This is a genomic window from Gemmobacter serpentinus, assembly GCF_008973825.1.
Classification (GTDB): domain Bacteria; phylum Pseudomonadota; class Alphaproteobacteria; order Rhodobacterales; family Rhodobacteraceae; genus Gemmobacter; species Gemmobacter serpentinus.
In genome coordinates this window covers 56,525-112,583 of record NZ_WCHR01000020.1, presented here as the reverse complement: position 1 = coordinate 112,583, position 56,059 = coordinate 56,525, and the positions used below count along the sequence as shown (strand labels likewise).

The 56,059-nt window shown below is 63.3% G+C and carries 55 protein-coding genes (2 of these 55 cut by a window edge); 30 read left to right on the top strand and 25 right to left on the bottom strand.

The features are described 5' to 3' along the window. The 3 genes from GBJ34_RS13395 to GBJ34_RS13385 all read left to right on the top strand — a co-directional run. Positions 1–213: the final stretch of a hypothetical protein gene (locus GBJ34_RS13395; protein ID WP_226341169.1), read on the top strand. 303 nt of this gene lie to the left of the window's left edge; only the last 213 of its 516 coding nucleotides appear in the window; its start codon lies beyond the left edge, outside the window; its stop codon occupies positions 211–213. Further along, positions 210–1,775: a GMC family oxidoreductase gene (locus tag GBJ34_RS13390; RefSeq protein WP_151719716.1), complete on the top strand. Its 1,566-nt coding sequence runs from the start codon at positions 210–212 to the stop codon at positions 1,773–1,775. The genes GBJ34_RS13395 and GBJ34_RS13390 overlap by 4 nt, the downstream gene beginning before the upstream one ends. A 95-nt stretch (positions 1,776–1,870) precedes the next feature. After that, on the top strand, positions 1,871–2,254 hold the full coding sequence (locus tag GBJ34_RS13385; RefSeq protein ID WP_151719715.1) for a ribbon-helix-helix domain-containing protein: 384 nt from the start codon (positions 1,871–1,873) through the stop codon (positions 2,252–2,254). Positions 2,255–2,338: 84 nt separating this feature from the next. Here the strand turns inward: GBJ34_RS13385 and GBJ34_RS13380 are convergent, their stop codons facing one another. The 7 genes from GBJ34_RS13380 to GBJ34_RS20585 form a co-directional block, all read right to left on the bottom strand. Then, positions 2,339–3,394, bottom strand: a complete 1,056-nt coding sequence (locus GBJ34_RS13380) for an ABC transporter ATP-binding protein (protein ID WP_151719714.1) — start codon at positions 3,392–3,394, stop codon at positions 2,339–2,341. After that, positions 3,387–4,445: an ABC transporter ATP-binding protein gene (locus GBJ34_RS13375; RefSeq protein WP_151719713.1), complete on the bottom strand. Its 1,059-nt coding sequence runs from the start codon at positions 4,443–4,445 to the stop codon at positions 3,387–3,389. The genes GBJ34_RS13380 and GBJ34_RS13375 overlap by 8 nt, the downstream gene beginning before the upstream one ends. Then, positions 4,445–5,287 (bottom strand): carbohydrate ABC transporter permease, encoded by an 843-nt coding sequence (locus GBJ34_RS13370; protein ID WP_151719712.1) that lies wholly within the window; start codon positions 5,285–5,287, stop codon positions 4,445–4,447. The genes GBJ34_RS13375 and GBJ34_RS13370 overlap by 1 nt, the downstream gene beginning before the upstream one ends. Continuing rightward, positions 5,284–6,153, bottom strand: a complete 870-nt coding sequence (locus GBJ34_RS13365) for a carbohydrate ABC transporter permease (protein WP_151719711.1) — start codon at positions 6,151–6,153, stop codon at positions 5,284–5,286. The genes GBJ34_RS13370 and GBJ34_RS13365 overlap by 4 nt, the downstream gene beginning before the upstream one ends. Positions 6,154–6,267: 114 nt before the next feature. After that, positions 6,268–7,818 carry an ABC transporter substrate-binding protein gene (locus GBJ34_RS13360; protein WP_151719710.1) on the bottom strand — a complete coding sequence of 517 codons (1,551 nt, stop codon included), beginning with the start codon at positions 7,816–7,818 and terminating at the stop codon, positions 6,268–6,270. 86 nt (positions 7,819–7,904) lie between these two features. Further along, on the bottom strand, positions 7,905–8,957 hold the full coding sequence (locus tag GBJ34_RS13355; RefSeq protein ID WP_151719709.1) for an NAD(P)-dependent alcohol dehydrogenase: 1,053 nt from the start codon (positions 8,955–8,957) through the stop codon (positions 7,905–7,907). Positions 8,958–8,963: 6 nt separating this feature from the next. Then, a complete protein-coding gene (locus tag GBJ34_RS20585) occupies positions 8,964–9,185 on the bottom strand; it encodes a hypothetical protein (protein WP_192931217.1) in 222 nt (73 codons plus the stop codon). Positions 9,186–9,341: 156 nt separating this feature from the next. Between GBJ34_RS20585 and GBJ34_RS13350 the strand changes: the two genes are divergently transcribed. Continuing rightward, entirely contained in the window at positions 9,342–11,177 is a 1,836-nt protein-coding gene (locus tag GBJ34_RS13350) for a sigma-54-dependent Fis family transcriptional regulator (RefSeq protein ID WP_192931216.1), read from the top strand. Positions 11,178–11,187: 10 nt separating this feature from the next. Here the strand turns inward: GBJ34_RS13350 and GBJ34_RS13345 are convergent, their stop codons facing one another. Next, complete coding sequence (locus GBJ34_RS13345) at positions 11,188–12,408, bottom strand: RNA polymerase factor sigma-54 (RefSeq protein WP_151719707.1); 1,221 nt, start codon at positions 12,406–12,408, stop codon at positions 11,188–11,190. Positions 12,409–12,461: 53 nt separating this feature from the next. On the opposite strand from GBJ34_RS13345, the gene GBJ34_RS13340 reads away from it, so the two are divergent. After that, positions 12,462–13,394, top strand: coding sequence for a hypothetical protein (locus tag GBJ34_RS13340; RefSeq protein ID WP_151719706.1), 933 nt, complete (start codon positions 12,462–12,464; stop codon positions 13,392–13,394). Positions 13,395–13,404: 10 nt separating this feature from the next. Here GBJ34_RS13340 and GBJ34_RS13335 read toward each other — a convergent pair whose 3' ends face one another. Genes GBJ34_RS13335 through GBJ34_RS13325 form a run of 3 tightly spaced genes read right to left on the bottom strand, consistent with a single transcriptional unit; the run spans position 13,405 to position 15,080 of the window. After that, positions 13,405–13,611 carry a hypothetical protein gene (locus GBJ34_RS13335; RefSeq protein ID WP_226341168.1) on the bottom strand — a complete coding sequence of 69 codons (207 nt, stop codon included), beginning with the start codon at positions 13,609–13,611 and terminating at the stop codon, positions 13,405–13,407. A gap of 16 nt (positions 13,612–13,627) precedes the next feature. After that, the gene (locus tag GBJ34_RS13330; RefSeq protein ID WP_151719705.1) at positions 13,628–14,773 is read right to left on the bottom strand and encodes a WD40 domain-containing protein; all 1,146 of its coding nucleotides are present in this window, start codon (positions 14,771–14,773) and stop codon (positions 13,628–13,630) included. Between the two features lie 10 nt (positions 14,774–14,783). Beyond that, positions 14,784–15,080: a hypothetical protein gene (locus tag GBJ34_RS13325; RefSeq protein ID WP_151719704.1), complete on the bottom strand. Its 297-nt coding sequence runs from the start codon at positions 15,078–15,080 to the stop codon at positions 14,784–14,786. A gap of 61 nt (positions 15,081–15,141) precedes the next feature. Between GBJ34_RS13325 and GBJ34_RS13320 the strand changes: the two genes are divergently transcribed. Next, entirely contained in the window at positions 15,142–15,387 is a 246-nt protein-coding gene (locus tag GBJ34_RS13320; RefSeq protein ID WP_151719703.1) for a hypothetical protein, read from the top strand. A gap of 6 nt (positions 15,388–15,393) precedes the next feature. On the opposite strand, the gene GBJ34_RS13315 is transcribed toward GBJ34_RS13320, so the two are convergent. Next, positions 15,394–15,843 carry a hypothetical protein gene (locus GBJ34_RS13315; protein WP_151719702.1) on the bottom strand — a complete coding sequence of 150 codons (450 nt, stop codon included), beginning with the start codon at positions 15,841–15,843 and terminating at the stop codon, positions 15,394–15,396. Positions 15,844–16,599: 756 nt separating this feature from the next. Between GBJ34_RS13315 and GBJ34_RS13310 the strand changes: the two genes are divergently transcribed. The 7 genes from GBJ34_RS13310 to groEL all read left to right on the top strand — a co-directional run bounded on the left by GBJ34_RS13310 (position 16,600) and on the right by groEL (position 24,610). Then, complete coding sequence (locus GBJ34_RS13310; protein WP_151719701.1) at positions 16,600–18,267, top strand: aromatic/alkene/methane monooxygenase hydroxylase/oxygenase subunit alpha; 1,668 nt, start codon at positions 16,600–16,602, stop codon at positions 18,265–18,267. Between the two features lie 100 nt (positions 18,268–18,367). Next, on the top strand, positions 18,368–19,426 hold the full coding sequence (locus GBJ34_RS13305) for an NADH:ubiquinone reductase (Na(+)-transporting) subunit F (RefSeq protein WP_151719700.1): 1,059 nt from the start codon (positions 18,368–18,370) through the stop codon (positions 19,424–19,426). A gap of 52 nt (positions 19,427–19,478) precedes the next feature. After that, positions 19,479–20,537, top strand: coding sequence for an aromatic/alkene monooxygenase hydroxylase subunit beta (locus GBJ34_RS13300; protein WP_151719699.1), 1,059 nt, complete (start codon positions 19,479–19,481; stop codon positions 20,535–20,537). 12 nt (positions 20,538–20,549) lie between these two features. Next, positions 20,550–20,921 carry an MmoB/DmpM family protein gene (locus tag GBJ34_RS13295; protein WP_151719698.1) on the top strand — a complete coding sequence of 124 codons (372 nt, stop codon included), beginning with the start codon at positions 20,550–20,552 and terminating at the stop codon, positions 20,919–20,921. A gap of 117 nt (positions 20,922–21,038) precedes the next feature. Continuing rightward, positions 21,039–22,061 (top strand): amidohydrolase family protein, encoded by a 1,023-nt coding sequence (locus tag GBJ34_RS13290; protein ID WP_151719697.1) that lies wholly within the window; start codon positions 21,039–21,041, stop codon positions 22,059–22,061. A 3-nt stretch (positions 22,062–22,064) separates the two neighbouring features. After that, positions 22,065–22,901, top strand: a complete 837-nt coding sequence (locus GBJ34_RS13285) for an iron-sulfur cluster assembly protein (protein WP_151719696.1) — start codon at positions 22,065–22,067, stop codon at positions 22,899–22,901. A gap of 74 nt (positions 22,902–22,975) precedes the next feature. Next, positions 22,976–24,610: a molecular chaperone GroEL gene (gene groEL / locus GBJ34_RS13280; RefSeq protein WP_151719695.1), complete on the top strand. Its 1,635-nt coding sequence runs from the start codon at positions 22,976–22,978 to the stop codon at positions 24,608–24,610. Between the two features lie 157 nt (positions 24,611–24,767). On the opposite strand, the gene GBJ34_RS13275 is transcribed toward groEL, so the two are convergent. The 3 genes from GBJ34_RS13275 to GBJ34_RS13265 form a co-directional block, all read right to left on the bottom strand. Next, entirely contained in the window at positions 24,768–26,783 is a 2,016-nt protein-coding gene (locus GBJ34_RS13275) for a sigma-54-dependent Fis family transcriptional regulator (RefSeq protein ID WP_226341167.1), read from the bottom strand. A gap of 123 nt (positions 26,784–26,906) precedes the next feature. After that, complete coding sequence (locus GBJ34_RS13270) at positions 26,907–27,401, bottom strand: hypothetical protein (RefSeq protein WP_151719694.1); 495 nt, start codon at positions 27,399–27,401, stop codon at positions 26,907–26,909. A gap of 228 nt (positions 27,402–27,629) precedes the next feature. Beyond that, a complete protein-coding gene (locus GBJ34_RS13265) occupies positions 27,630–28,568 on the bottom strand; it encodes a hydrogen peroxide-inducible genes activator (RefSeq protein ID WP_151719693.1) in 939 nt (312 codons plus the stop codon). A 149-nt stretch (positions 28,569–28,717) separates the two neighbouring features. Here GBJ34_RS13265 and katG point away from each other — a divergent pair, with 149 nt between their 5' ends. Then, complete coding sequence (katG, locus tag GBJ34_RS13260) at positions 28,718–30,934, top strand: catalase/peroxidase HPI (RefSeq protein WP_151719692.1); 2,217 nt, start codon at positions 28,718–28,720, stop codon at positions 30,932–30,934. A gap of 69 nt (positions 30,935–31,003) precedes the next feature. On the opposite strand, the gene GBJ34_RS13255 is transcribed toward katG, so the two are convergent. The 3 genes from GBJ34_RS13255 to GBJ34_RS13245 form a co-directional block, all read right to left on the bottom strand. After that, entirely contained in the window at positions 31,004–32,041 is a 1,038-nt protein-coding gene (locus tag GBJ34_RS13255) for a zinc-dependent alcohol dehydrogenase family protein (RefSeq protein WP_151719691.1), read from the bottom strand. Positions 32,042–32,231: 190 nt separating this feature from the next. Further along, on the bottom strand, positions 32,232–33,257 hold the full coding sequence (locus GBJ34_RS13250) for an AraC family transcriptional regulator (protein ID WP_151719690.1): 1,026 nt from the start codon (positions 33,255–33,257) through the stop codon (positions 32,232–32,234). A 492-nt stretch (positions 33,258–33,749) separates the two neighbouring features. After that, entirely contained in the window at positions 33,750–33,986 is a 237-nt protein-coding gene (locus GBJ34_RS13245) for a hypothetical protein (RefSeq protein WP_151719689.1), read from the bottom strand. Positions 33,987–34,094: 108 nt separating this feature from the next. Here GBJ34_RS13245 and GBJ34_RS13240 point away from each other — a divergent pair, with 108 nt between their 5' ends. The 7 genes from GBJ34_RS13240 (at position 34,095) to GBJ34_RS13210 (ending at position 41,737) form a co-directional block, all read left to right on the top strand. Then, positions 34,095–35,168, top strand: coding sequence for a PLP-dependent cysteine synthase family protein (locus tag GBJ34_RS13240; RefSeq protein WP_318843229.1), 1,074 nt, complete (start codon positions 34,095–34,097; stop codon positions 35,166–35,168). Positions 35,169–35,719: 551 nt separating this feature from the next. Further along, entirely contained in the window at positions 35,720–36,427 is a 708-nt protein-coding gene (locus tag GBJ34_RS13235) for an ABC transporter ATP-binding protein (protein WP_226341166.1), read from the top strand. A gap of 52 nt (positions 36,428–36,479) precedes the next feature. Then, a complete protein-coding gene (locus GBJ34_RS13230; RefSeq protein WP_151719686.1) occupies positions 36,480–37,628 on the top strand; it encodes an ABC transporter substrate-binding protein in 1,149 nt (382 codons plus the stop codon). Between the two features lie 12 nt (positions 37,629–37,640). Further along, positions 37,641–38,348 (top strand): ABC transporter ATP-binding protein, encoded by a 708-nt coding sequence (locus tag GBJ34_RS13225; protein ID WP_151719853.1) that lies wholly within the window; start codon positions 37,641–37,643, stop codon positions 38,346–38,348. Beyond that, the gene (locus tag GBJ34_RS13220; protein ID WP_151719685.1) at positions 38,348–39,247 is read left to right on the top strand and encodes a branched-chain amino acid ABC transporter permease; all 900 of its coding nucleotides are present in this window, start codon (positions 38,348–38,350) and stop codon (positions 39,245–39,247) included. Before GBJ34_RS13225 ends, GBJ34_RS13220 begins: the two co-directional genes overlap by 1 nt. A 2-nt stretch (positions 39,248–39,249) precedes the next feature. Further along, entirely contained in the window at positions 39,250–40,365 is a 1,116-nt protein-coding gene (locus tag GBJ34_RS13215) for a branched-chain amino acid ABC transporter permease (RefSeq protein ID WP_151719684.1), read from the top strand. Then, entirely contained in the window at positions 40,352–41,737 is a 1,386-nt protein-coding gene (locus GBJ34_RS13210) for a glutamine synthetase family protein (protein ID WP_151719683.1), read from the top strand. Before GBJ34_RS13215 ends, GBJ34_RS13210 begins: the two co-directional genes overlap by 14 nt. An 81-nt stretch (positions 41,738–41,818) precedes the next feature. On the opposite strand, the gene GBJ34_RS13205 is transcribed toward GBJ34_RS13210, so the two are convergent. The 4 genes from GBJ34_RS13205 to GBJ34_RS13190 form a co-directional block, all read right to left on the bottom strand. After that, positions 41,819–42,538, bottom strand: coding sequence for a glutamine amidotransferase (locus GBJ34_RS13205; protein WP_151719682.1), 720 nt, complete (start codon positions 42,536–42,538; stop codon positions 41,819–41,821). Further along, on the bottom strand, positions 42,539–43,150 hold the full coding sequence (locus tag GBJ34_RS13200) for a helix-turn-helix domain-containing protein (protein ID WP_151719681.1): 612 nt from the start codon (positions 43,148–43,150) through the stop codon (positions 42,539–42,541). It abuts the gene before it with no gap. A gap of 175 nt (positions 43,151–43,325) precedes the next feature. Then, the gene (locus tag GBJ34_RS13195; protein ID WP_151719680.1) at positions 43,326–44,087 is read right to left on the bottom strand and encodes an N-formylglutamate amidohydrolase; all 762 of its coding nucleotides are present in this window, start codon (positions 44,085–44,087) and stop codon (positions 43,326–43,328) included. After that, on the bottom strand, positions 44,087–45,466 hold the full coding sequence (locus tag GBJ34_RS13190; protein WP_151719679.1) for an aldehyde dehydrogenase family protein: 1,380 nt from the start codon (positions 45,464–45,466) through the stop codon (positions 44,087–44,089). Before GBJ34_RS13190 ends, GBJ34_RS13195 begins: the two co-directional genes overlap by 1 nt. Positions 45,467–45,628: 162 nt before the next feature. Here GBJ34_RS13190 and GBJ34_RS13185 point away from each other — a divergent pair, with 162 nt between their 5' ends. Both GBJ34_RS13185 and GBJ34_RS13180 read left to right on the top strand, forming a co-directional pair. Further along, entirely contained in the window at positions 45,629–46,387 is a 759-nt protein-coding gene (locus tag GBJ34_RS13185; protein WP_151719678.1) for an SDR family NAD(P)-dependent oxidoreductase, read from the top strand. A 492-nt stretch (positions 46,388–46,879) separates the two neighbouring features. Next, entirely contained in the window at positions 46,880–48,784 is a 1,905-nt protein-coding gene (locus GBJ34_RS13180; RefSeq protein WP_151719677.1) for a PAS domain-containing protein, read from the top strand. A gap of 4 nt (positions 48,785–48,788) precedes the next feature. Here GBJ34_RS13180 and GBJ34_RS13175 read toward each other — a convergent pair whose 3' ends face one another. After that, positions 48,789–49,643 carry a transglutaminase-like domain-containing protein gene (locus tag GBJ34_RS13175; RefSeq protein WP_151719676.1) on the bottom strand — a complete coding sequence of 285 codons (855 nt, stop codon included), beginning with the start codon at positions 49,641–49,643 and terminating at the stop codon, positions 48,789–48,791. Between the two features lie 455 nt (positions 49,644–50,098). On the opposite strand from GBJ34_RS13175, the gene GBJ34_RS13170 reads away from it, so the two are divergent. Then, the gene (locus GBJ34_RS13170; protein ID WP_151719675.1) at positions 50,099–50,395 is read left to right on the top strand and encodes a PRC-barrel domain-containing protein; all 297 of its coding nucleotides are present in this window, start codon (positions 50,099–50,101) and stop codon (positions 50,393–50,395) included. Positions 50,396–50,467: 72 nt separating this feature from the next. Then, positions 50,468–50,956, top strand: coding sequence for a YciE/YciF ferroxidase family protein (locus GBJ34_RS13165; protein WP_151719674.1), 489 nt, complete (start codon positions 50,468–50,470; stop codon positions 50,954–50,956). Between the two features lie 56 nt (positions 50,957–51,012). On the opposite strand, the gene GBJ34_RS13160 is transcribed toward GBJ34_RS13165, so the two are convergent. Then, positions 51,013–51,264 (bottom strand): GlsB/YeaQ/YmgE family stress response membrane protein, encoded by a 252-nt coding sequence (locus tag GBJ34_RS13160; protein WP_151719673.1) that lies wholly within the window; start codon positions 51,262–51,264, stop codon positions 51,013–51,015. Positions 51,265–51,474: 210 nt separating this feature from the next. Here GBJ34_RS13160 and GBJ34_RS21095 point away from each other — a divergent pair, with 210 nt between their 5' ends. Continuing rightward, on the top strand, positions 51,475–51,603 hold the full coding sequence (locus GBJ34_RS21095) for a hypothetical protein (RefSeq protein ID WP_264177070.1): 129 nt from the start codon (positions 51,475–51,477) through the stop codon (positions 51,601–51,603). Positions 51,604–51,700: 97 nt separating this feature from the next. On the opposite strand, the gene GBJ34_RS13155 is transcribed toward GBJ34_RS21095, so the two are convergent. Further along, positions 51,701–52,660, bottom strand: a complete 960-nt coding sequence (locus GBJ34_RS13155) for a LysR family transcriptional regulator (RefSeq protein ID WP_192931215.1) — start codon at positions 52,658–52,660, stop codon at positions 51,701–51,703. Positions 52,661–52,856: 196 nt separating this feature from the next. Between GBJ34_RS13155 and GBJ34_RS13150 the strand changes: the two genes are divergently transcribed. From GBJ34_RS13150 to GBJ34_RS13135, 4 genes are all read left to right on the top strand, one after another. Continuing rightward, entirely contained in the window at positions 52,857–54,056 is a 1,200-nt protein-coding gene (locus GBJ34_RS13150) for an ABC transporter substrate-binding protein (RefSeq protein WP_151719671.1), read from the top strand. Between the two features lie 78 nt (positions 54,057–54,134). Next, the gene (locus tag GBJ34_RS13145) at positions 54,135–54,911 is read left to right on the top strand and encodes an ABC transporter ATP-binding protein (RefSeq protein ID WP_151719670.1); all 777 of its coding nucleotides are present in this window, start codon (positions 54,135–54,137) and stop codon (positions 54,909–54,911) included. Beyond that, entirely contained in the window at positions 54,908–55,612 is a 705-nt protein-coding gene (locus tag GBJ34_RS13140; protein ID WP_151719669.1) for an ABC transporter ATP-binding protein, read from the top strand. Before GBJ34_RS13145 ends, GBJ34_RS13140 begins: the two co-directional genes overlap by 4 nt. 1 nt (position 55,613) lies before the next feature. Beyond that, on the top strand, positions 55,614–56,059 hold the 5' portion of the coding sequence (locus tag GBJ34_RS13135; protein ID WP_151719668.1) for a branched-chain amino acid ABC transporter permease. The gene runs 442 nt beyond the window's last position; only the first 446 of its 888 coding nucleotides appear in the window; its start codon is at positions 55,614–55,616; its stop codon lies off the right edge, out of view.

Below are 56,059 nucleotides of genomic sequence, written 5' to 3'. Positions count from 1 at the left end.
GCGCTCGATCACCTGAAATCGATCGAGGATACGCCGTTCTTTGTCCTGACGCGCTCCACCACCGTCGTCACGCTTTACGACGATCCAGAGGTCTGGGCGGTGCTGGGCTATGAGGGGCCGAGCTTCGACAAGGGCGGCTATATCAACCGGGGTTTCAATGATCTGGACTGGCTGCCCGAGCCGCGGATCGAAGAATACGAGGCGGCACAATGAACCAGATCGCAAAAGACGAAGCCGCTGTTGTCATCATCGGCTCTGGCGCGGGCGGCGGCACGCTGGCCTATGAACTGACGGCGGCAGGCATCCCTTGCGTTCTTCTGGAGGCAGGCGCCTTCATCAAGAACGAGGATTATCACAACAATGAATGGGAGGCCTTCCGCCAGATGGCCTGGCTGGATGCGCGCACCACCAGCGGATCCTGGCGCGTGGCGAAAGACTTCCCCGGTCTTCCGGCCTGGATCGTGAAGGCGGTGGGCGGCTCCACCACCCATTGGTCGGGGGCCACGCCGCGCTTCAAGGATTACGAGTTCAAGGCGAAATCGACCTATGGCGATGTGGCCGGGGCCACGCTGCTGGATTGGCCGATCACGCTGGATGACCTCGCGCCCTATTATGACCGGGCCGAGATCGCCATGGGGTCCACCCATCGCCATGGCCGTCCGGCGCTGCCTGCGAACAACAATTACAAGGTCTTCGCCAATGGCGCGGAACGGGTCGGCTACAAGCAATATGCGACCGGCCCCTATGCGACCAATGCCGAACCCTATGACGGGCGCCCGGCCTCGATCCAGGACGGGTTCAACTTCCAGGGCGACAAGAACAAGTCGAAATGGTCGACATTGGTGCGCGAGATCCCGCGCGCGCTGGAGACCGGCCTTTTGGATCTGCGCCCCGACAGTCATGTGGTGCGCATCACCCATGGTGCTGATGGCAAGGCCGATGCGGTGCTTTACGTCGACAAGGACGGCAATCTGCACCGTCAGGCCGCCAAGGTTGTCTGCGTCGCGGGCAACTCCATCGAGACGCCCCGCCTGCTGTTGCTGTCGGAAAGCAACCGCTTCCCGACCGGGCTTGCCAATGGTGCCGATCACGTCGGGCGCCACTACATGCGCCATATGACCGGATCGGTCTATGCCCAGTTCGACAAGCCGGTGCACATGTTCCGCGGCGAGACCATGGCGGGCATCATCGCCGATGAGGCGGCCAACAACCCCGAACGCGGCTTTGTGGGCGGCTACTATATGGAGACGCTGTCGCTCGGGCCGTCCTTCCTTGCTGCTTTCATCGAGCCGGGTGCCTGGGGGCCGGAGTTTGCAGCGATGATGGATGCCTATGCCAATACGGCGGGCATGTGGATCGTGGGCGAGGACATGCCGCAGGCCACCAACCGCGTCACGCTTTCGGACAGCGTGAAGGATCAATGGGGGCTTGCCGCGCCGAATGTGCATTTCGACGATCATGCCAACGATGTCGCGATGCGTAACTATGCCTATGAAAAGGCGCAAAAGCTCTATGAGGCCGTCGGTGCGGTCAGTTCGCATCGCACACCGCCCTATCCATCGACCCACAACCTTGGCACCTGCCGGATGAGCGAGAAGCCCGAGGATGGTGTCGTCGACAAATGGGGGCGCGCGCATGAGGTGTCGAACCTCTTTGTGTCGGACGGGTCGGTGATGACCACCGGGGCCGCGGCCAACCCGACGCTGACCATCGTCGCGCTGGCCATCCGCCAGGCGGAATACCTGGCGGGTGAGCTGAAAGCCGGCAACCTGTGACCCTGGGGCCTGCGGCGGGTGCGTCGCAGGCCCTTTTCAACCTGTGGCCTTGCGCTATCCTTGCAAGATAGCCCTTCGGGAGGAGGAACCATCCGATGTGCAGATTGTTCGTGGGTGCCGATCCGCAGCTTTGGGAAAGTCAGACCCGCTCCATCCGAATGGACGGGATGGTCACCAGCGTGCGGCTGGAAAACATGTTCTGGATGGTCCTGGAAGAGATCGCGACGCGCGATGATCTGAACGTGCCGCAGCTTCTGCATCAGCTTTACAATGAATCGATCGATGAAGGCCACGATCTGGGCAATTTCACCTCCTTCCTGCGGGTGTGCTGTCTGCGCTTCACCGACTTAAAGCTGAAGGGGCTGCTGCTGTTGCAGGGCACCAATAATGGCAAGACCACCGATGAAATCCTGGCGCTTGAAGCGCGTGCCTTGCGCGAGCGGCAAAGATTTACCGCGACTTCGGGCAAGCAACACTGAGATCAGACACGTCCCATGCAAAAAGGCCACCTCCTGTGTCTGGGTGGCCTTCTGCATTGGGGGCAGACGGGCAATGGATGCGGATCAGGCGATCAGACGGTCGTCGCGATAAAGCCGCAGCGCGCCATCCTCCAGCACGAAGCCCGCCTGATCGCCGGGCTTCAAGCCGATGCCCGCGGGCGCGCGCAGCCGCACTTCACCAGAAGGATGGTCAAGCGCCAGAATCTCGTCCAGCCCCTCGAACCAGATGCGGGTCACGATGCCCGACATGGTGGCCCCTTCGCGCACAAGGCGGGCGTGTTCGGGCCGAAAGCCCAGGCAGAAACGCCCCTCTGTGGCATCCGGCCGGGGCATGGCAAGGCCGGTGCCCGCAACCGCGACCTGCGGTCCCATCGGATCGGCGGGCAGAAAATTCATCGCGGGCGCGCCGATGAAACTGCCAACATGGCGCGTGGCGGGGCGTTCGAACAGCGCGCGCGGGCTGCCGCTTTGCACCACCTCGCCCATATTCATCACCACCACCTCTTCGGCAAAGGTCATGGCCTCGGTCTGGTCATGGGTGACCAGCACCATGGTCACGCCAAATTCGGCGTTGATCTCTTTCAGGATGCGGCGCAGATCGAACTTCTGCTGCGGATCAATCACCGTCAGCGGTTCGTCCAGCAGGATCGCCGCCACATCATCGCGCACCAATCCCCGCCCCAGCGACACCAGTTGTTTCTGATCCGCGGTCAGGCTGTGGGCGGGTCGGTGCAGCATCGGCCCCAGGCCCAACCGTTCAGCGATCTGTTCCACCCGTTTGCGGCGGGTCTGTGCGGGCAGGCGCTGACAGACCAGCGGAAAGCCAAGGTTCTGCCCGACCGTCATCGACCGATAGATCACCGGCACCTGAAACACCTGTGCGATCTTGCGTCGCCCGGTCTCGAGGGCGGTGACATCGCGGCCATCGAACAGCACCCGCCCCTCGGATGGCTGGATCAGCCCCGAGATGATGTTGAGCATGGTCGACTTGCCGCAGCCCGAAGGGCCAAGCAGCGCATATGTGCCGCCCGAACGCCAGGTCATGTCAAGCGGCCGCAAGGCATAGGCCCCGCCGCGGCGATAGGCATGGGCCAACTGTTCCAGACGGATCTCAACCATGCGCGGCCCCTTTCGCGATCAGCGCGCCATCCGCGCCGTAAATCAACGCTCGACGAAGATCGAGCGCCAGCCTGATCTCCGCGCCAAGCGGATGGCTCTGGACCCGCCGTTCCAGCATCACCAGCGGCTGGGCCCCTGCCTGCAGATGGGTCACGGTTTCGGAACCTGAGACTTCGGTCAGGGCCACACGGGCCGACACGGTTCCGTTCTGCCGGATGTCCTCGGCGCGCAGGGCCAGCGAATAGCCGCCGGGGGGCAGATCTTCAGGCAGGGCATCGCGCGGGAACGGGCCGAGATGGTCGATATCCAGCGATGTGGCGTCGAGCCGGGCCGAGAGAATATTGATCGGCGGATCATTGACCACCCGCGCCGCCGCCAATGCGGCGGGGGCGGCAAAGACCGCGCGCGGTGCCCCCGATTGCAGGGCGCGCCCTTCACTCATGAGGACAGTCTGGTCGCCCATGCGCAGCGCCTCGCGCGGGTCAGTGGAGGCATAGATCACCGTCGTCTCGCCGCCCGATTGCAGCAGCGCCATCAGCTCCTCGCGCATTCCTTCACGCAGGTTGTAATCCAGATTGACGAAGGGCTCGTCCAAGAGAAGGATCGGCGCGCCCTTGACCAATGCCCGCGCCAGCGCCACGCGCTGTTGCTGGCCGCCCGACAGTTCTGACGGGCGACGGCTTGCCATCTGCGCGAGGCCGACCCGCCCCAGCATGGTCTCTGCCGCAGCCAATGCCGCCGCGCGCGCCTCGCCCCGCCGGATCAGCGGAAAGGCCAGGTTGTCCAGCACGTTCAGATGCGGGTAATTGATGAATTGCTGTGTCACCATGGCGACCGGCCGATGCCAGGGTGGCAATTGCGCCCAGTCCTGGCCGTTGAAGCTGATCTGCCCGAAAGGGTGTGCCAGCCCGGCAATGGCGCGGAGCAGCGTGGTCTTGCCAGCCCCCGTGCGGCCCAGAAGCGTCGTCAGGCCGGGCCGGAAGTCCAGACTGATATCTGCCAGATGCGGCACGCCATCTTCGGCCAGATCAAGATTGGAAAGCCTGAGCATCAGCGCACCGCCCCTTTCAGGCCACCGCTTGCAAGGAAGCGTTCGACCACAAAGGCCAGCACCGCCAGCGGCGCGACTGAGACGATGGCGGCAGCCGACAGCGACCACCACGGCGTCACTGATGAATTCAGCGCCACGATGGAGACCGGCAGAAGTTGCGTCTTGGTGAAGGTCAGCGTGAAGGCGAAGAAAAAGTCGTTCCAGCCGAAGATCAGGCAGAACATGCCCGCCACCACCAGTCCCGGCAGGACATTGGGCAGGATCACCCGGATAAAGGTGGTGACCGGCGTGCAGCCATCCATCCACGCCATTTCATCCAACGCGCGGGGAATGGTGTTGAAGAAATCCACCATGACCCAGACCGCGATCGGCATCAGCGCGGCGACATAGACAAGGATCAGCCCCGGCAGGCTGTCCAGAAGCCCCAGCCAGCGCAGCATCAGAAAGAACGGGATCGCCAGCACGATGGGCGGCATGATGCGCTGGCTGATGAAGAAGAAGGTGATGTCGCCATTGCGGATCGGGCCGGCGCGGAAGCTGAAACGCGACAAGCCGTAAGCGGCCAGCGTGCCAAGGACCAGAGCGATCGCCGAGGCCGTGCCGGTCACCACCACCGAATTCAGATAGGGTTTCACGATATTGACCCCGCCCGCGCCGCCGAACAGCGCCCGCCACCCGGCAAGCGATGGCTCGAATTGCAGCCATGGCAGCCATGTCGCGCCGCCGGTCACGGCGTTCTGGGTCTTGAAGCTGGTGCTCAGCATCCACAGAAACGGAAAGATCACAAAGGCAGACCACAGGGTGACGGCCAGGTATTTCAGCGCCAGATACAGCGTTCTCATGCCCCGGCCCCCCGCACCATCAATCGCATCAGGGCCTTGGCGATCAGGGTCAGCGCCACTGCCATGATGATGAGATAGGTCAGAGACAGCGCCGCCGAATAGCCGATCTGGAAATCCCGCATCCCGCGAATATAGATGTAATAGCTCACCGTCTCGGTCGAGGTGCCGGGGCCCCCCGAGGTCAGGACATAGACGGTTTCCATGATCTTGGATGCCTCGATGGCGCGGATCAGGATCGCGCCGACCGAAATCGCGCCCATCATCGGGAATGTCACCGACAGGAAGGTGCGGATCGGCCCGGCCCCGTCGATCTTGGCGGCCAAGAACGGCTCGGACGGCAGCGACAGCAGGCCCGCCAGCAGCAGCAGGAACATGAAGGGCGTCCATTGCCAGACCTCCACGATGATCACGGCGACAAAGGCGAAGCCGGGATGCGACAGCCAGGGCTGCGCGCCGATGCCCAACCCCTCGAGGATGGGGTTCAGCGGCCCAAGGCTTTCATGAAAGATCGTGCGCCAGATCACCGACATCACCACCGGCGTCGTCATCATCGGCACCAGAAACAGCACGCGGAAAAACCGCCGCGCGGCGATGTCGCGCCAGACCAGCAGCGCCAGGGCAAAACCCAGCAGATATTGGATCAGCACGGTCGCAACACTCAGAAGCGACAGCCGCCACAACGCCTGCCAATAGCGGGCATCCTCCCACATCCGGGCATACATCGCGCCGCCTGCATCGTTCAGGCCGGGATTATAGACATCCCAGGACGAAAAGCTGACGCGGATGGTGAAGATCAGCGGGAACAGGATGACCGCGATCAGGACCAATAGCCCCGGTAGCAGGAAGATATATTTCTGGCGATACATGGCGCCCCCTTTGTGGTTCCGGAGGAAGGGCCTTTGCCCCGGTGTCAGGGCCGGGACAAAGGCGCAGCAAGGCGGGGCGGGAAAAGGCCGGTAAGGTCCAGCCCGCCGCCGCAATCAGCGGTCTTCCAGCGCCACCACATTGGCATAGGCCTCGCGCACGCGGTCAGGGCCGATACGCTCCACAATGGCGGTCCATTCTGCGGCCACGCCATCCAGCGCCTGTTGCGGGCTTTGTTCGCCTGATTGCGCCCGGGCGACACCTGCGGCCAGAGATGACATGAACTCGCCCACACCCGGCACGCGCAGGTCGAAGACCTGATTGGGCGCAGTGTCGATGCCTTTCAGCGTCGCGGTATAGGTTTCGGCCACCGCCTTGTCCCAGCCAAGCGCGCTTTCATAGAAGGCCGGGTCAAAATGGCTGTCACGATAAGGGTTGATGCCGAAACGGCCGATCTGCAGATCGGATTCGGTATTGCCCTCATTGGCGAAGAAACACAGGAAATCGAAGGCCATGTCCTGGTTCTGGCTGTCTTTTGCCACCGCCGAAGTCCAGCCCCAGGTGACATAGGCCACACGGTTCGGTTCGTCGAACTTGTCCCATTGGCCGGTGTCGCGGTTCCAGACCTCTGCCGCGCCGGGCAGCATCGCAGCCGCCACCTTGTTGCGGATCGGGCTGTCTTCCTGCATCGCCTGGATGAAGGCATCATCCCAGCTATAGGACATCAGCGTCTGCCCGCCCCCGAAGGAGAAGATCTCGTCGCCCAGCCCGAAAGAGGTGCCGCCGGGCGGCATCGAGGCTTGCGCCGCCACGAACAGCTCCAGCCCACGCACCCAGCCGGGGGTGTTGACCTGCGGGGTCATCGTCTCCAGATCAAAGAAGAAGCCGCCCTTCACATCGGGATGTTTCGCATAGGGCGCAACCCGGCTGATGAAGGCCGAAAACATCAGATCGTCGCGTTTGGTCACCTCGGCGGTGCCGAAATTCGGCGCGCCGTCATTGTCCCAATCGGTATTGGTGAAGACGGCCGCGACTTCGTTGTATTCTTCCCATGTGGCGGGCACGGTCAGATCGCGGCCGGTCTTTTCCTTGAACAGTGCCTGCGCCTCGGGGTTGGCAAAGACATCGGCGCGATATTTCAGGTAATGGCGGTCCCCATCCATGGTATATTGCAGCATCTTGCCACCCCAGCTGGCGACGCCGCGATAGGTTTCAGTCACTGCCTGCATCCCGGAGACCTGTTGATAGGCCTCGGGCACCTCGGCGAGATAGGGGTTGAAATCACCCAGCCAGAGCGAGCCGTAGAACAGCACATCATAGGCCGATTGCTGGGTCTGGAACGGGATCATGATGCGCTGGAACAGATCACCGAAGGGCACATGCACGACATTGACCGTGGCGCCGGTCAATTCCTGAAACTGCTGGGCATGGAGTGCCGTAGGCTCGCCGATCACCGGGATCGCATGAGTGATCACATTGAGGGTGCGACCGGAATAATCCTTGGCATCGATGGCTTCAAAGCTGCAGATACCGGGCGTATCGGCCTGGATACCGTATCTGGAATAGTCCTGCGCCATGGTGCCGCTTGCACCAAGGATCAAGGCCGTTCCTGCCAGCGTGGTGCTGGCCAGCGCGCCCCGCCGAAGCCGGGTTCTGGTGGTGGTCATGACATCCTCCCGAAATCATTTATGGTTGCGGTCAAAGGTCGCCCGCCCAGGCTCCGCACCGGGCCAGAGCGGGCGACCTGGCGGGATCAGGGCACCAGAACGGCGCGGCCCCGGATCTTGCCGTGATGCAGGTCCTGCAGCGCCTGATTGGCTTCCGACAGGCGGTAATGCTTGGTGGCCAGTTCCACCAAACCGCGATCGGCCAGCGCCATCAGTTCGGTCAGTTCGGCCCATGTGCCGACCAGATTGCCGATGATGTTCTTTTCGGTAATCACCATGTCGACGGTGGGCACGCGAATATCCTCGCCGTAGCCCACGACGTAATAGCTGCCCATGGCGCGGGTCATGTCGATGCCCTTTTTCGTGGTGCCCTTTTCGCCCACGAAATCGATTACCGCCTCGGCCCCCTTGCCGCCGGTCAGCGCCAAGACGGCCTCGACCTCGCCGCCATCGGCTTTGATCAGGTGATCGGCACCATGTTCGCCCGCCAGCGACAGCGAGGCGTCAGAGGTATCGACCACGATGATCCGTGCCGCGCACATCGCGCGCAGGACCTGAATGCCGATATGGCCAAGCCCGCCCGCGCCGATGACCACCGCCGCATGATCGGGCAGCAATTGCTGCGCGGCCTTTTTGGCCGCGCGATAGGCGGTCAGCCCGGCATCGGCATAGGGCGCCACATCGCGCGGTGCCAGGGTCTTGGGCAAAGCGATCAGATTGCGGGCCGAAGTGTGCAGCAGTTCAGCATATCCACCGTTGCTGTCCAGCCCGGGAAACTTGCCCTCGCCATGCATGTCATGGCCACGGCGGCAGGCAATACAGGTGCCACCAGTGACCTTGGGATGCACGATGACCGGATCGCCCTTGCGGAAGCCCTCGACCTCGGGGCCGATCTCCTCGATCCAGCCCGCATTCTCATGGCCCATGATCAGCGGCAGCAACCCGGTGCCGGTCGGATCGGTATGGGGGCGCCAGACCCCCTCGATGATATGCAGATCGGTGCGGCAGACGCCTGCGCCGCCGATGCGGATGATGACGTCATTCGATTTGATGATCTTGGGATCGGCCACTTCGGTCTCGCGCACCCATTCAGGCGCGGTCAAAGCGGGATCATAGGCATGAAGAACCTGGGCTTTCATGGTTGGCTAACCTCCTCGGATACCGCTCTCCTCGGCGGTGAGGGGCAGTTTTCGGCTCAGGTGCGGCCCGGTGCAACGAAAGCCCATGCCGCAGATGCAGCCGTTCGCGATCTGGACGAAGTGCGGTTTCGTGGCGTTCAGGCGCTGGACATTCCGGCCGGATCGGCTGCGCGGCGTGATCTCATCGGCGCGGATGTCCAGATCCTGAACACCCGCGCCGCGAATCATGCGCGGCGATTGACAGGGGGCGCCCAGCCGATACGCTTTGTCAGGTTCGGGGGCGCGACCGCCACGGGAAGGGCCTTTGTGTTACGCGTCGGCGTAAGCGGGCGCAGGTTCCGAACGGGCACGGGAATGGAGAAGGTCCGGGGAGGGGCCGAGCCCATGGAGATGCAGACTTCGGCGCTGACACGCGCCCGCCATCAGCTTGAATCGCAAGGCAGGTTTCCGGGTGGGGCCTTGCCGGGCGATATCACCGAAAGCTGGCTGCGCAGCCTGTCGCATGGGCTGGATCCGCTGGATCGTGCGCGCAGAATGATCCTGTCGGAAAACGAGTTTACCGTCTCTCGCCAGTTGCACGCCGATCTGATCCGCTTTGCCCGGCCCGAGCTGGAATTGCTGTTCGACCAGATCGCCGGATCCAACTTCATGATCGCGCTCGGCTCGCCCGAAGGGGTGGTGCTCGACACGCTGCAGGATGCGCAATTCGCCGAGACCGATGCCGGGGCGCAAGTCGTGCCCGGCTCGGTCTGGAGCGAGGATCTGCGCGGCACCAATGCGATGGGGGTCTGCATCGCAACCGGACGCCCGGCGCAGGTCTATGGCGGCGAACATTTCCTGCGGGCGCATGGGGATGTCTCCTGCATCTCGGCCCCGATCTTTGATGGAGCAGGGCGGCTGGCCGGGGTGCTGGATGCATCCTCCATGTCGGCGGTGCGGCAGCAGCATACGGCGGCATTGGTGCAGATGTCGGCCTCCAGCATCGAGAACAGCCTGATCCGCGCCCGCCATGACCGCAGCATCGTGCTGCAATTCCATCCGCGCCCCGAATATCTCGGCACCTTGTCGATGGGGATGCTGGTTCTGGCCGAGGATCTGACGCTGACGGCGGTGAACCGCAAGGGCGAGATGTTCCTGACCGGCTTTCCGCGGTTGCTGGGCGAAAACTTCGACCGGATCTTTGAACAACCCTTTTCCGCCATCCAGCGCCGTCTGGCCGAGGGCGAGACGCTGCGCATTCGCGACCGGATCGGATCGGCGGTGTCGCTGCGCTGCGTGGCGAACCGCGCCAGTTTCGCGCTGGCGCGGCGCTTGAAGCCGACATTGGCGGAGCCGGCTGCCCCTGCGCGCAATCTGTTTCGCGACGTGGTGGTCGAGGATCCGGCACTTTGGCAACAATTGCAGGCGCTGCCGGATGCGGCACGGCGGGGCGCGGCAATCGCCATCAGTGGCGAGACCGGCACGGGCAAGGCGCTGATCGCGCGGCTGGCACATGGTGCATCGGGCCGGTCCGGCCCGATGGTCACGCTGGATGGGCGGCTTCTGGCGGAGGCGGATCTGGTGCAACTTCTGGGTGATGGCCAGCGGCCGGGCCTGTTGCAGCAGGCCCATGGCGGCACCTTGGTGCTGGATGAGGTGACGGCGTTGCCCCATTCGGCACAGGCTGCCCTGGCCGGGGTGCTGGATGCGGGCGAATACCGTCAGCCGCAAAGCGGTGCCTTGGTCTGCTGTGATGTGCGGGTCATCAGCGTGACCAGTGACCCTGATGGCTTGGCGGGGTTATTGCCCGCGCTGCGTTACCGGCTGGAAGGTTTCCGGTTGGACCTGCCGCCGCTCAGGCAGCGCGGCGATCTGGCGGCGCTGGCGCTGCGCTTTGCCCGTGCGGTGCGGCCGGGCGCGCGGATATCGGATGCGGCAATGGCCCGGCTGGGCGCGCATGACTGGCCCGGCAACCTGCATGAACTGCGCGCGAGTGTAACCCAGGCGGTGCTGACCTGCGCCGATGGCCTGTTGGAGCCGCATGATCTGAACGGGCTCTTGCCTGTGCAGGTGCAGCCCGTGCCTGCGCCCTGTTGCCGGCAATGCGCGGGCATCCCCTGGAAGGAAAGCCAGTGCCAGACCATCCGGGCCAGCGTTCAACACCATGATGGCAATATTACGCTGGCGGCGCGCGCCCTGGGCATGTCGCGGACCACGATCTACAAGCATCTCGGTGACTGAGGCGACGCGATCAGCGCCGTCGCTGGCCCTGAGGTGCAATGCCCAGCATGGCGCGGTATTTGGCGACGGTGCGGCGCGACAACGGCTTGCCCTCGGCGGTCAGGCGGGCGGCAAGGGCCGCGTCATCCAGCGGTGCCTGTGGGGGTTCAGCCGCCACCAACTGGCCCAGTCGATGCCGGATGGCAGCCCCTGCCGCCTCGGCCCCGGTTGGGCCGCCACCGAAGAGGCTGCACAGACTGCGCAGGCCCTGCGGCGTCTCGATCAGCAGGTCGCGCGCGACCCGGCCCACGGTGCTGTCATGCAGGCCGAGCCCCGCCGCGATCTGCGTGCGGCTGAGCGCCAGCAGCGCCCCCGGCCCATGGTCCAGAAAGCCGCGCTGGCGATCCAGCACGGCGCGGGCGACCGCCAGCACGGTGCGATTGCGCCGCTCCACGATGCTGGCCAACCATTCTGCCTCGGATCGCAGGGCACGCAGGCCCGCATCGATCGGCCCCTTGGGCGCAAGATCAAGCACAGGCAAGGTGCTGCGATTCAACCCGATCTGCCAGCCGTCCGCGCCGCGCGACACGATGACATCGGGTGCCCGCAGCGGTGCGGGGGCGCCGCCGAAGGCCAGCCCGGGCCGCGGATCCATCCGGCGGATGCGGGCAAGGCACAGCGAGACCTCCTCTGCCGTGGCGCCGGTGGCTGCGATCAGCGTAGCCATGCCGCCATTGGTCAGCAGATCCAGATGCCGCAGCACCGCCGCCATGACCGGCGTCAGCTGGTCACGATCTGCCGCTTGCAGGCGCAGGCAATCGGCCAGATCGCGGGCGAAAAGCCCGACCGGCTCCACCCCTTGTTGCAGCGCAGCCAGCAAGGCCTCGGCATCGGCAAGGGGACGTTGGACGGACGCGGCAATCGTGGCCAGCGGGCGGTCAAGCCAGCCGTTCTGATCCAGCGCCTCCAGAAGCGCATGGGTCAGATGCGGATCGGCGCGCGCCGCAGCGATCAGCCGCAACTGGCCGGTCAGATGGGCATAGAGCCCGCCGGTATCCTCAGCCGCCAGATCGGATTCGGCAAAGGCCGCCCCGGCTGGAAGTCGCAGGCGCAGGAAGGGGTTGCCGGCTGCGCGCCGCGCGAGATCGGCGGCCAGCCCCTCATTGGTCAGCCGCAACAGGCCCATGGCCTGGATCTGGCGAAAGCCCAGCGACTGGCGCTGACCCTGTGCAAGCCGTGCGGTCATCGGCATGGCATAGCCCCTTTGCAAAAGGATCCAAGGTGAGGTTTGATCGCGCAGATCCAATGTTGGGACCGGAGGCGTTCTACCGCGAAATGTCGCCGCAGCTTGCGGCGCGGATCCGGCAGATCTGGGCGATGCAAGGCCATGATCTTGACCGGATCTGGGGGCAGACCATTCGCACCTTGCCGGGCTTTCGCCCGCTGCAGGCACCGGATCGGCCCGCCGCAGACAGCCGCGCCCATGATGGGCTGTGCCTGTTCGATCAGGCGCTGATCTGGCTTACCGGCCTGCATCGTGCCGCCGGGGTGGGGCGGCAGGTGGATGGGTTGCGGCTCAGCCATGACCAGCTTTGCGCGCTGCATTTGTTGACCGGGCGCATGATCGAGACCGTGGCCGGCCTGCGCCAGCTGGTGCTGTCGGGTCTTGCGGTGCCGGCACTGCAACTGGCGCGTTCGGTCTCGGAGGATGTTGATATGGTGCTGGCGCTGCTGCTGCGCCGCAAATTGGCGCAGGCCTTTGTCACCTGTCGCAGCGCCGATGAGGCACATGATTTCTGGCGTCGCCATATTGCGGGCGGGCGCGCCTTCCGGCTGGTGGCGGAAAAGCTGTATAGCATCGGCCTCGATCACTCGGATCAAAGCGAATATGGCCATTGGCGGCGCGCGGTGCTGACCCTGCTGGGCTCTGCGGTGCATAGCTCTCCTCTCGGGCGGGGGCGGCAGACCGCCGCGCCGCTTTGGCCTGACGATCCGGTAGCGCGCGACGCGCTGGATTTCGTGACGCATCGCCTGCACGAGTTGTGTGCCTGGGCGCATCTGATCGACATCGGTCTGGCCGAGGATCTGGCGCAAATTGCCCTCGCCGGAGCCGAGGAAGCACCGCTGCTGGCCTATGCCGCAGCGGCGCGGGATATCATCTTCGATCAGATGCGTTGCGCGCTGGTGAGCCGCGCGTCCGAAACCGATACCGGGCCTGCCAGCGCGCTGCCGGGTTGATGCCGTCAGGTTAATGTGGCGCCTGGGTCGGACCGATCTTGTCGCTGGCGATCCAGCGCGCGGCCAGAACCAGCGTCCCCATGGCGAAATCCTTGCCATGGGCCGCGATCATCTCCTGCGAGACCTCTGCGATCCGGGCGAAAAAAGCATCCTTGCTGGCATCTTCGGCAGTTTGCGGCATCTGTGCGGCTTGGGTCATATCCTGTCCTTTCGTCATGTCTGGGTCTTGGCGGTCACTTGAAGATCTGTGGCGGCAGCGTGACCAGCGCGGCCTCGCCGCCTGCCGTGCCGAGCGCGAGGTGCAGCCCGTCCGATGACCAGTGCAGCGCGGTCACCGCATGGCCATCGGCCTGTCGCAGCGCCATTTCGGCACCATGCCCGACCCGCGCAATGGAGACCGCGCCATCCGCCGTGCCAAGCGCGATCAGGTCGCGCGTGGGATGGGCTGCGATCCGTTCGATCAGCACCAGACCGGATTGGCCGGTTTTCAGGGCACCAGTGGTCTCATTCCCGATCGGCGGCGTATCCAGCGCCCAACCTGCGGCACGGAATGCCCCCGCGGCGAACACCGCCCCCGCAGCGCGGTTGAAGGCCAGTGCCGCGGGCGGCGCGCGAAAATTGCCGATCCGGGCGACGGCGCGGTCGGCCCGCCGCAACAGCCAGAACCCATCCTTGCCGTTCGATCCGGCCAGCCATGCGCCATCGGTGGAAAAGGCCAGCGGCCCATGGCCACCCAGCGGCAGACTGTCATAGCCCTGTCGCGGCGGCCCAAGAAACAGTTCATCGGGCAATAGCACCGCCAGCGTGCCATCGCCCGGTGCGAAGGCGAGGGCGGAGGCGGGGCCCGGCGTCAAGAGCCCGCTTTGCCGGGCCATGCCTTCTTCATCATGCAGGTCGACCCACCCGTCGCGGGCGATGGCCAGCCGTCCCAGACCGTCCGAGGCCAATGCGAAGATCGGGCTGGGCTTGCCGGTCATCGGGATGACTTGCCCCCTCGGCGTCACACGATGAATGCGGCCATCCTGCCCCGCGGCCACAAGCCCGATACTGCCCGAGACCGCGAGCATTGCGGACCCTTGCGCCAGTTCCGGCGTGAGGATCGGTGCCGCCACGGGCTTTTCGCGCGGGCGGATGGTGCTGCGCCCACTATCGGCCTCGACCCGCATCCGGTGCAGGGGCGACTCCGCATCCTCGAGCGGCATCAATGCGATCCGGCCATCCTCCATCGCAAAGCCCGCGGCCTTGCCAGCCGCATCAAAGGCGATTTCGGCAACCGGCACATCAAGCCGCCAGCTGCGCGCCAACAGATCGAACAGGGGGGATTGTGGCGATGCGGCGGGCGCATCCGGCGCGGCCTTACGGGTGGCGGTTTCGCTCATGTCGGGGTCCTCATTTCAATGCGGCAAGTTCATGCCCAAGGGCAGCAAGGTGTCGTTCCAGATCGGCAATCCGGGCCTCCATCGCGCTGGCCTCTTGCCGGGCAAACGCCTCGGCGGCTTCGGCCTCGGCAAGTCCTGGGTTCGAGGCTCCCGGACCGGGGCGGTCCTCCAGCATTTGCCGGGCAAAGGCCGTTGCCGCCTGACGCTGCAACAGACGATGATAGGTGCCGGTCAACTGGCTCAGATCGGCGGTGATGCGGAACTGATCTGCCAAAATATCTTGTGCGCTGCGCGGATCCTTGGTCATTCTGCACCCCATACGTCAGAGTTCTGCCCCGCGATCCGGGGCCCGAAGACAGGAGGCCGCGATGCAGCAGCCCGATCCCGAGACCCGTTTCCTTGCCGCCATTGGCCGGGCTGCCAGGGCCCTTCTGGGGGCCGATCATCCGCTTGTGGGGGCCATGGGTGCTGCGGCGGTGCAGGAACAGCTTGCGGCCTTGGACGAGGGGCGCAGGGTGCAGATCCTTGCGGCCGCGCATCGTGAGATGCGCGAGGATCTGGCTGCGATCTGGGGCTTTCTGCCCGGCGCGTCCGCTGCTGGCGTGGTGCATTGATCCGGCTCATGATGGTGTTCTGCGCAGGGCGGCCTCATCGGCCTCCAGCCGGTCCACGACGCGCTGGATACCAGCGGTAAAGCGGGTTTCAGCCATGTCGATATGGCAGGCGATGGCATCCCAGATATCGACGCGCATCAGGGTTTCGACATCGCCGGTCAGGATCTCGATCTCGCCCAGACGAAAGCTGCGGGCCAGCGAAACGCCGGTCACGACAAATTCGCGCAACTCTACCGCGTGACTGTCGATAAAGAAGGGCAGCAAGGGATGGCTGTCCACCGTGACCCCGGCTTCGGCCAGCCGATCTTCCAGAAAGCGGCGGAAATGGCTGTGCAGAATTTCCTGGCTTTGGCCAAGGAAGCGCATGGTGAAGACCAGATCCTGCGGCGCGCGGGCAAGCATGGCTGCCGCCGTGCTGCGGGAAGGTGTCTGATCGGGATTCATCGGATCCGACATGGGAAAGGCCCTTCGGCAAACAGGCCGGGCACAGCCGGCATCTTCGCCAAGATTAACAGGGCAGGGGCGCGGCATCCAAAGATTTGTGGACCTAAGATTATGATTTGAAATGGAAAAATCGTTAACTTTTGTTACGTTTGTAACGGTCCGTTCCGGCGGCCCGTTACAGTTGCTGATGCGCGTTACATGCTGCAATGCCGCATGGGTTTACCGCACCTGCCGCGGGCCATTCCGGCACCGAATCGTGGCGCGGAGCGGGGCTGGCCCTGTGTAACGGCCCGTTCGTTACAGTTTTGCGCAACACTGTTCGGCCCGGTCGTGACAGCTGTAACGTTTTGCAACGGCAGCGGGGACAACGCTCTGGCGTGCCCGCACATGCCGCCCAAAATTCCCTAGAAATTAAAATTATTAAAATACAATGACTTGATTGGTTTACTCGATCCTGATCCCAAAAAATACATCCCGTTTCGTCGATCTGGCACGGGTTCTGCATGTATCCCCAGCACAATAAGGCGGCTGCCCGATCCCGGGTGGACCCCACAAGAACGAAGGACATGGGAGGAGAAGCGAGGCCACCGAAGCACGGCAGCACGCGACATGTATTGCCGATCTCGGGTTCTGGCCGCGTTGCCCGAAACCTTTGCCGTGACCTGACCCGGCCGCCTGCAAGGGCTGCGCCGGAAAGCCCGGGCGGAAAAACCGCCCACCGGCCCGGAACAAGCCAGTTCAGGCCGTCAACATCAGGAGATTCATGGCATGACGCAACTTACGCTCAACAAGATCACCGCGCAGCGCGGGATCTCGGTCGGCGAAGCCACGAAGAAGATCTCGGACCTTGGCTGGAACCCCAGCTATGTTCAGGAAGCCGCGACCTTCCCGACCGATTACAAGATCGCCAAGGCCCCGCGCGACCCGATGAAGCAGGTGCTGCGCTCCTACTTCCCGATGCAGGAAGAAAAGGACAACCGTGTCTATGGCGCGCTGGATGCGGCGCTGCGCGGCGACATGTTCCGCAACGTCCAGCCCCGTTGGGTGGAATGGATGAAGCTGTTCTTGGCGATCATCCCCTTCCCGGAAATCTCGGCGGCGCGCTCCATGGCAATGGTCGCGCGCATCGCACCGGGTGAGGATCTGCGCACCGGCTTTACCATGCAGATGGTCGACGAGTTCCGCCATTCCACCATTCAGATGAACCTGAAGAAGTGGTATATGGAGAATTATATCGATCCGGCGGGCTTCGACATTACCGAAGAGGCCTTTGGCAAGTGCTATGCCACCACCATCGGTCGCCAGTTCGGCGAGGGGTTCATCACCGGCGACGTGATGACCTCGGCCTGCATGTATCTGACTGTGGTCGCCGAAACTGCCTTCACCAACACGCTTTTCGTGGCCATGCCGTCGGAGGCCGCCCGCAATGGCGACTACGCGCTGCCCACCGTGTTCCTGTCGGTGCAATCCGATGAAAGCCGCCATATCGGCAATGGCCACTCGCTGCTGATGGCCGCGCTGAAAGAGCCGGAGAACCACCTGCTGCTGGAACGCGACCTGCGCTATGCATTCTGGCAGAACCACGCCATCGTCGATGCCGCCATTGGCACGCTGATCGAATACGGCACCACCAACCGCGACAAGGAGAAGGAATCCTACGCGGAGATGTGGCACCGCTGGATCTTCGAAGACTACTACCGCACCTATATGCTGCCGCTCGAGAAATACGGCATCAAGGTGCATCACGATGACGTCCAGGAAGCCTGGAACCGGATCACCAAGAAGAATTATGTGCACAAGGTCGCGCAGTTCTTCGCGGTCGGCTGGCCGGTGAACTTCTGGCGGATTGAAGCCCAGACCGACAAGGACTTCGAATGGTTCGAGCACAAGTATCCGGGCTGGTATGCCGAATTCGGCGACTTCTGGAAATGGTATGCCAAACTGTCGAAGCCGGGCCAGAAGGTCATCACCTTCAACGAGGAAACCGGCTACGTCTATCCGCATCGCTGCTGGTCCTGCCTGGTGCCCTGCCTCATCCGCGAGGATATGGTGGTGGACGAGATCGACGGCCAACTGCACACCTTTGCGCATGAGCTGGACCGCTGGACCGCCGTCGAGGCCTTCTCGAACGAGTATCAGGGTCGTCCGACGCCGGCGATGGGCAAGTTCTCGGGCAAGCGCGAATGGGAAACCGTCTATCATGGTTGGGATCTGGCCGATGCCATCAAGGATCTGAACTTCGTCCGTGACGATGGCAAAACCCTGGTGCCGCAGCCGCATTTGCGCTTTGACAACAAGGATATGTGGACGCTGGACGATGTGCGCGGCCATACCCTGCTGTCGCCGCTGACCCTGCTGCGCGAAATGACCCCCGAGGCGCGGGCCAAGCATATCGCCGAATATCAGGCGGGCTTCACCATCAATCCCTGCAACTGATCGCAGGCGGGCGGGGGCCGGACCCGGCCCCCGTCTTTCAACAGAATGGACCGAGGGCAGCCTTTGGGTTGCTGGACTGACGGCGGGGAGGCCGGACAGAATGGGAGAGGTTTACACCGTAAGGCTTGAACCCGTGGGCGTGGAATTCGAGGTCGAGGAAGACGAAACCGTCCTTGATGCCGCATTCCGCCAGGGGATCGCGCTGCCCCACGGATGCAAGGAGGGGCAATGTTCCGCCTGCAAATGCGTGCTGCTCGACGGTGAAGTCGAGATGCTGAAATATTCCACCTTCGCGCTGAATGATGGCGACCGGGATTCCGGCCAGATCCTGATGTGCCGCGCAAAGGCTTTCGACAACCTGACGATCGACCTTCTGAACTACGATGAGGAGGTGCTGTCGAAATCCATCCCCGTCAAACAGTTCGACGGACAGATCACGGATTTCCAGAAACTCACGCATGACATTCGCGGCGTCGAGATTGAGCTGAACGCGCCGCTCAAGTTCTGGGCGGGTCAGTATGTCGACATCACGGTCACCACCGAAGAAGGGGAGACGATCACGCGTTCGTTCTCCATGGCAAATCCGCCGAGCGAAACCCAAAAACTCTCCTTCATCATCAAGAAATACCCGGAAGGAAAATTCTCCAACCAGCTCGACAGCGGAGGAATCCGGGCCGGAGCAAAAGTGACGGTGACCGGCCCCTATGGCATGTGTTTCCGCCGCGAGGGTCGCGAGGGTCCGGTGGTGCTGGTGGGCGCGGGGTCGGGCATGTCGCCGGTCTGGTCGATCCTGCATGACCATATCGAAAGCGGCGAGGACCGGCCGGTCTATTTCTTTTATGGCGCGCGCACCGAGGACGACCTGTTCCATCTGGAGCGGCTGGCCGCAATCACCGCGACCAACCCTTCGGTCGAATTCATTCCGGTCCTGTCACACGCCCCCGAGGGCAGCGGCTGGAACGGCGAGACCGGCTTTGTTCATGAGGCGGTCGACCGCAAACTGCGCGAGCTGGGTCTGGAAGGGCAGGGCGATGTCTATGCCTGCGGTCCGCCGCCGATGATCGACGCGCTGACGCCGACGCTCTTCATGCTCGATTTCGAAAGCGAGCGGATTTTCTACGACAAGTTCACCACGACGTCCGGTTCGTCGGGTCACTAGCACGGCCCGACCGCTCATCGAGTGAACCAAACCACCCAGGGAGGAAAGACCAATGGCAGCAACAGCCACCGCTACCGGATCAGGGGCCGCCGGCTCTGCGATCTTCGCGGGATCGACCAGCCGCAAATACAATTACTTCGAACCGCGCGGCAAGCGGGCCACCCATTACGAGGATGTCACGGTTGACGTGCAGCCCGATCCCGAACGCTATCTGATCCAGGACTGGATCATCAGCTTCGGCAATGGCAAGGGTGCCTATACCAAGGACAATACCAGGGCGCTGTCCTCGAACTGGCACGCCTTCCGCGCGCCGGATCAGGAATGGGAACGCACCCATTATCAGCGCCAGTCGAAGATCGAGACCATGGTGCAGGCCGTCATCGGCAATGCCCGCAAGGCCGGCGCGCATCTGGTGTTCGACAGGGTCTGGCAAAAGGTTCTGCAGACGCATCTGGGCGCGTGGAAACATGCCGAGTTTGGCCTTGGCACTTCGCTGATGCAGGCGCAGCGCTATGGCTATACCCAGATGATCAACAATGCCACGCTGACCAATTCGTCCTACAAGATGCGGCTGGCGCAGGACATCACGCTCTATCTGGCCGAGATCGGCATGGATATCGAAGGCTGGGATGACGAGCTGGGCAAGAAGGCCTGGCTGGAGGATCCGGCCTGGCAGCCCTGCCGCCTGGCGATCGAGTCGATCATGGGGTCCGAAGACTATCTGGAGCAGTATTTCGCCATCAACCTGATCTTCGAGCCGCTGGTGGGCGAATTGTTCCGCTCGGGCTTTTTGATGCAGGCGGCGGCGGCGAATAATGACTTTATCACGCCCCCGGTGATCTCGGCGGCCGAAGCCGATTACGAGCGCAATCTCGCCAATACGATCGACCTGATCTACCTGCTGGTTCACGACGAAAAGCACGGGGCCCATAACCGCGCGCTGTTCCAGTCCTGGGTCAAGAAGCACGGCGATCTGGCCGACCGCGCCGCGACCGCGCTGCAACCTGTCTGGTCGCAGCCCCATTCCAAACCCGTGTCCTTCGCCGATGCACAGGCCGCCTCGCATGAGCGGCTGGCGCAGATCCTGGGCGAAATCGGCCTGAGCCGCTGAGAGGAGAGACCCATGTCCAGCACAGCACGCGACAGCACGAAGAGCAATATCTTCAAGTCCATGAAGGACATCGACCTCAGCAGCCGCGAAATCTCGCATGAATGCGGCGTCACCATGAATGACTCGGTCGAGGCCCGCGCCATCGCCGAATACATGGATCAGGACCCGAAGGTGACGGTGACCTATAACCCGGCCACCATCCGCATCGACGGCGAGGGCAAGCTGATCTTCAAGATGGATGACATCAGCGAATATCTGGGCCGCGAGATGACGGCCGAGATTTTCGAGGTCAACACCTCGACCCATTACGGGCGCATGGTGCGGATCGATGACAACACGGTGATCCTGTTCGGCGATATGGACGAGGTCTTCGCCTATATCTGACCGCCCGTGCGGGGTGCCTTCGGGCACCCCGTTGCCACCGCGCGGCAGCACCCGCAAGGCAGACGCGCGGCCAGCATCCGACAGCCCTTACCAAGACAAAATCCAGGGAGGACCCTTATGTTCAAGACACCCGACGGCAAAGAGATCTTCGTGCTGGACTGCCACACCCATTTCTGGAACGGCAGCCCCGAGAACCAGCGCAATGTGCATGGCAAGCAGTTCATCGATTGCTTCTACGCCTATCACACAGGGCTGAGCCCGAAGGAACAGCTCTGGGAAAAGGAGAAGTTCGAGAAGCAGACGGTTGAACAGGTTTACCGCGATCTGTTCATCGACGGGCCCGATGACATGGCAATCATCCAGTCCACCTACCTGAAGGATTTCTACAAGGAAGGGTTCAGCTCCATCGAGCGGTCGACCCAGCTGGCAGAGGTTAACCCCGGTCGTTTCATCGTGAACGGGTCCTTCGATCCACGCGATGGCGAAAAGGCGCTGGAATACATCCATTACATGAAAGAGACCTTCGATATCAAAGGGGTCAAGATGTATACTGCCGAATGGAACGGGGATTCCAAAGGCTGGAAGCTGACCGATCCCTCGGCCTATAAGTGCTTCGAGCTTTGCGAGAAGCTCGGGATCAAGAACATCCATGTCCATAAAGGCCCGACCATCCGGCCGCTGTCGAAAGATGCCTTTGCGGTGGGCGATGTGGATGATGCGGCGACCGATTTCCTCGGCCTGAACTGGATCATCGAACATTGCGGCCTGCCGCGTCTGGACGATTTCTGCTGGATCGCGACCCAGGAGTCGAACGTCTATGGCGGCCTCGCCGTGGCGCTTCCCTTCATCCATTCGCGCCCGCGCTACTTTGCCGAGATTATTTCCGAACTTCTGTTCTGGATCGGGCCGGAGAAGATCCTGTTCGGGTCGGATTACGCGATCTGGACGCCGCAATGGCTGGTGGAAAAGTTCTGGGATTTCCAGATCCCCGAGGATATCGCACAGGAACGCGGCGTGCAGCTGACCGACGAGATCAAGGAGAAGATCCTCGGCCTCAATGCGGCGCGGCTTTACGATATCGACGTGGCGGCCAAGCGCGCCGAACTGGCGCAAGCGCCCATCCGTATCGCGGCGGAATGAGCCATGGGCCTGCCGCAGATCAAAGGTGCGCAGGCAAGGGAAGTGTGGCGGCGTCTTGGCGCCGTCACCGACCCCGAGCTGGATGAGCCGATCACCGATATGGGCTTTGTCGAACGGCTGGAGGTGCGGCGCGGCGAGGTCGAGATCGCCTTTCGCCTGCCGACCTATTGGTGTTCGCCGAACTTCGCCTTTCTGATGGCCGATGGCATTCGCCGGGCGGCACTTGCCCCGTCCTGGGCCTGTGCCGCGCGGGTTGTCCTGCTGGACCATTGCTATGCCGAGCGGGTGAATGCCGCCGTCAATGGCGACCAGTCGTTTGATGCAGTCTTCGCAGAGATGAGCGACGGGGCGGATCTGTCCGAACTGCGCGAGACCTTCCGCGAGAAGGCCTTTCTGCGCCGGCAAGAGGCGGTGATCCGCGGCTTGATCGCGATGGGCTGGACCCATGCGCAGATCACCGGCCTGTCACTTGCCGGGTTTGATGCGCTGAACCTGAGCAACCAGCCCGAGGCCGCGATGCAAAAGCCGCGTTACCGCGAGATCCTTGTTGCGGACGGTCTGGCGCTGCTGCCCGATGATCCGGCTTTCGTGACCTGGCGGGGTGATCCGCTGCCGTCCGAAGAGTTGGGCGATCATCTCATGCGGCTGCGCGCGCTGCGCATCAATATGGAGTTCAACGGCGCCATGTGCCGGGGCCTTGCCGCCGCGCGCTACAAAGAGGTCGACCGTTCCGGAGAGGAGCCGGAGCTGATCGATTTCATTCTGGGGCGGGTGCCGCCCCGGGAGCAGCCAGCCAGCACCTATGGGGCCAGCCCGGACAGTCCGGGCCACCGGGGCTGAGCCACGCCAACCCAACCACCATGAAGGGAAACCGGCGCGACCCTGCGCGTCCGGTCACAAGGGAGGATTACCCGATGCCGAATTTTCTGCTGCACTCGATCGAGGCCCGCCGGGCGCTGGCGCGCGGGGTTGCGCGCCTTGCCGCCGCGGTTGAGCCGACGCTGGGCCCCAAGGGGCTGAACGCGATGATCGATCGCCCCGTGGGCACACCGCTGGTGACCCGTGACGGGGTGTCGATCGCCACCGAAATCGAACTGCCCGACCGTTTCGAGAACATGGGCGCGCAGGTGGTGCGCGAGGTTTCGATGCAGACCAATGAGGTCGCGGGCGACGGCACCACCACCGCCATCGTGCTGGCCAATGCGATGATCCAGCAGGGCGTGACCCAGGCTGAGCGCGGTGCCCGGACCGTGGATCTGTGCCGCGGGATCGAGCTGGCGGTGGCCAAGGTGGTGGAGACGCTGCACGCCCAGTCCGTGCCGGTAAAAGACAATCCGCGTCTGCTGGCTGCCGTCGCCAATATTGCGGCGACCGATCCCCGTCTGGGCGCGATCGTGGCCGAAGCGCATTCCCGCGTGGGCGAGGATGGCATCATCACCGCCGATTTCTCGGTCACGGTGGAGACCACGCTGGAAGTGATCGAGGGCATGTCCTTTGAACGCGGCTATATCTCGCATCACATGGTCACCGATCAGGACGAGATGGAGGCGGTGCTGGACAAGCCGCTGATCCTGCTGACGGATCAGAAGATCCTCTCGCCGTCCGCGCTGGATGGCGCGCGCGCCATTGCCGATGCTGAAGGGCGGTCGTTGCTGATCGTGGCCGAAGAGATCGCGCCCGAAGTGGTTGTGACCTTGCTGGAGGCCGCGCCTCCGGGCAAATATCTGATCGTGCATCCGCCGGAATATGGCCATTGGCGCAAGGCATTGATGGATGATCTGGCAATCTTGACCGGGGGCGAAGTGCTGGCGCGCGATCTGGGCCGCAAGGTCGAGAATGTCACGCGTGAGCAATTGGGCGCAGCGCGGCAGGTCCGGGCCTCGGCCAGTCAGACCACGGTGATCGGTGGCGCGGGCGATGCGGGTGCGATCACGGCGCGCCGCCTGCAGGTGCAGCGCCAATATGATATCGCCCCGCCCAATATCGAACAGGACAAGCTGCGCGAACGGCTGGCCAAACTGTCGGGCGGCACGGCGGTGATCCATGCCGGTGGCCTGACCCCGGTGGAGCAAAAGCGCAAGATCCAGCTGATCGAGGATTCGCTTTATGCGATCCGCGCCGCGGTGGAGGAGGGCGTGGTGCCGGGCGGCGGCTCGGCGCTGGCCCATGCCGCGCCGGTGCTTGACGATGTGGTGGCCGGGGCCTCGGGTGATGTGGCGGCGGGGGTCGATCTGGTGCGATCAGTGCTCACGCGGCCGCTGGCGCGGATCGCGCTGAATGCGGGATGCGACCCCAATGCGGTCATCGCTGAGGTCGTGCGATCCGGCGATGGCATGGGCTTTGATGCGTCACAGGGCCGTTTCCAGGACATGATCGAGGCCGGCATCGTCGATCCGGTGCGCGTCACCTGTTCGGCTCTGGCCAATGCGGCCTCGGTCGCCTGTCTGATCCTGACCACCGAGACCCTGATCGGCCATCAGGAGGAATACGTTGATCCGACCGCAGGTCCGGCCCTTGGCGGCGGGTCGGAGCGGTTGGGGCGGCAGTAACCCCCGTCGGAAAAGGTCACCATGTCCCGCCTGTGATACAGGCGGGACATGTGTCCGGCACCCGGATCAGTCACCCTTGTCCCCGGGCGGCTGTGCCCGATCTGGTGGTGTCGGCCTTCCCCGCGCGGATGCGGCCGCGCGGGGTTTTTCCTGCGCCCTATCCAAAGGTGCGGCGGATGCCGTAAGTCTTCAATTTGCGATAAAGCGTCGGCCGCGAAATGCCGAGCGCATTGGCCACGCGCGTCAGATTGCCCTGTTCGGCGATCAGCGTGCGGCGGATCGTCTGCTCCTCCACATCGGTCAGATTGACCAGCGTTGCAGCGTCGATCGGGGCCGCGGGTGCGGTGCTGGCAACGACTTCGCGCATCGCCTTGGGCAGATCTTCGGCGGTGACCACGCTGCCGGACAGCATCAGATGCAGGCGCTCGAACATGTTGCGCAATTCGCGCACATTGCCGGGCCAGGCATAGCCCGTCATCAGATGCGCGGCCTCCTCCGACAATTGCAGCGGCTCGCGTTTCAGCCGCACCGCCACCGCCCGATTGAAGTGATCGGCCAGCGCGAGGATGTCGCTTTGCCGTTCCCGCAGCGGGGGCACCTCGATGGTGATCGCGCCGAGCCGGTAATACAGATCCCGGCGGAAGCGCCCGGCCTCGACCTCCTGGCTCAGATCGCGGTTGGTCATTGCGACCAGTTGCACATCCACCTGGCGCCTGCGAGAACAGCCGATGCGATAGACGGCCCTTTGCTCCAGAACCCGCAGCAGATAGGGCTGCAATTCCAAAGGCATCTCGCCGATCTCATCAAGGCAAAGCACCCCGCCATCGGCCTGTTCAAACTTGCCGGGCTTGCCGTCGCGTGTGGCGCCCGTAAAGGCCCCCGGGGCATGGCCGAACAGTTCTGAGCCGAACAGCTCGGCCGAGATTGCGCCGCAATTCACCGTGATGAAAGGGGCACGCCCCTTATGCGCAGCCGCACTGTGGATCAGCCGCGCAAACAGCTCCTTGCCGACCCCGGTCTCACCCTGAATCAGCACGGCAGATCCGGCGCTTGCTGCGCGGCGGGCCAGATCGACTGCGGTGCTGAACTTCGGCGCCTGACCGATCATCAGCAATTCGTCATGCTCGGCCCCCGCGCGCGGTGGAATGCGGAAGGGCTCCGCCGGTGGGGTCGACACAGCCCGGATGCGCGGCGGCAGCACCAGCGCGGCCCCGCTGAACTCGCCATCCAGGAACAGCCGCGAAATGCCGCTGGGGCGCAGATCCGGCGGGATGGCCCGGGCGATGTCCTGATCGCTCATCGTTACGGAAAGCGGAATGAACTTCTGCCCCAGCGACAGCTTCGGAACCATCTGGTCACGCGGCGCGTCCGAGGGGATGCGATGATACATCACCCGGCCGATGCGATCCAGGATCAGCACCGCGTCGCGGCTGCTGCGCGCCGGGCCATTGTCCCAAAATGCCTCCAGCAGCCGGGTGCGGCGCATCTCCTCGCGTTCCGCCAATGCGGCCTCGATCTCGCGCGCGACCGAGGCGATCATCGCCACATTATGCGGACGAAAGATCGCGGGCGGGCCGGACAGATCCACCGCGCCGATGATGCGTTGATCCACCGGATCGCGGATCGGGGCCGCGGCGCAGGTCCAGGCCTTGATGCCCTGACAGAAATGTTCCGAGGCATGAACCAATGTGGGCCGCCCCGACCGGATCGCCGTGCCGATACCGTTGGTGCCGATCGCCGCCTCGTCCCATTTGCCGCCCCGGATCAGATGGATGCTGCGCGCGGCGTAATGGGTGCGCAGATCGCCAATCTGTTCCAGCACCAGCCCCTCGGCATCGGTCAGGATCAGCAGCGCGTTGGCCTCTGACAAGAGCGGCCCCATCTTCTCAAAGGGGCGTTCGGCGGCGGCGCGCAGATCTGCGTTCTTTTGCTGCGCTGCCTCCAGCATCTCTTCGGTCTCGTCCAGGGGCGCAAGCTCGGCCGTGGCATCAATGCCGGAGGCCAGGCTGCGCGTCCAGGATTCGAGAATTTCGCGGCGCACCCCGGCAGTGCGGCTTTGCTCCATATTGCGATAGGTCAGGAAATCTTCCCAGGCGCGCATGGTGGCGCGCTGGTCAAGCCAGTCATCAAACATGCCGGTCCGGGTATGAAATCCCGAAAGCTGATCGGTCATGCAAGTCCTCCCAAGGGGCTGGGGCGAAAGCATCGCCCTTGCTACGTCGCGCCGAGATGCAGGTGATCCGATATCTGCGGGAGGATCGGCACCCCTTTGCCGGGTGCCAGCAGATGGACGCGATCAACTGAAGCCCAGGCGTTCCGAGATTTCGGCGGCAAGCAGGCTTTCGGGGCAGGCGTGATCGATGATCTGGCCATCCAGCTCGCCGATTCTTTCGGTCACCTCATCGGGCAGGGACGACATGAACCCGTTCTCGCGAGAGGCCAGCGCGAAATAGCGCGTGCCATCCTGACGGCGGATCTCGCCGAGAAAATGCACCTGCCGACCCGAGCCGCTGTCATAGGCGACAACCCGGTTGTTGACGCTGACCCGCACCCGGATATCGCCGGTGTCGGAGCTGATCTGTGCGCCTGCGGCACCATCAAAAATCAGCTTACCTTCGGGCGGTGGCGGCGCGTTGGCGGCAGCGGCCTTGGCCCGTTTGTCGGCGCTATAGGCCCCTTGGGTCAGATGGTCGGCGATCTGGGTGATCGCACCCTGATTCGCCTGAATCATCCGCCTTGCGCGCTCATCCTCGCGGCGCGGGCCATCGCGTTTCGAAATGATGTCGACCATGGTCATCCTCCCAAATGTCCAGAGATCTTTACCTTTGAAATCAAGAATATGACCCTGGTCAGCCTCCCCGCTGACGGTCTGGGTCACAGCCTTGCATCCTGTGTCTGAAACAGGCTTGCACCACCGCTTCTGCGAAAGAAAGCTACAATAGGGATATGGCTTTCAGCAAGTATTTCCGCGAAAGCATCCCGGTCGACTGTGCAGCTGCGCCGCGGCGTAGGCCGGTTTTCAATCGCGCCGCCAGCCGGGCAGCGTGGTCAGCCCGCGGGATTGGCGCAGCCGCAGCCCGCAGGCGCGAACCACCTCGGCAATCTGCATCAGATGCGCCTCCATCGGGCTGGATTTGCGCCAGACCATGCCGATGGATCGCAAAGGCTGCGGGTCACGAAAGCGCGAAACCGACACGGCGGCCGATCGGGTTTCAATCTCCACCGCCATCTCGGGGATCAGCGTCACGCCGACCCCAACCCCGACCATCTGCACCAGCGTCGAGAGGGAACTTCCATCCAGCATTTCGCGTGGCTGGGTCGAGGGCATGTCGCAGAAGGAAAGCGCCTGGGTGCGGAAGCAATGCCCTTCTTCCAGCAGCAAAAGCCGCATCTCGCGCAGCTTGTCACGGTTGGGCACCGGACGGTCGGCCTCCTGTTGGGGGCGGATCAGCACGAAACGTTCGGTGAAAAGCGCAACCTCGGTCAGTGCGGGTTCGTCCACCGGCAGCGCCAGAATCGCGGCATCGATCCGGCTATCCAGCAACTCATCTATCAGGCGCGAGGTCATGCTTTCGCGCAGGATCGGGCTCAGATCGGGAAATTCTTCCGCCAGCCGGGTGATGACGGCCGGCAGCAGATAGGGCGCAATGGTCGGAATCACGCCCAGCCGCAGCTTGCCTGCAGGCGCACCGCCCGCCGCGCGGGACAGCCCGTCGAGGTCTTCGAGGATGGCGAGCATGGCCTTGGCGCGCTGATGCACCATGGTGCCAAAGGCGGTCAGCCGCACCCCGCGCGGCCCGCGTTCCAGAAGGGGGGATCCCGCGCCCTCCTCCATCTCCTTGATTTGCATCGACAAGGCAGGCTGGGTCACCGCGCAGGCCTCTGCTGCCGCGCTGAAGGTGCCCAGCCGGGCCAGGGCATCGAAATAGCGGATCTGTTTCAGGGTCAGGTTTCGCATCAGAATATCTTATATACATCATCAGAATATTCAAGTTTCCCTGAAGTCATTGTCGGGGCTAGAATGATTCCAGATCGGGTCGGGCTGCAGGGAGGCAGTCCGTCCCGGTCCGCAGGTTGATAAGAACCGCCGATCCGAGGGAGATTGAAATGGACGGAAACAAACCCGCCGGGCGCTGCCCGGTGATCCATGGCGCAGTGCCGCAAACCACGCTTGGCGGGCGGGGCAACAAGGACTGGTGGCCGAACCAGCTGAACCTTGCGATCCTGCATCAGCACGCCCCGAAATCAGACCCGATGGGCGTGGGTTTCGACTACCGGGCCGAGTTCCAGAAGCTGGATTATGACGGGCTGAAGCGTGACCTGGCCGCCTTGATGACCGACAGCCAGGATTGGTGGCCGGCAGATTGGGGCCATTACGGTGGCTTGATGATCCGCATGGCCTGGCACGCGGCGGGCACCTACCGGACGGCGGATGGGCGCGGCGGCGGCTCTACCGGCAACCAGCGTTTCGCTCCGCTGAATTCCTGGCCCGACAATGGCAATCTGGACAAGGCGCGCAGGCTGCTCTGGCCGATCAAGCAGAAATACGGCAACCGGATCTCCTGGGCCGATCTGATCTTGCTGGCGGGCAATGTCGCGATGGAGACGATGGGCTTCAAGACCTTCGGCTTTGCCGGGGGGCGTGCCGATATCTGGGCGCCGGAGGAAGACATTTACTGGGGGCCGGAGGGGGAGTGGCTTGCCACCTCCGACAAGCCGTCCAGCCGGTATTCGGGCGAACGCGATCTGGCGAACCCGCTGGCGGCCGTGCAGATGGGGCTGATCTATGTGAACCCGCAGGGGCCGGACGGCAATCCTGATCCGGTCGCATCGGGCCGAGATGTGCGCGACACATTCGGTCGCATGGCCATGAATGACGAGGAAACCGTGGCGCTGGTCGCCGGCGGACACACTTTTGGCAAGGCGCATGGCGCGGGCGATCCCTCGCTGGTCGGCGCTGAACCCGAAGGCGGCGCGATTCAGGATCAGGGCTTTGGCTGGTTGAACCGGCTGGGTTCGGGGCACGGCGTTCATACCACGACGTCGGGCTTTGAGGGCGCGTGGAAGCCCAATCCGACGACGTGGGACAATGGCTATTTCGACATGCTGTTCGGCTATGAATGGGAACAGGTGACCAGCCCGGCTGGCGCGATCCAGTGGCGTGCCAAGGATTGCCGCCCAGAGCACATGATCCCGGATGCCCATGATCCGGCGGTGAAACATGCCCCCTTCATGACGACGGCGGATCTGTCGCTGCGCTTTGACCCGATTTATGAACCGATTGCGCGCCGGTTCCACCAGAACCCTGACCAGTTCGCCGATGCCTTCGCGCGGGCCTGGTTCAAGCTGCTGCACCGCGATCTGGGGCCGCGCGCGCTTTACCTTGGGCCAGAAGCCCCGACCGAGGATTTGATCTGGCAGGATCCGATCCCGGCCCGCGATCATGCGTTGATCGATGCTGCAGATATCGTCGAGCTGAAAGCCGAGATCCGGGCGACCGGACTGTCGACGGCGGCATTGGTGGGCACCGCATGGGCCTCGGCCTCCACCTTCCGGGGCTCGGACAAGCGGGGCGGGGCCAATGGTGCCCGTATCCGCCTTGCGCCACAAAAGGATTGGGAGGTGAACCAGCCCAAGCAACTGGCCCAAGTGTTGGCCGCATTGGAAAGCATCCAGTCCGATTTCAACGCGGCGCAAAGCGGGGGCAAGCGGGTATCCCTGGCCGATCTGATCGTGCTGGCAGGCGGCACCGCGATCGAGGCTGCGGCGCGGGCGGCCGGGCAGCCGGTGACGGTGCCTTTCACCCCGGGCCGGATGGATGCGACGCAGGCGCAGACCGATGCCGCGAGCTTCGATCCGCTGGAGCCGGAGGCCGATGGTTTCCGAAACTACTCCAACGGACGTTTCAGCACCGCACCTGAAGAGATGCTGGTGGATCGGGCGCAGCTTCTGACACTGTCTGCGCCGGAAATGACCGTGCTGGTCGGCGGGTTGCGGGTGCTGGGGGCCAATCATGGTGACACAGCCCATGGCGTGCTGACGCTGCGCAAGGGCCAGCTGACTAATGACTTCTTCGTCAATCTGCTGGATATGGGCACGCAATGGCAGTCGGTCAGCGAAGACCAGACGCTGTTCGAGGGGCGCGACCGAAAAACCGGCGCGCTGCGCTGGACCGGCACGCGGGCCGATCTGGTCTTCGGGTCCAACTCGCAATTGCGGGCCTTGGCCGAGGTCTATGCCCAAGCAGACAATGGCGCGAAATTTGTGGCCGATTTCGTCTCGGCCTGGGTCAAGGTGATGGAGCTTGATCTGTTCAAGGCCTGATGGCGGCGGCTCACCGGAAAACCTGATTGCGGATGGCGGGCTTTCGCCCGCCATCCTCGTTATACAGGGTCAGGCTGAAAGGATGACCTTCATCGCCTTCTCGCGGGCCGCATTGGCGAAGACGTCATAGGCTTGCAGAATATCGCCCAGCCCGAAACGGTGGGTGATCAGCTGTTTGGCATTGACCTTGCCTGCCTGCAGCGTCTTCAGCAGCATCGGAGTCGTGCTGGTGCAGACCAGACCCATCGCGATATTGATGTTCTTGATCCACAGCTCTTCGATATGCAGCTGCACGGGTTTGCCGTGCACGCCGACATTGGCGATGCTGCCACCTGCCGCCACGATCTTCTGGCAGATGTCAAAGGTCGCGGGCACGCCGACCGCCTCGATCGCCACATCGACGCCGGTGCCGCCGGTCATCTGCAGGACATGCGCCACGGCATCGGTCTGGCCAACCTGCACGGTATCGGTGGCGCCGAACTTCAGCGCCAGCTCCAGCCGTGCCGGATCGGTGTCGATCATCACGATACGACCGGGCGAATAGAACTGTGCAGTCAGCAGCGCCGACATGCCGACCGGGCCAGCCCCAATGATGGCGACGGTATCGCCGGGCTTCACCCGCCCCGCCTGCACGCCAATCTCCAGCCCGGTGGGCAGGATGTCGGACAGCATGACCAGCGCCTCTTCATCCGCGCCTTCGGGGATCGCATAAAGCGAGTTGTCGCCATGCGGAATGCGGACATATTCCGCCTGCGTACCATCGATCCTGTGACCCAGGATCCAGCCGCCATCGGCGCAATGCGCGTAAAGCTGGCGCTTGCAATTGGGGCAGGAGCCACAAGAGGTCACGCAGGAGATCAGCACCGGATCGCCCTTCTTGAAATTGCGCACGGCACCGCCAACCTCTTCGACGATGCCGACGCCTTCATGTCCGAGGATGCGGCCCACATCCACCGTGGGCACATCGCCTTTCAGGATATGCAGGTCGGTGCCGCAGATTGTGGTCTTCATCACCTTGACGATGACATCAGTCGGCTTCTGGATTCCGGGTTTTTCCTTCTCGATCCAGTCTTTCTTGCCGGGTCCTTGATAAACGAGCGCCTTCATGCCGGTCCTCCTCCTTGCCAGCGGTCAGTTACGGGGCGCGGCGTGTCTCCGGCCCCGGGGGCAAGGCTATCGGCAGGGGGTGGGCTATGCATGCAAAGGTATGCAGGGCGGCGTTCGGGATCGGCAAATCGCGTTCGGGATCGGCAGCAAACTGCGCTCTTGCCCAGCAAGGAAATTGCGGCGTGTTATGTTATACCATATGCTTTCGTTTCTGGCGGCGCCGCAATGTGGCCGCAGGGGTTTCGCCGAATTGCCTGCGATATTTCACGGCCAGCGCCCCCAGATTGATATAGCCATGCGCCGCCGCGATCTGTGACACGGTTGCTTGCGGTGCGGCTGCGTTCAAGGCGCGGTTCAGCGCATCCAGGCGCGCGCGGCCAAGATAATCTTGCGGGGTAAAGCCACGAAACCGCCGGAACCCTTCCGAAAGGGTGCGGGCGCTGACCCCCAGTCGGGCCGCGATATCCAGCACGCCGGGGGCTTCGGCGGCCAGTTCGGTCATCAGGCGTTCGGCCTCGCGCACATAATGCGGTGCCGCCGCCCGCGCCCCGGTTTCCAGATTGAGATCGGCGCTCAGGGCCCAGTTCTGCAACAGTTCAAGGCTGATGGTTTCCTCAACCCGTCGCTCGATCAGCGGGTTCGCGATCGCATCGCGCCGCGCATCAAGCGACCGCGTGGCATATTCCAGCAGCGACAACCAGGCGCTGTGCCCGACGCCAAAGACCATGCGCTTGCGCCACAGCTCGTCGCCGGGCACAAAGCCATACCAGCGCAGCGCCGTCTCTTCCATCAATTGATGGGGAATGGTCAGGTTCAGTTGCAGGTCGTTGCCATCGGCCACGTTCCAGTAATCGGTGCGGCTGCAATCCACCACATAACTGTCGCCGGGCCGGGTGTCGAAAGCATCATTGCCGCCCAGGGGGTGGCGCACCGATCCGCGCAGCGTATTGACCACGATGATATTGCCAGAGCTGGGATCGAATTCATCGGCCCGTGTCGGTGTGCCAAAGCAGAAGCGGCTGAAGGTGATCTGGCCGACCTTCAACATGCGCATCGTGGCCTCGGGGTCCATGCCATGGGTCAGCGGGCGGCTGGTCAGCGGCATATAGGCCCTGGCGCAGAAATCGTTGACGATGGCCCAGTCGCGGGTGCCGTTCAGCTTGCCCTGAAGCAGCGGCCTGCCCTGGCCATCCTCCAGCAATGCGGTCTCCAGCATCGGCGTTACCCCCCCATGTCGCGCCTTGTTGTCCGATCCGACGGGCACCGTTCTCTGGCGGGGTGCCTTCTGTCGAAGGTTGCGGCCATTGCGGCCGCTGAATCACCGCCAGATCCGGGCGAGATTGGCGCAAGGATGCAGGCGGCAGGGCCTGTTCACAAGTCAAATTCGCGGTGGCCGGTTTGCAGGGCCGGGATCCGAGGTATCGCGCCGGGCCTGCGCCGTTGCGGTCAATGCCGCGCGCGGGGCGCTGGCCGCGCCCCTATGGCAATCGGCGGAACTGGCCTGACAGGGCCCCCCCTGTCATCGGGTCATCGGGGCGCAATTGTCACCTGCCATGGGCTCACTTTCGGCGGCCTGCCAATTGGGGCCGCGCGCAAAGGGCGGCTGTCTGGCCGTGACATCTTGGAAGGGCATCGATGCCGAAGATCATGGCGCGACTGTCCAAGGGCGGTTGGAAATGCGGTGCGAAATCAGCGTGCCGCCGCCGGATCAGAGCGTTCTTTCGGTCATTTCCTTGATGATCCCCTCCATATCCTTTGAATCCCGTAGCCGGAACCCGGCGATATCGAGGTTGCCGGCCTTGGTCATCGCATTCAGCAATTGCGGAACGATCCGCGACTTGGCGGCACCAAAGGCGGTCACCACGCCCCAAAGGAAGGGAATGTTCAGACGGAGCGGTCGCACGGTGAGGCCGGGCAGCGGCAGGGGATCCTGCCCGTTCCACATTCGAGGTTGCAGACCTGCCAAAAGGCGCGTTGGTTGAGGTCGAAGCGATTATTGCTTTGGGTAGGAAGGATTGAGATCATGCAGGATTGCTGCAAATCACCGCGGAGCTTGTCACAGGAAGAGCGTGTCTGGACAAGGCGGGCGATTGAACTCTTGCAGGCCGACGGCCAACGTTCTGCGGATACCCATCTGGTCAAGCTGGATTTCGTGGGTTTGCCGGGGATCTCGATCTATCTGAAGGATGAAAGCACCCATCCGACGGGCAGTCTCAAGCACCGCTTGGCGCGCTCGCTGTTTCTCTATGGGATCTGCAATGGCCGGATCCGCAAGGGCACGGCATTGGTGGAGGCGTCATCGGGGTCCACCGCGGTGTCGGAGGCCTATTTTGCCAGGCTGCTCGACCTTCCCTTCACCGCAGTCATGCCCCGCTCGACCAGCCAGCAGAAAGTTGACGCCATCACCGCCTTGGGGGGGCGCTGCCACTTTGTCGACAATGCCTCCCAGGTCTATGAGGTGGCCGAAGCCATCGCCGCAGAGGCGGGCGGCTATTATCTCGACCAGTTCACCTATGCAGAACGGGCGACAGATTGGCGCGGCAACAACAATATTGCCGACAGCATGTTCCGCCAGATGTCGGGTGAGGCCCAGCCGGTGCCGGATTGGGTGGTGATGAGCGCGGGAACCGGCGGCACATCCGCCACGATCGGGCGCTATATCCGATACCGCAATCTGGAGACCCGGCTTTGCGTGGTCGATGTGGAGGGTTCTGCCTTCTATGACGCATGGCAAAGCGGCGACATGTCGATCACGGCAAGCGGATCGCGCATCGAGGGCATCGGGCGCCCACGGGTCGAACCCTCGTTTATTCCCGGTGTGGTGGATCAGATGATACAGGTGCCGGATGCAGCTTCGATCGCGGCGGCGCGGGTGCTGTCGGAGCGCCTGTTCCGGCGCGTCGGGGGCTCGACCGGCACGAATTTCATGGGTGTCCTCTGTCTGGCGTCGCTGGCGAAAGCGCGGGGCGAGCAAGGCGCGTTCGTGACTTTGGTCTGTGACAGTGGTGATCGCTATAGCAACAGCTATTACAATGATGACTGGCTGAAAGCTCAGGGCATCGATATCGCCCCCTGGCGCGCGCGGATCGAGGCCTTTCTGGATCGCGGTGTGGGCGGGTTCATGTAGCCGCTACGCGCAGGATAGCAGATAGTATCAATCTCGGCTGCGGGGCCCATGCCATGTCGCATGGGCCCCGCATCTCATTGGCCTGGCCTGCTGCTGGCCCTATGCCGGTCTGTGCTTCGCGCCTGCGGTGGGACAGCGATCGTCCCCCATTCGTGCGGCCTTGATCGGCCACGGTCGGGGAGCGTGCCCCTGCGTTCAGCGGCCAATCCTGCTGCGGCGATGCCGTGACCGGCATCCGCGTTGGCCGGGCTTTCTACGCGCCCGCCTGCGCAAGCCGCATCGCGGCTTTCAGGCACCTCCGCAGATCCCCCGCCCCGTATCGTCGGGACGGGGGATCTGCAGGATGCATGTGTGGGGCCAGAGGGGCGGTTCGCCGAGGGCAGCAATTTTCTATTATGGAAATAATTATCCAATGAAGAAAATTAAGATTGCTCTTCAGCAAAACTTTGATAACGATTTACCCCAAGCAGTCTGGCCTAGAGACCGGGCGCAACAGGGAAAGGTATCGGGCCGTGTTGTCCGTTTCAGGAATTCACAAGTCCTTTGGGGGCGTGCTTGCGCTTGCCGGTGCCTCACTGGATTGTGCCGCCAGTGAGGTCGTGGGGCTGATCGGTCCGAACGGGGCGGGCAAGTCCACGCTGGTCAATGCGATCAGCGGCTTTCTGGTGCCGGATCAGGGCATGATCACCCTGGGCGGACAGCCGCTTCAGGGCCGCAGCCCGCAAGAGATTTCGGCGGCTGGTGTCGCGCGCACCTTTCAGAATCTGCGGATCTTCCCCGATCTGACGGTGCGCCAGAATGTCGAGGTGGCGCTCCTGCGGGCGCGCCGCCTGAACCCCGACCGGGCCGCGTCCCTGCGCACCGATGACCTGCTGGAAACCTTCGGGCTGGCCAGCCGTGCCCGCGAGACGGCGGGAAGCCTTCCCTATGGCACAAGGCGCTGGATGGAGATCGCCCGTGCCATGGCGACCGCGCCGCGCATCCTGCTGCTGGATGAACCCGCCGCCGGTCTGAATGACGAAGAGACCGAGCGGTTGCATCAGGTCATTACCCTGATCCGCGACCGGGGCGATGTGGGCGTGGTGGTGATCGATCACGATCTGGCCTTCATCAACAATGTCTGCAGCCGCCTGTTCGTCATGGATCAGGGGCGGCTGATTGCCAGCGGGGTTCCCGCAGATGTCTGGCGCGATCCTCAGGTCATCGAGGTCTATGTCGGGCCCGGCAACCGGGCCGATACAACAGAGCCAATAAGATAAAGCCAATAGAAAAGAGGTTGTCTGACTTGGGCGGCCCAATGCGGAGGGAAAGATGAACAAGATGAAATGCACGGGCCTCGGACTTGCGCTGACCTTGACGGTTCCCGGGATGGCGAGCGCCGAAGACATCCGTATCGGCATCGCCGCCTCGCTGACAGGGGCCTATGCCCCCTATGCCGAGGTCGAGGGCGCGCGCTGCATGGCAGATACGCTGAACAAGGCCGGGCAGGGGCCGAAGGTGGATATTCTGGTCGAAGATACCCGGTCAGAGCCGCAGCTTTCGGTCTCTATCGCGCAGAAATTTCTCGATCAGGGCGCACAGGTCGTGACCGGCATCCCCTTCCCGGATTCGCTGATCCCGATTGCCCAGGTCGCGGCAGAGACCGGCGCAACCGTGTTTTCCGCCCCCAATACCCAGGTCGAGATGCAGATCGCGGGTTTCGAGAATTTCATCGCGGGTGCGGTGCCCGATCCGGTGAATGGGGCCGCCACCGCCGAGGCGGCCTATGCCGCAGGCGCGCGCTCGGTCGTTCTGTTCAAATCGGCGGATGCCGGATCTTGGTCCGATATGCTGCCCGAATGGTTCGGCGAGAGCTTCGAGCATCTGGGTGGCACAGTGGCGGGGCGGTTGAGCCATAGCATCGGCACCAGCGACTGGTCGCCGCAGATCGCGCAGATCCGCGCGATGCAGCCGCAACCCGATGCGGTGATGATTTCCTCGGTGCTGCCCGATGTCGGCATTTTGATCCGCCAATTGCGGGCCAGCGGCTTTGACGGGTTGGTCATCGGCTCGGACGGTTTCGATGATCCCTCGCTGGAGGGGACGGTTGCAGATCCGAGCGCCCTGGACAAGGTGATCTTTGCCACCCACGGCCCGACCGGCACCGGCAGTTCTATCGATACCTTCCTTGCCGATTGCAAGGCGCGCGGCTTCAAGGTGCAGGGCATCTTCGATGCTTTGGGTGCCGATATGGTGCTGGAAACCCATGCGGCTGCGGTGCGGGCGGGGTCGGTCGATCCGGTCGCGATCCGGGCGGCGCTGCGCGCCGAAGGCGGCAATCCGGGCGTGACGGCCGAGGTGATCTCTTACGCCGAAAATGGCGGCTCGCCGGTCAAGACTGTGCCGGTCATCGGTTTCAAGGACGGCAAGCGCGTGGTCCTGCAAGACAGCATTCCGGCCTTTGTGCCGAACTGGCGCTGACCCGTGTCAGAGATGCTGCGCCTTGAGACGGTCTCGGTCCAGTATGGCCCGGTCCGGGCCGTGCGGGATCTTGATCTGGCGGCGGGGGCCGGCGCGCTGATCGCGCTTCTGGGGCCGAATGGTGCGGGCAAGACCTCCACCATCGCGGCGATCAGCGGGCTGGTTCCGGCAACCGGCAGGATCATGCTGGCGGGCGAGGATATCTCTCGCCTGCCGGTCGAGGACCGGATCAAGCGTGGCATCGCGGTCGCCCCCGAAGGGCGCAGGATCTTTGCCAATCTGACGGTTGCCGAAAACTTGCGCATGGGGGCGGCGCTGCGGCGCGATGCGACGGGCGTGCGGCAGGATACCGACCGCTATCTGAGCCTGTTTCCCGTCTTGGGCGAACGCATCAACCAACATGCGGGAACCCTGTCGGGGGGTGAGCAGCAGATGCTGGCCATCGCGCGGGCGATGATGTCGCGCCCGAAGGTCCTGCTGCTGGATGAACCCTCGCTGGGGCTGGCGCCGCTGATCGTGGCGAGAATCTTCGATTTCATCGGCCAATTGAAGGCCGAAGGGCTGACCGTGATCCTGGTGGAACAGAACGCGGCACAGGCCATGCGCTTTGCCGATCAGGTCTGTGTGCTGGCCTCGGGCCGGGTCAGCTATCGCGGCAGCCCGGCAGATCTGGCGGGGGCCGATGTGATGAAGCTCTATCTTGGCGATGCGGGGATGTGATGGAATATCTGATCCAGCAATTGCTGAACGCCCTTGCCTTCGGGGCGGAATATGCCCTGATCGCGCTCGGGCTGGCGGTGGTCTTTTCGATCATGGGTCTGGTGAACTTCGCGCATGGCGAGGTGATTGCCGGGGCAGCCTATGCGGTGCTGCTCTTTGCGGGGCTTGGTTTTGGCGCACCACTTCTGGTGATCGGGCTGGCGATTGCGGCGGCGATCATCATGTCGGTCGCGCTGGAACGCGTCGCGTTCCGCCCGGTGCGCAATGCCCCAGTCACCACCGGGCTGCTGACCGCCTTTGGCGTCAGCATCGTGTTGCAGAACCTGTTCCAGCTTCTGGTCTCGCCGCGACCGCAGGCCTTTCCAGCGCTGAACGGGCTGAACGTGACCTGGCATCTGGGGCCTTGGGCGATCTCCTCGCTGCAGGTGATGGAACTGGCGGCGGCCTTGCTGGCCATGCTGGCGCTTAGTGCTTTTCTGGGCCGGTCGCTTCTGGGCATCGCCATGCGGGCGGCATCGCGGGATTTCTCGACCGTGCGGCTGATGGGGATCAAGGCCAATCGGGTGGTGGCTGCGGCCTTTGTCATCTCTGGCGCATTGGCGGGGATTGCCTGTGTCTTTATTCTTGCCCGGCGCGGCGGCGTGACCCCCGATATGGGCTTTTCGCTGGTGCTCAAGGCCTTTGTCGCCTGCGTGATCGGTGGGTTTGGGTCGCTGTTCGGGGCGGCGGCCGGCGGGATGCTACTGGGCTTTATCGAGGTCGGGCTGCTCGTCCTTTTGCCGCAAGAGATGGGCGGGCTGAAGGATGCGCTGACCTATGTCATCGTCACCATGATCCTGATCTATCGCCCCGAAGGCCTGTTCGGCACGCGCCGTGATCTGGGTGACAAGGAATTCTGACCATGAAACAGGATCTTGATACCGCGCCCGCCGGGGCAGTTGCCGCGCCATTGCCCTGGTGGGGCCGGGCGCTGGCCGGAGGGGCGCTGGCGGCGCTGCCGGTCATCGTGATCGGGCTGATCGTGCTGATGGTCGCGCCGGGCTGGGTGCAGAATCTGACGGCGATGGCGCTGATCAATCTGATGATCGTGGTGGGGTTGCAGATCTATTCCGGCAATTCCGGCATCGTGCATCTGGGGCATAGCGCCTTTGTCGGGCTGGGTGCCTATGGCATGGCCATCCTGACCACGCCACTTGTGATGAAAAAGCTGTCGATCCCGAATGCGCCCTTCGGGCTGGCCGGGGTGGAGCTGCACTGGCTGCCCGGCGCGGCGCTGGCGCTGCTGGTGGTGGGCGTGATCGCCTGGATCTCGGCCCGGGTCATCGCGCGGCTGTCCGGGATCGCCGCTACGATTGTCAGCCTGGCCTTCCTGATGGTGATCCATTCGGTGTTTCTGCACTGGCCTGCGCTGTTCAAGGGCAATCAGGGCTTTTTCGGCATCCCCAAACTGATCGGTTTGCCCGAATTGCTGCTGGCGGCCTGCGCGGTGATCCTGATCGCCCGGCTGTTTCGTGAAAGCCCCGGCGGGCTGCAATTGCGCGCCAGCGCGCAGGATCAGAAAGCGGCGGACGCCATCGGCATTGACAGCCGTGCCCTGCGCCGCCACGCTTGGATCCTTTCGGCGCTGGTCTGCGGCCTGGCCGGGATCCTGTTTGCGGTGTTCAGCGGCACGATCAGCCCGCGCCTGTTCTTCTTTCAGCAGGTCATGCTGACGCTGGCCATGCTGATCCTTGGCGGCATGGCCAGCGTCTCGGGCGCGGTGGCGGGAGCGGTGATCCTGTCGCTGGTGCTGGAACTGATCCGCAATATCGAATCCGGTGTGACCATTGGCGGGGTGACCACGCCCGCCCTGCTCGGGCTGTCCGGCGTGGCATTGGGCATGGTGATCGTCCTGTGCATGGCGCTGCGCCCGCAGGGATTGCTGGGCCACCGGGAGGCAGATGATTTTCTGGAGAAATGGCGGGTATCGCGCACTCCGGGACGCAATGACAGGAGAGATGAAAATGCAACTCGCTGAACAGGCCGCGCATTGGGCCCCCGATTACGAGGCGCAATACAAGAAGCTGAAGGCCGCAGGCGTCACCTGGCTGCAAAGCCATATGGTCGATATGACCGGCGGCTTTCGGTCCAAGATATCGCCGCTGAAGCTGTCGGCATCTGGGGATGCGCTGAACGGGATCCTTTACTGCGTGTCGCATGGGGACGGCCAGCCGATCGGCGACACGGCCTTCGCCTCGGCGCTGGCATCAGATGACAATGGCTATCCCAATATTCAGGCATTGGCCGATCCGTCCAGCATCCGGGTGCATGGCTGGCGCAAGGATACCGCCTCGATCATCATGAACGGCTATATGCTGGACGGATCGCCCTGTGCGGTCGATCCGCGTCATGTGCTGCAGGCGGCCGATCAGCGACTGCGCGCGGCGGGCTATGAGGCGCGGGTGGCGCTGGAATACGAGTTCGGCATCTTTCATGCCGATCACGCGCTGATGCAGCAGGGGCGCTACCGCGAACTGCAACCCTGGGGGCATTCTCTGGTCAATTATGATCTGGTGCGCAGCGGCGATTATCAGGATCTTGTGACTGAATTCATGCGCCGGATGGAGATGCTGGGGATCGGCGTGGCCTCTTTCGTCACCGAATATGGCTATGGCATGTATGAATTCGCGCTGACGCCGAAACCGGCGGTCGAGGCGGCGGATGATGCGATGCGGGCCAAGCTGCATCTGCGTGAGCTTTGCGCCGAGCGCGGGCTGGTCGCGACCTTCATGACGCGCTTCCAGCCGCCGGGCAAGGAAAGCGCCTGTGGCGCGCATCACCATCTCAGCCTGTGGCAAGATGATGTGCCGGTGCTCGCGGCGGGGGTGAACAACCTGTCGCCGGTCGGACAGCATTTCCTGGGCGGTCTGTTGCAGCATATGCGCGACACCCATGTGATGTTCCGCCCGACAATAAATTCCTATCGCCGGTTTGATCGCGGGGCCTGGTCGCCCACCGATGTGTCATGGGGCTATGAAAACCGCACGGCGGCCATTCGGGCGATCACCACGCCGACGCCCGGCGCCTGCCGGTTTGAACACCGGGTGCCGGGGGCAGATATCAATCCCTATCTGACGCTGGCCGCGATACTGGCGGCGGGGACTGACGGGATCGAAAAGGGCACCGCACCCTTGCCGCTGTCGCCGGGCATGGCGCAGGGGGCCGTGCCGCTGCAATCCAGCCTTGCGGCGGCGGTGGAGGATTTCGCGGCGTCTGACTTCTGCCGCGCGGCCTTTGGCGATGCCTTTGTCGATCACTATGCCGACAGCCGCCGCAACGAGGTCGCGGCCTATGAGACATGGGCCGCACAGCGCATCACCGATTTTGAGTGGCAGCGCTATTTTGTCTGAAGAAACGGGCAGCGCGCAGGTCAGCTGCGGGCCGCCTGTTGCCTCTTCGGGATCGCCGGTCGGCGTCTCTGGCCAATCGTCTCAGCCGCGCGCCAGCGCCACAAAGCGTTGCAGCAGCGCCGGGCCTTCCGGCGTATCGGCAAGGCCCGCATCCAGATCGCTGGGGTCGACGCCTGCGGCGGCATGGTCAGCGCGCATCCCATCCATCAAAAGGCGCATCATCTCGCCGGTCAGTTCCGGATGGAACTGCACGCCCCAGGCGTGCGGGCCATGCCGCAGAACCTGATGCGCATCCTGTGCGCTATGCCCGATCACGGATGAACCGGGCGGCGGCGTCAGCACGGTCTGGTAATGGTGTTCCTGAAACCGCGTGCCGGTGGCGACCGGGCCGAAAAGCGGGTCCTGCGGATCGGGGGCAAGGGTGATCGGCAGCGTTCCGGCCTCCAACCCCGTCGGGTTGGGGCCGACCGTGCCGCCAAGCGCATGGGCCAGCAGCTGATGCCCGAAGCAGATGCCCAGAACCGGCTGGTCGGCGGCCACCGCCGCACGCAGCCAAGCAGCACCGCGCAGCATCCAGGGGGCCTGTTCGGTGACCATGGCGGCGGCACCTGTGATCATCACCCCGGCATGGGCACCGATCTCGGGCAGTGGTTGATCGCGGTAAAGGTCGATCACCTCGACCTCATCGGGCGCAAGGCCGGCGGCGGCGATGAACGTGTCTTCGGTATCCCCGAAACGACAGGTGAAATCAGTGGAATAGGGCGCAAGCGTGCCCGCCTTGAAGATCAGGATCCGCGACATTCAGGTCCCCGGTCCGGTGGGAAAGCCCGGCGGCAACGCGGGCCGCATGGAGTTTGACATCAGCATCAGGACTGGCGCCTCGCTGTGGCAGACATAGCCATGTTCCATCTCGGCATCGAACTGGATGCTGTCACCTGGTTCCAGCAGCAAGGGCTCGTAATGCTGGGTATGCAGGATCAGGCTGCCGGTCAGGATGCGCAGAAATTCCTCGCCCGCATGGGACCGCCAGCCGCCGGTTTCTTCCATGCTGCGTCCGGTCACGGTGACGTTCCAGAACAGGTTGCTCTTGTCGCGGAAATCGCTGCTCAGCACCTCATAGACCATGCCCTTGGTCTCGTGCCGGGTTCCCTGACCTGCCCGGATGATCGAGCGGCGCGCCATAGGCCGGGCACTGGGGGCGGCCAGAAACGAGGTGACCGGCACATGCAGCACACCGGCAATCCGCAAGGCCAGATCAACGGAAATGCGCTGCTTGCCGTTTTCCAGCTTTGAAAGTTGCGACACCGTCAGGCCTGACTTCTCGCTCAGCTCTTTCAGCGACAGGTTCAGCCGTTTGCGGGTTTGCCGGATGGCCCCGCCCAGATCACCCACCCCACCTTCGTCCAGACCCATACCTTTTCCCTTTGCCATACCAGCCAGCAGTATAGGGACTTGCCCGGACCCTGTCAGCCAGTCCTTCGGAGTGACCAGCCCTTCGGCTTTGCGCCGCTTGGGCACCGCTTGCGCGATTGCGCCAGACCGCGTGTTGCGCGGTCGCGATCTCGCGCCGGTGCCGCAGCCGCTTGCGTCACACAGTTTCCAGCGCCGCGTTCAACACAGCGGCCAGCAAGGGGCCAAGCGCCGCCTCAGCCGGGGTGCCAAACAGGGCATTGTTGATTTCCAGATAGAAGCAGGGCAGGCCGCGCCGCAATCCATGGGCGTCCAGACTATAGGCCTCGACCTTGCGCCAGTCATAGGGCGCATTGTCGCCGATGCGCAGCCCAAGCGCTGTGCCACGGGCCTGCAGACCGGCCAGTGCTGCGCGGATAAAGGGGCTGTCCTCGCGCCAGAGCACCCCGATATCGACGGGGCGGCGGTCACCCGCCATGACCGGCGTAAAGGAATGCACCGACACCACGGCGCGCCGCCCGTTCAGCACCCGGCGGATTGCACGATCCACCGGATCGACCGCAATCGCGCGGCGCAGGCTGCGCTCTTCGGGGCAGATGGCCAGATTGGCGGGCACCGGAATGCCGCCCAGATCGGGGCGCATGTGATCCCAGTCATCGGCAAAGCGGTTGTAATCGGTGAAGATCCGCGAATAGCGCGTCAGCACCGCCGGGGCGGCCAGCCGCGCCGACAGATCCCGGGTAAGCCCGTCCACGCCGGGATCCCAGGCGTAATGCGTGGTCAGAAAGGCCGGGTCCAGCCCCAGGCTGCCCCAGGGGGCCGGCACCTGGGCCCCGGCGTGTTCGCACAGCAGCATCAGCGGGCTGATCTCGTCCTCGCGCAGCACTTCGACGGATGCTGCGGCAAGCTGTGCAAGGGTGGATGTGTCCAGCCGCATCATCAGCCGAGGGTGCGGATGTGGAAGGATTTTGCGGCGGTGGTCTCGATCAGCCCGACGCGGCCATTGGTGCGGCCAAGACCGGAGTCTTTCACGCCGCCCCAGGGCAGATAGAGATCGGCATGGTCGCAGCGGTTCAGATAGACCGTGCCCGCCTCGACCTCGTCCAGCAGCGCCTCGCCGCGTGCGATGTCGGAGGTCCAGATGCTGGCCGACAGACCATAGGTGGAATCGTTCATCAGCGCGATGGCCTCGGCATCACCCGATACGGTCTGGATGCAGGCCACCGGCCCGAACAGCTCATCGCGCATGATCGACATACCGTGATTGAGGCCCGCCAGCACCGTTGCAGGCACATAGGCCGCACCAAGATCAGTTTTTGGCACCATCAGGCCGCGCCCCCCGGCGGCAAGGGCGGCTGCGATCTGGTCATTGATCCGTGTGGCGGCCGCCGCGCTGACCACCGGGCCGAGCATCGCCTTGTCCTGAACCGGGTGGCCGATGGTCCATTTCGCGGCCTCGGCCAGCAGCGCCTCGGTAAAGCGGGCCTCGATCTGCTGATCGACATAGATCCGTTCGACCGAGCAGCAGCTTTGCCCGGCATTGGAGAAGCAGCCCTCGGCAATATCGGCGACGATGCGGTCGATCTCGGCATCGGCGCGGATATAGGTCGGATCCTTGCCGCCCAGTTCCAGATGCACGGCGGTCATGGTGCCGCCCGCCGCCGCATGAACGCGCTTGCCGCCCGCGACCGAGCCGATGAAGTTCACCGACTGAAAATTGCCGCCCGCGATCAGGCTTTCGGCATCGGGATGCGACAGGTGCAGGGCCTGGAAGGCACCAGGCAATCCGCCTGCCGCCAGCCAGGCGGCCTGGGCCAGTTCGGCAATCAGCGGCACCTGCGGCGAGTGTTTCAGGATCACAACATTGCCCGCCAGCAAGGGTTGGCTGACCAGATAGCCCAGCATGGCTGTCGGATAGTTCCAGGCGCAGATCGACAGGTGCAACCCGGTTGCCACCGGGCGGCTGTAGCGCCGGATGCCGGTCTCAGATTCGAAATCGGTATCGGCCAGCGTGCCTGCGGCGGCACCGGTCAGCAGCTCGCCGATCAGGGCCAGGCGCGGGGTCTCATCGGCCTGCCAGGCGGGGCGGCCAATGCCCCAGGTCACGGCCTCGGCCAACAGGCTGGCACGCGCCTTCATCTCTTCGCCAAAGCGCAGCAGGATCTTGCCACGCTCATGCAGCGGGATGCGGTGCCAGGCCCGTGCTGCGCCGCGGGCCGTCTCCAATGCAGACGCAATCTCCGACGCCGTGGCATAGGCACGTTCGGTATAGACCGACCCATCAACCGGCGAGATCACGGCGAAGCCATTCTGAGACATTGTGAGACCCTGTTTCCTATGTGTTTTGCGGATACAAACCTGAAATTTCCATTTTAGCAACTTTTTTCTATTTTGGCTTGTCTTTCGGATGAAAGGCCCTAGGCTCACCGAAATTCAAGAATGAACGCCCGGGTCAAAAATCGGGCTGGCGGGAGCTGAAGAATGATCAAATATGACTTTTCCGGCCGTCATGCCGTGGTCACCGGGGCAGGTGGGGGGATGGGCGAGGCCATCGCCCTTGGGCTGCTGGAGGCGGGGGCGGTCGTCACGGCCATCGACCTGAAGCCGCAGCCCGACAGCCTTGCAGGCTTTGGCGACCGGCTGACCTATTGCACCGGCGATCTGGCTGATGCGGGCTTTGTAACCGATGCGATCACCCGCGCGGGCGAGGCGCGCGGCGGCATCGATTATCTGGCCAATGTGGCGGGTGTGCTGTGGTTCGGGCGCGACAAATCGGTGCTTGAGATGGATATGGCGGTCTGGGATCAGGTATTTGCTATCAACCTGACTGCGCCTGCGCTGACCGCGCGTGCCGCCGTTCCCTTCATGCGCAAGTCCGGGCGCGGCGGGGCAATGGTGCATTTCTCGACGATCCAGTGGTATCGCGGCGACCCCCAGCCGCAGGATGCCTATCAGGCCTCGAAAGCCGGTCTTTGCGCCTTGTCCAAGTCGCTGGCGATGCAGCTGGCGGCGGAAGGCATCCGCTCCAACGCGATCTGTCCGGGTATGGCGGTGACGCCGTTGCAGGCGCGGTGGGACAATGAGGAAGTGCTGAAGGCCGTTGCGGCCTATGCGCCGCTGGGGCGGATCGGCACGCCGCAGGATATGGCCAATGCGGCGCTGTTCCTGCTGTCGGATGCGGCGAGCTACATCACCGGGATCGAACTGGCGGTGGATGGCGGGTTGCTGATGCGGATGTGATCCATGGCCTGATCGGGCTGCAACCGACGACCATCCGTGCAGGAGCGGCGGTCGCGGGCAGGGGCAGGGCGCACGGCTCCCGCAGGCTGTCAGGCCTGCATCTTTCTGTTCCATTGGCCCGGTTCGGGGCTTGCCGGGATCGGCAGGCAACGGCCCGACAGGATTGCGGGCCGAATGATGTTGTGACCGCGCTCCCGCAAGGCATGTTTTTTGTGCAACGCACCTTGCTGCTGCGGACTGGGGCGGCACCCCCGCCTATGGCCTCTGCCGATTGACGAACGCGCGCGGCTGCATGAGCCCGCCAACATGCGTGCCGCGCCGCCGAGCTGGCCCATGCGCGTTTCAGGGCAGCGCCGTGCATCGGCAAGCCGCCCCAGAACATGGACGCTGGCGATCACACTGGGATTCTGCCAGAAGTGACGACCGTCTGGACACAATTCCAGACCCGGCTCTAATCTCCGTCGACTTGGTGACGGTTCCTGGCGGTGATCCATGGCTGAACGCTTGTTTCCAGAGAGCGAAGAATTCTGCGGGCCGACGGATGCGCGCGATGGCATCCGCGCAGCCATTCTCGCGGTTGATTGGGAGAGGACAGCCGCAGGTCCGGTTGCGGCATGGCCGCCAGCCTTGCGCGCGACGGTCAGGACCGTGCTTTATGCCGCCTCGCCTATGGCGGTGCTGATCGGGCGTGAGGGGATTGTTGTCTGCAACGTGGCCGCCCGCGAGATCTTCGGGGATGCATGGCAGGAGGCACAGGGCAGACCGATCTTTGACTCATTGCCGGTTGCACGGAAATTCTATCGCGAGAAGATCGATGACGCCTATCGGGGGCGAAGCCATCGCCTGAAGGATCAGCCGATCCGGCTGATCCGCGACGGTGCGGCCACCACCTGCTGGTTCAACCTCGGACTGTCGCCGATCATCGGCGATGACGGTCAGATCCTTGGGACGTTGATGGCCGCGAGCGAGACCACCAACCATATCCTGACACGACGCGCCCTGACGCGGGCACAAGAACGCGTCGATGTCGCATTGGAGGCGGGAGGCATCATTGGCACATGGGATTTCGACATCCGGTCCCGCAAGATGATGATCGATGGCACCTTGGCCGCGCAATACGCCATTTCACCGGCTGATGCGCGGTCGGGCATCGCGATCGAGACGCTGTTGCAAAACCTGCATGAAGACGATCGCGGCCGGGTTCTGGCCGCAGTCGATGCGGCGGTGAAGGGCGGCGGCACCTTTCACAGCCGGTTCCGCACGATCACCGCGGATGGCGCATTGCATTGGTATGTCGTCTCGGGGCGGCAAATCCTTGATGAACAGGGCACCATCTCTGGCTTTGCAGGGATTGTCATCGACACCACCATCCAGTCCGAGGCGGCGGCGGCGCTGGCCGACAGCAATCTCAGATTTGACACGCTGGTCGAGGCGATCCCCCAGATCGTCTGGAGCACCGACCGCCATGGCAATCATGATTTCTTCAATCGTCGCTGGACGGAATTCACCGGGATCGCCCATGCCAATCTCACGCCGACACTCTGGGCGGATCTGGTGCATCCCGAAGATCACGACCGCGTTCAACAGGAATGGTCGACCTGTCTGAAGACGGGCCAGCCCTATGATGTCGATTATCGGTTCCGGCATCATCGTGACGGCTATCGTTGGTTGCGTGTCATCGCCCTTCCGGTGCGGGATGCGGAGGGGACGATCACACGCTGGTATGGCACCTCCACCGATATCGAGGATGCCAAGCTGCTGGAGACCGAGCGTGACCTGGTCAACCGTGAACTTGACCACCGGATCGGCAATCTTTTTGCCTTGGTGAGCGGGCTGATCAGCCTGTCGCTGCGGGACCGGCCGGAGGCCAAGCCCTTCGCGCTGGAAATCCGGGAACGGCTTGCCCTGCTGCACAAGGCGCACAGGTTGGTCAAGGCCACGGGAAGGGATCAGGCCGTTGCGCTGATGGATGTTCTGCGCGAGGTTCTCGCGCCATACCGTCAGAGCGACGAAGGCCGCGAGACGGTCACCGAAGACGCCCAGAACGGGGCCGCCCTCCGGATCCGCGCGGAATCGGTGTCAGCCTTTGCGCTGGTCTTCCACGAGCTTGCGACCAATTCAGCCAAATATGGTGCCATCGCCGCGCCGGATGGCAGGCTTTTCGTGGCGTTGCAGCGGGACACCGATGGGGTCACGATCGAATGGCGCGAAGAGGGGCATGTCCATGCCGATGCGCAGACCCCGGAGGGTGGGGGATTTGGCTCGAAACTTCTGACAGCCGTGGTTGAGGGCCAGTTTCGTGGCAGGTTCACGCGGGATCTTACCGCTAATGGGATGCGTCTGATCCTGCGCCTTCCGCGGGAGCTGTTTCTGGACGAGGGTCGGGATCGGGGCTGAGGTGTCAGGCGACCGAGCGAACTTCCGTATCGGGCACTTCTTCTGTCCAGACCCTGAAAGCCGTCAATTGATGCGGGCCGAAGGTGTGGATCAACGGGATATCGGTCGCGTCGCGGCCGCGCGCAATGACAACGCGCCCGATGCGCGGCGTATTGTGGCGCGCGTCAAGCGTCACCCAGCGGTCTTCCAGCCAGACCTCACACCAGGCGTTGAAGTCCATCGGGGCAGGGTTTGCCGTCACGCCGATATCGCCCAGATAGCCGTTGGCATAGCGTGCAAGAATATTCATGCAGCGACAGAGCGTGATCGCGAGATGGGCGAAGTCACGGCAGACACCCACGCGCTCTTTCCAGGCCTCGGAGGCGGTGCGGGTGGCGCGCGCGTGCTGATAGCCGAAGGTAAGATGCTGGTGAACATAATCAAAGATCGCGCGCACCCTTGCCCAGCCGGGTGGCACATGGCCGAATAGCGCCCAGGCCTGCGTCATCATCAGATCGGTTTCGCAGTAACGGCTGGCAAGAAGATAGCCGAGAACGTCATCCGGCAGCGCGCTGACCGGGCTTTCCCTGACGGCGCCATCTGTGGTGCCATCTTTCGGGGCGGGCCAGGGATCCGGGTGCCCGTCCATCGCGATCACACTGTCTCGGAAAAGCCGCGTGACACCTGCGGGGGCGGTCAGCCGCAGGCAGCGATTACCGTAGCGGTCGATATAGGTCCGGTCCTGGATGGAGGGAGTGATCTGCAAGCCGCTTGTGCGGACGACCTTGCAGTCAAGATCGGGATGTGGGTCCAACAATGCGATCACCTCGGTCGGTTGTTCGCAGGTGATTTCGATCTCATATCCCAAGTTGATCAGCACAGCCGCACCCCGCAGTAAGTTGAATTGTGGCAGTAAATCGTGAACCCATCTCACGGTGACCAACTTCCCGATCGGGAAGGGGTTCCAAAGCGGGGGATGGTCCTGAAGCGGGCATGTCTGGTGGCACGACCCAAGCCCTGCCATTCCGACGCAGGCAGCCTTGCAGCGTGCCCGACTTGCCCATGCCCTGCTTTGCCCAAGCCCTGGCCAGGGGGGTGCGTATCTGGGCGGATGTTCCGGGCACGGTCTGAACACGCGGCTCTGGATGTCTCGGCTCCCGAAGGTCGGGGCCGGGGGACTTGGGGGGCTTTGGGGCCGGGGTATTCGGCGTCCGGCATGGGTATGCGTCACGCGCTGTCCGGCGATCTCCCGCCGATGGCGGATGGCAGGCCGGAACCCGTCCTGATGGCGGGGCGTTTTTCCCCCACGAGTGTTTGTGAAAAGGAGAGACTGCCATGGACCATACGAAGCATATCCGCCTGAACGACACCGAACTGACCGAGCCCGTGCTGAGTGGCGCGACGATCTACGGGCCTGGGGATGAAAAGATCGGCCATGTATCCGAAGTGCATGGTCTGGGTGTCGGGGCGCAGGTTATCGTCGATGTCGGCGGCTTTCTTGGCATTGGGGCAAAGCCAGTGGCGGTTCCGGCCCGTGACCTTGCTTTCATGCGCGACGAAAGCAACGCCGTCCATGCGGTGACCCGCTGGACCAAGGACGAGCTGAAGGCGCTGCCAGAGCATCGCCACTGATCCTTTCCTGACCTGTCATCGCCCGCCCGATCAGGGCGGGCGACCTTGCGACATCATTCCAGAGAGGACCCTATGAAGACGCTTGAGGATGCGTTCCTGCATACCTTGCAGGATATCTACTGGGCCGAGACGGCCTTGCTGAAGGCATTGCCCAAGGTTTCGAAATCAGTCGGCAACGCCGAGTTGAAGCGCGCGTTCGACGACCATCTGACCGAAACCAAGGGCCATATCGCCACGCTGGACAAAGTGTTCAAATCCCTTGGGCACAAGGCTTCGGGCGAGAAATGCGATGCGATGGCCGGATTGCTGAAAGAGGCCGATGGCTTGATCGAAGAGGCCGAGGGCCATGCGCTGGACGTGGCGCTGATCGGCGCGGCCCAGGCGGTCGAGCATTACGAGATCGCGCGCTATGGCACCTTGCGGGAATGGGCGAAGGTTCTGGGGCATGACGAGGCCCAAACCCTGCTCAGTTCGGTGCTTGATGAAGAAAAGGCCGCCAATGCCCGTCTGACCGCGCTTGCGGTGATGGCGGTGAACGAGGCCGGCAAGAAGCGGAAATGAGGTTTGGCGGCCCCGATATGTCGGGGCCGCTGCAAGCTTCCCTGCGGTCAGCGGCGTCAGCGCCGAATGGCGCGGGCACCCCAGATCAGGATACAGGCACCGACCGCACCTGCGACGAGATAGCCAAGCCACCCGCCGAAGGAGACGCCGAGAAGACCAAAGAGAAAGCGCGCAACCGCCGCGCCGATGATCCCGAGAATGATATTGAGGAAGATCCCGGTATCGGACTTCATAAGGCCCGAGGCGATCCAGCCCGCGAGACCGCCGATGATGATGGCTGCGATCCAGCCGATGCTTTCATTGTCCATTTGTCCCTCCTGTTGGTCTGACGCCGTGACACCCTGCGGGGCGCCCCGTCGGCGACAGCCTGTTCTCTCAACGCATGTCTCTCATTCGGGTTCCCGGACCTGTCTGTGGGGCATTCACAGCGATACTATCTTGCGGCAGGCCCCCTTGCGCCATGGACGTGGCGATGTGCGGCCGGGATTCCGGTGCCAGTCCCGGTGTCAGGTGTCCCGGTGCCTGTGCCAGCCATCGGCGACGCCCATGCAACCGCGCTCGGTCTTGGCGGCCAGTTGCCGCGCTTCTCGGTTGGCGTGGAACTGGGCCGCGGCACCACCGCGATGCGCGGCATGATCCCGCTTTGACGCCCCATTTCGAGGCGCTGTGCCATGACCGGGTGCTGTCGCCCTCGGTATGCTGAACTGCGACGTTCTGGAGCGTGGCGCGGGACGCGATCTGCTGTCAGCCCGCCGGGCTGTCTGACAGGGGCCCTGTCAATGGGTCGCCCGGCTCCAGCGTCGCGCCCAGAAGCAGGGCAGCCCGCGCCCTGATGCTGCGGATCATTTCCTCGATCACCACGGATTCGCGCGGGGCATGGCGGAGATCGCTGCGGCAGGCGGTCCAATAGCTGCGCTGCAAGGCCACGCTATCTCCCAATACCGGGCGGATATCGCTGTATCGAGACGCCAGAAAATCCGGCAAAACGGCAAGGCCCAACCCGTGCCGAACGGCCTTCAGCTGGGAAAAGATCGACGAACATTGCAGCGTCGCCCGCAGCTTTGGCGCGACTTCGACGAGGTAGTCGAGGCTTGGCATGAAAACCATGCTGTCGATATAGCCGATGAAGGGATGAGCCAAAAAATCGGCGCGCGAAGTGATCGGCTCGTGCGCATCCAGATAGGCGTTGGCACCGAAAACCCGAAGCGAATAATCTGCAATCTTTTCCGAGTGATACAGGCTGCTTTTCGGGGGATCCAGAACGATGGAGATATCGGTCGCATTGGGCGTGAAAACCGCCAGTTGCTGGATCGCCGCGATCTCCAGTGCCAGCTTGGGAAACTTGCGCCTGAACTCGGGCAGGATCTGCGCGCAGAAGAAGTTGCACATCCCTTCGGGCATATTGAGCCGGAGCGGACCCACGATATCAGAGGGCACCCCCGAGAGCAGCGCCGGCAGGCGGCTGGTATCCGCCTCGAGTTTTTCGACGAAATCGCGCAGCTGCAAACCCGCCGTGGTCAGCGCATAGCCCTTTGGCCCTCGATGGAACAGGGCCACGCCGATGGCCTGTTCCAGCCGGTCAATGTGGCGACTGACCGTGACATGGCTGCTTTGCAAGGCATATGCGGCCCGGCTGAGTTGTCCGGTCTGCGCGACCGCCAGAAAATACTGAAGGTCATCCCAGCTCATTTGTTGTGCGGTCATTGCAGATCCCTTCATAATACAGAAAATGAACAATGGACTGTCCAAAATATACAATCAACTAAATCTTGCTCTGAAACGATGCTCGATATTAACATCAACACAGATGGCACGCGGAGGGTGGCATCTGCTTCTGCCAAAATCTGAATGATCCGGCGATTGAACGCCGGAATTTCGCGTATGCGCCAAGGGAGGAATTATGAGAAAGTTTCTGACAAGCGTGGCCTTTGTCGGCCTGAGCGTCGCCCCCGCACTGGCCGAGGTCAGCGACGGCAAGGTCAAGATCGGCATCCTGAACGACCAGTCCGGCGTCTATGCAGATTTCGGCGGCAAATTCTCGTATGAGGCCGCCCGGATGGCGGTTGAAGATTTCGGCGGCACGGTTCTGGGCGCGCCGGTGGAAGTGGTCACCGCAGACCACCAGAACAAGGCCGATATCGCCTCGAACATCGCCCGCCAGTGGTATGATACCGAGCAGGTCGACACGATCATGGAGCTGACCTCTTCCTCGGTTGGCCTTGCGGTGCAGGCGCTCAGCCTCGAAGCCAAGAAGATCACCATCAATACCGGGGCGGCCACCAGCGAACTGACTGGCGCGCAATGCTCGCCCTATGGGTTCCATTGGGCCTATGACACTCATGCGCTGGCGGTGGGCACCGGCGGCGCGCTGGTGGAAGAAGGCGGCGATAGCTGGTTCTTCCTGACTGCCGATTACGCCTTTGGCTATTCGCTGGAAGAAAACACCTCGAATTTCGTGAAGGAAAAGGGCGGCACCGTGTTGGGTGCGGTGCGTCACCCGCTGGCGACCACCGATTATTCCTCGTTCCTGCTGCAAGCCCAGGCCTCGGGTGCCAAGGTGATCGGCCTGGCCAATGCCGGCATGGATACCCAGAACGCCATCAAGCAGGCTGCCGAATTCGGCATCACGGCAGGCGGTCAACGTCTGGCGGCGCTGCTGTTCACGCTGGCAGAGGTGCATGGCATCGGTCTGGATGCGGCGCAGGGCCTGAACTTGACCGAAAGCTTCTACTGGAACCGCACCGATGAGACCCGCGCCTTCGGTCAACGCTTCATGGATCGCACCGGCGCCATGCCGAACATGGTTCATGCCGGCACCTATTCGGCCGTGCTGTCCTATCTGAAGGCCATCGAGGCTGCGGGCACCGACGAGACCGAAGCGGTTGCCGCCAAGCTGCACGAACTGCCGGTCAGCGATGTCTTCGCCAGCAATGGCAAGGTCGCGGCCAATGGCCGGATGATCAGCGATGTCTACCTGATGGAAGTGAAAAAGCCCGGCGAGTCTGACACGCCCTGGGATTACTACACCGTCAAGGCGACGATCCCCGGCGATCAGGCCTATCTGGACCCGGCGAAATCCGGTTGCGCATTGGTCAAGTAACTCCGGTTCCGGGGGCTGCCCGAAGGTGGCCCCCGGTTCTCGACAATCATAGATGTTCGAGCAGGGATCGGGGCTATCATGACCAACACCGTCTCGCCTTCAGGGGAGGCGCGGATCGTTCTTTCCGCGCGTGACCTGGGAAAAGATTTCGCGGGTTTCACCGCAGTCAACAACGTGAACCTCGATGTCCGACATGCGCAGATCCATGCACTGATCGGGCCGAACGGGGCCGGGAAAACCACGGTTTTCAACCTGTTGACCAAGTTTCACCAGCCAACGCGTGGCAAGATCACGCTGCTTGGCAATGATATCACCCAGATGAAGCCTGACCGCGTCGCGCGGATGGGGCTGGTGCGGTCATTCCAGATTTCGGCCGTCTTTCCGCATCTGACCGTGCTGGAGAATGTGCGCGTGGCGTTGCAGCGCCCCAACAATCTGGCGACACAGTTCTGGCTGCCGTTGAAGGCGCTGGACCGGCTGAATGGCCGGGCCGAGGCGCTGATCGACGATCTGGGGCTGACCCGTTATCGCGACAGCCGCGCCGCAGATCTGTCTTATGGCCGCAAGCGCGTGCTCGAGATCGCGACCACCCTCGCGCTGGAGCCTGAGGTGCTGCTGCTGGACGAGCCGATGGCCGGGATGGGCCATGAGGATGTGCATATGGTCGCAGGGATCATCCGCGATGTGGCGCAGAGCCGCGCCGTGCTGATGGTGGAACACAATCTCTCGGTTGTGGCCGATATCTGCCATCAGGTGACCGTGCTTCAGCGCGGTGAGATCATCGCACAGGGCGATTATGCCACCGTTTCGCAGGATGCCCGTGTGCGCACCGCCTATATGGGGACCGAAGGATGACGGCATCGCTTCTGCAAGTAACCGATCTCCAGGCCTGGTATGGCGAAAGCCATGTCCTGCATGGCGTGAACCTGACCGTGGCCCAGGGCGAGATGATCTGCATCCTTGGCCGCAACGGCATGGGCAAGACCACGACCCTGCGCACGATCATGGGGCTTTTGCGCAAGCGCAGCGGCCAGATCACCTTTGACGGGCAGGACATGATGCGCGCGCCCCTGCACCGCGTGGCCCATGCAGGCCTTGGCTTCGTGCCGGAAGAGCGTGGCATCTTCGCGACGCTTTCGGTCGAGGAGAACCTGACCCTGCCGCCGATCGTGGCCCCGGGCGGCATGAGCATTGACGAGATCTATGATCTGTTCCCCAACCTGGCCGAGCGGCGCAAAAGCCCCGGCACCAAGCTGTCGGGCGGCGAACAGCAGATGCTGGCCATGGCGCGCATCCTGCGCACCGGCGCGAAATGTATCTTGCTGGACGAGCCGACCGAGGGCCTTGCCCCGGTCATCATCCAGCGCATCGGCGAGGTTCTGGTGCAGCTGAAATCGCGCGGCATGACCGTGGTGCTGGTCGAACAGAATTTCCGCTTCGCCTCCAAGGTGGCGGATCGGTTCTATCTGATGGATCACGGTCGCATGATCGCCGATTTCCCGGTCTCTGACCTTACGGCCAATATGGAATTGCTGAACAAGGAGCTGGGGATCTGATATGACGATGATATTCGGAATCCCGCTTCAGGCCTTCATGGGCCAATTGCTGATCGGGCTGATCAACGGCTCGTTCTATGCGCTTCTGTCGCTGGGTCTTGCGGTGATCTTCGGTCTGCTGCGGGTCATCAACTTTGCCCATGGCGCGCAATATATGCTGGGTGCCTTTGCCGCGCTGCTGCTCGCCATGTATGGCGGGGTGAGCTATTGGGTGGCGCTGCTGCTGGCCCCGGTGATTGTCGGGCTGACAGCGGCTGTGGTCGAAAAGACCATGCTGTCGCGGCTTTACAAGCTGGATCACCTTTACGGGCTTTTGTTCACCTTTGGCCTTGCGCTGGTGATCGAGGGCACCTTCCGTTATTTCTTTGGCGCATCCGGCAAGCCATATCCTGCGCCTTCGGCCCTGTCGGGGGCCAGCAATCTGGGCTTCATGGTGCTGCCGAATTA

Coding starts and splice junctions, on each gene's coding strand:
- GBJ34_RS13275 (WP_226341167.1), bottom strand. CDS start 26,783: ATGACCGATCAGCTTTCGGGATTTCATACCCGGACCGGCATGTTTGAT.
- GBJ34_RS13365 (WP_151719711.1), bottom strand. CDS start 6,153: ATGTATCGCCAGAAATATATCTTCCTGCTACCGGGGCTATTGGTCCTG.
- groEL (WP_151719695.1), top strand. CDS start 22,976: ATGCCGAATTTTCTGCTGCACTCGATCGAGGCCCGCCGGGCGCTGGCG.
- GBJ34_RS13385 (WP_151719715.1), top strand. CDS start 1,871: ATGTGCAGATTGTTCGTGGGTGCCGATCCGCAGCTTTGGGAAAGTCAG.
- GBJ34_RS13355 (WP_151719709.1), bottom strand. CDS start 8,957: ATGAAAGCCCAGGTTCTTCATGCCTATGATCCCGCTTTGACCGCGCCT.
- GBJ34_RS13380 (WP_151719714.1), bottom strand. CDS start 3,394: ATGGTTGAGATCCGTCTGGAACAGTTGGCCCATGCCTATCGCCGCGGC.
- GBJ34_RS13300 (WP_151719699.1), top strand. CDS start 19,479: ATGGCAGCAACAGCCACCGCTACCGGATCAGGGGCCGCCGGCTCTGCG.
- GBJ34_RS13165 (WP_151719674.1), top strand. CDS start 50,468: ATGAAGACGCTTGAGGATGCGTTCCTGCATACCTTGCAGGATATCTAC.
- GBJ34_RS13250 (WP_151719690.1), bottom strand. CDS start 33,257: ATGCTGGAGACCGCATTGCTGGAGGATGGCCAGGGCAGGCCGCTGCTT.
- GBJ34_RS13315 (WP_151719702.1), bottom strand. CDS start 15,843: ATGTCGGATCCGATGAATCCCGATCAGACACCTTCCCGCAGCACGGCG.
- GBJ34_RS13195 (WP_151719680.1), bottom strand. CDS start 44,087: ATGATGCGGCTGGACACATCCACCCTTGCACAGCTTGCCGCAGCATCC.
- GBJ34_RS13310 (WP_151719701.1), top strand. CDS start 16,600: ATGACGCAACTTACGCTCAACAAGATCACCGCGCAGCGCGGGATCTCG.
- GBJ34_RS13205 (WP_151719682.1), bottom strand. CDS start 42,538: ATGTCGCGGATCCTGATCTTCAAGGCGGGCACGCTTGCGCCCTATTCC.
- GBJ34_RS13305 (WP_151719700.1), top strand. CDS start 18,368: ATGGGAGAGGTTTACACCGTAAGGCTTGAACCCGTGGGCGTGGAATTC.
- GBJ34_RS13390 (WP_151719716.1), top strand. CDS start 210: ATGAACCAGATCGCAAAAGACGAAGCCGCTGTTGTCATCATCGGCTCT.
- GBJ34_RS13370 (WP_151719712.1), bottom strand. CDS start 5,287: ATGAGAACGCTGTATCTGGCGCTGAAATACCTGGCCGTCACCCTGTGG.
- GBJ34_RS13230 (WP_151719686.1), top strand. CDS start 36,480: ATGAACAAGATGAAATGCACGGGCCTCGGACTTGCGCTGACCTTGACG.
- GBJ34_RS13155 (WP_192931215.1), bottom strand. CDS start 52,660: ATGACCGCACAACAAATGAGCTGGGATGACCTTCAGTATTTTCTGGCG.
- GBJ34_RS13220 (WP_151719685.1), top strand. CDS start 38,348: ATGGAATATCTGATCCAGCAATTGCTGAACGCCCTTGCCTTCGGGGCG.
- GBJ34_RS13340 (WP_151719706.1), top strand. CDS start 12,462: ATGTTGGGACCGGAGGCGTTCTACCGCGAAATGTCGCCGCAGCTTGCG.
- GBJ34_RS13245 (WP_151719689.1), bottom strand. CDS start 33,986: ATGTGGAACGGGCAGGATCCCCTGCCGCTGCCCGGCCTCACCGTGCGA.
- GBJ34_RS13170 (WP_151719675.1), top strand. CDS start 50,099: ATGGACCATACGAAGCATATCCGCCTGAACGACACCGAACTGACCGAG.
- GBJ34_RS13320 (WP_151719703.1), top strand. CDS start 15,142: ATGCAGCAGCCCGATCCCGAGACCCGTTTCCTTGCCGCCATTGGCCGG.
- GBJ34_RS20585 (WP_192931217.1), bottom strand. CDS start 9,185: ATGATTCGCGGCGCGGGTGTTCAGGATCTGGACATCCGCGCCGATGAG.
- GBJ34_RS13335 (WP_226341168.1), bottom strand. CDS start 13,611: ATGACGAAAGGACAGGATATGACCCAAGCCGCACAGATGCCGCAAACT.
- GBJ34_RS13185 (WP_151719678.1), top strand. CDS start 45,629: ATGATCAAATATGACTTTTCCGGCCGTCATGCCGTGGTCACCGGGGCA.
- GBJ34_RS13330 (WP_151719705.1), bottom strand. CDS start 14,773: ATGAGCGAAACCGCCACCCGTAAGGCCGCGCCGGATGCGCCCGCCGCA.
- GBJ34_RS13150 (WP_151719671.1), top strand. CDS start 52,857: ATGAGAAAGTTTCTGACAAGCGTGGCCTTTGTCGGCCTGAGCGTCGCC.
- GBJ34_RS13225 (WP_151719853.1), top strand. CDS start 37,641: ATGCTGCGCCTTGAGACGGTCTCGGTCCAGTATGGCCCGGTCCGGGCC.
- katG (WP_151719692.1), top strand. CDS start 28,718: ATGGACGGAAACAAACCCGCCGGGCGCTGCCCGGTGATCCATGGCGCA.
- GBJ34_RS13255 (WP_151719691.1), bottom strand. CDS start 32,041: ATGAAGGCGCTCGTTTATCAAGGACCCGGCAAGAAAGACTGGATCGAG.
- GBJ34_RS13210 (WP_151719683.1), top strand. CDS start 40,352: ATGCAACTCGCTGAACAGGCCGCGCATTGGGCCCCCGATTACGAGGCG.
- GBJ34_RS13190 (WP_151719679.1), bottom strand. CDS start 45,466: ATGTCTCAGAATGGCTTCGCCGTGATCTCGCCGGTTGATGGGTCGGTC.
- GBJ34_RS13290 (WP_151719697.1), top strand. CDS start 21,039: ATGTTCAAGACACCCGACGGCAAAGAGATCTTCGTGCTGGACTGCCAC.
- GBJ34_RS13360 (WP_151719710.1), bottom strand. CDS start 7,818: ATGACCACCACCAGAACCCGGCTTCGGCGGGGCGCGCTGGCCAGCACC.
- GBJ34_RS13295 (WP_151719698.1), top strand. CDS start 20,550: ATGTCCAGCACAGCACGCGACAGCACGAAGAGCAATATCTTCAAGTCC.
- GBJ34_RS13145 (WP_151719670.1), top strand. CDS start 54,135: ATGACCAACACCGTCTCGCCTTCAGGGGAGGCGCGGATCGTTCTTTCC.
- GBJ34_RS13265 (WP_151719693.1), bottom strand. CDS start 28,568: ATGCGAAACCTGACCCTGAAACAGATCCGCTATTTCGATGCCCTGGCC.
- GBJ34_RS13325 (WP_151719704.1), bottom strand. CDS start 15,080: ATGACCAAGGATCCGCGCAGCGCACAAGATATTTTGGCAGATCAGTTC.
- GBJ34_RS13345 (WP_151719707.1), bottom strand. CDS start 12,408: ATGCCGATGACCGCACGGCTTGCACAGGGTCAGCGCCAGTCGCTGGGC.
- GBJ34_RS13270 (WP_151719694.1), bottom strand. CDS start 27,401: ATGGTCGACATCATTTCGAAACGCGATGGCCCGCGCCGCGAGGATGAG.
- GBJ34_RS13285 (WP_151719696.1), top strand. CDS start 22,065: ATGGGCCTGCCGCAGATCAAAGGTGCGCAGGCAAGGGAAGTGTGGCGG.
- GBJ34_RS13350 (WP_192931216.1), top strand. CDS start 9,342: ATGGAGATGCAGACTTCGGCGCTGACACGCGCCCGCCATCAGCTTGAA.
- GBJ34_RS13180 (WP_151719677.1), top strand. CDS start 46,880: ATGGCTGAACGCTTGTTTCCAGAGAGCGAAGAATTCTGCGGGCCGACG.
- GBJ34_RS13215 (WP_151719684.1), top strand. CDS start 39,250: ATGAAACAGGATCTTGATACCGCGCCCGCCGGGGCAGTTGCCGCGCCA.
- GBJ34_RS13140 (WP_151719669.1), top strand. CDS start 54,908: ATGACGGCATCGCTTCTGCAAGTAACCGATCTCCAGGCCTGGTATGGC.
- GBJ34_RS13375 (WP_151719713.1), bottom strand. CDS start 4,445: ATGCTCAGGCTTTCCAATCTTGATCTGGCCGAAGATGGCGTGCCGCAT.
- GBJ34_RS13200 (WP_151719681.1), bottom strand. CDS start 43,150: ATGGGTCTGGACGAAGGTGGGGTGGGTGATCTGGGCGGGGCCATCCGG.
- GBJ34_RS13160 (WP_151719673.1), bottom strand. CDS start 51,264: ATGGACAATGAAAGCATCGGCTGGATCGCAGCCATCATCATCGGCGGT.